The following is a 57671-nucleotide window of genomic DNA, read 5'->3' on the forward strand; positions in this document are numbered from 1 at the left end:
ATTGTTTTAGCCTTGGTTAAATTTATAGTAGGCTTAACAAGTGGTTCTGTTGCAGTACTTTCAAGTGCGATTGATTCTTTAATGGATTTTGCTATTTCTGCTTTTAATTTTTTAGCTCTTAAAAAAAGCTCACAAAAGGCGAATGAAAATTATAATTTTGGTTTTTCTAAAATTGAAGCTTTAATGGGTTTGTTAGAAGGTGTTTTTATAGTTGGCGTGGGGATTTTTATTTTTTATGAGAGTATTTTAAAGATTTATTATAAAGAAGAAATTAAAGATTTAAATTCAAGCATCTATGTGATGATTTTTGCTTTAATTATGACTTTTTTTCTTGTACTTTTTTTAAATTATGTAGCTAAAAAAACCAAAAGTTTGATTATAGAAAGTGATGCTTTGCATTACAAAACAGATTGCTTAACCAATGCTTGTACTTTAGGGGCTTTGGTTTTGATTTATTTTACAAATTTACATATTATTGATGCTATTTTTGGGATAGTGATCAGTCTTTATACGGCGTTTTCTGCTTTTAAAATCATTAAAAAAGCTTTGGCTTTTTTAATGGATGAGGCTTTACCTAAGGAACAAGTGGATAAAATTTGTACTTTGATTTCTAATAATCCTGAAATAATTTCCTATCATGAATTAAAGACGCGTAAAACTCCAAGTTGTAATTATTTAAGCGTGCATTTGGTTTTTTGCCCTATAATTTCGCTTTTAAATGCGCATAAAATTTCAGATGAAATAGAAGAAGGTGTGCGTAAGATGTTTGAAAATGAAAAATGGGATATACAAATTCATTTAGATCCTTATGATGATGCAGAACAAGAAAGGCAAAGACAATGAAAATCGCTTTAATACAACAAAAATTTCACTCAAACAAAGAACAAACTATAAAAAAAACTTGCGAATTTATAGAAGAAGCCTCTAAACAAGGAGCTGAGCTTATTTGTTTAGGAGAGCTTCATCAAAGTGAGTATTTTTGTCAAAGTGAAAATGTGGATTTTTTTGACTATGCTAATGATTATGAAAAAGATGTGAAATTTTGGGCAAATATAGCTAGAAAAAATCAAATAGTGCTTATTGCTTCATTATTTGAAAAACGAAGTGCCGGACTTTATCATAATACTGCAGTGGTTTTTGAAAAAGATGGTTCTATAGCAGGTAAATATCGCAAAATGCACATACCTGATGATCCTTGTTTTTATGAAAAATTTTATTTTACTCCTGGAGATTTGGGTTTTGAACCTATAAATACAAGTTTAGGTAAGCTTGGAGTGCTTATTTGTTGGGATCAGTGGTATCCTGAAGCAGCAAGAATTATGGCTTTAAAAGGAGCTGAGATTCTTATTTATCCCACGGCAATTGGTTGGTTTGATAAGGATGAAGATGAAGAAAAACAAAGGCAGCTCAATGCTTGGCTTGGTGTTCAAAAAGGACATGCTATAGCTAATGGTTTATATGTAGTAGCTATCAATAGAGTAGGTTTTGAAAAAGATGTAAGTGGGGTAGAAGAGGGCATTAGATTTTGGGGAAATTCTTTTGTTTTTGGCCCTCAAGGTGAAGAACTTTGTCTTTTAGATTCTCAAAACGAATGTGTAAAAATCATAGAAATAGATAAAAAAAGAAGTGAAAATGTGCGTCGTTGGTGGCCTTTTTTGCGAGATAGACGCATAGAATATTTTGCAGATTTAACTAAAAGATTTATTGATTAAATCAATAAATCTTATTTGTTTTGTATATTTTCAAGATAGCTTTTTATTTGCTCTTTTTCTTGTTCGTTTAAATTTATAAAACTTATTTCTTTAAGTCTTGATAAAAGCAAATTATCTTCTAAAATTTCATTTTTTCCTATTTCTAAAGAAGTGATGACGCTAGAACTTATGAGAAGTCTTTGGGTTGCATCTTTTCTTAAGCCCCATATATTATGTATGGCAATATTATTATCTGTAATTTGTCCTGCATAAAGCATAATATGTCCAGGTAAATAAAGTAAACTAAGATAAGCTTTCCCAAAGCGGTTTAAAAAATCTTTTTTTTGAGAATTGCTAAGAGTGCTTATATCAAAATGTTTAAAAGAATTTTTTTGTGCAGCTGAATTTCTTGGTAGATAAAGTCCAAAAGCTGAAAAGATATCACGAGTTAGTAAAGAACAATCTCTTTCCAAATTATAACCGCCCCAGCCATAAGGCAAATTTAAAACTTGTGAAAGTTGATTTTTTAAATTTTTATCATTGAATTGTAAAGGAAATTTAGATACATCTTTTTTAGAAATTTTATATTTTTTAGAACCTATTTTTCCATAAAAATAGTTTTTATCTTCTTTGTAGCAAGGATAAATAGCGCCAATTCTACTTTCAAAGAAAAATTTACCATCCTCGCTATAGATAGGAAATTTTTCTTTTAGTGGTGTGATAAAGTTGAGATTTTCATAGATTTTCGCTCTATCGTTTGAGAAAAATTCCAAATTTTTACTTTCAACAAATCCAAATCCAGCTTCACCTAAAACAAAAGCATAACGCTTATCTTTACTAAAATGTGAAATTAAGACAGGGGTTCCAGCATTTAAAATGCCATCGCTTGCATAGTCAAAAGGAATTCCTTCATTTTCAAAAAAAGGATTTTTTAAGATAGCTCTTTGGGTTGGAAGATTTTTAATGATTGTATTTTGGATAATTAAAGCTTTTTGATTAAGTTTACCGAATTCTTGGATATTTGCATTATTTATAGCGTTTTTAAACCATGAAAGTGGAATAATTTGTTTATTGAAAAAATAATAAGTATTTTTTGAATTTAAATATAAAGGAAAGGACCAAAAAATATTTTGTCCTTTGTAATTTTTAAACGAATCATGCCAAGGGTTAAAGAAATATTTTTTATATCGTTTTGCATCAAAATTAATATCGTAAGCAAATTGTGGCAAAATGCTTACATTTTGTTCGTATTCAAGTTTTGCATAATGTTGATTTTCATTTTTTTGTTCTAAATTTTCATGATGAAGTGAAGTTAAATTTTTTGTTGAACAAGCTGTTAAAAATAGCACTATAAAAGTAAAATATAAACAAGATTTCATAATCAACCTTTTAGAAAAAATAGTTATAATTAAAGCCAAGGAAATATAATGCTTGATAAACTAGAAAAAATTTTAGCTTATGATAATGTTTTTTTAAGTGGTGGTGCTGGAGTTGGTAAAAGCTTTTTGACAAATGAGCTTATCAAATCTTATAGAAAACAAAAAAAATTAGCCATAGCTCTTGGTTCTAGTGCTCTATCGGCGTTTAATATAGGCGGTGTTACTTTACACAGCTTTTTTTGTTTAGGGTATTGTGATGATATGATGAAATTAAGCACATTGGATCGCAATCAAAAACAAAAAGAAAAATTAACAAAACTTAAAGAGCTTTTAAAAACGATTGAGCTTATTATTATTGATGAAATTTCCATGGTTAGCGCAAGTGTTTTTGAAATGATAGGCTTTAGACTTAAAAATTCTCAATTTAATGGAAAAATTTTAGTTGTAGGAGATTTTTTTCAACTGCCTCCCGTAATTAAAGAAAAAAAAGAAACTTTATTTAATCATTCTTATTATGCTTTTTCTTCATTTTTTTGGCAAGATTTAAATTTTAAGAACATTAAACTTTCTCAACCTAAAAGAACACAAAATATGGAATTTTATAACTATTTATCTTTGATTAGACAAGGTTTTTTAGATGAAAAAATTTTAAGCTTTTTTGAATCTTTGCGAATTGATTATAAAGAATTAGAAAATTTAGAAGATGATTATACTTTACTTTGTGGTATCAATAAAAAAGTAAACAATATTAATCAAGAAAAATTAAGCAAACTTGAGACCCCACTTGTATGCTTTAAGGCTCAGGTTAAAAAAGAAGATAAGAGAATAAAAGATGAAGAACTTGATTCTTGGATTAGAAGCTTAAATATATTGGAAGAATTAAATATTAAAATAGGTGCTCGTATTATTTTTTGTGTAAATAATTGGGATAAGAATTATTATAATGGTGAGCAAGGCATTATAGAAGATATTCTTTATGAAGAGGAGAAAATTTATATTAGTATTATTAAAAATAATGGGATGAAAATTTTACTTGAACCTTATACTTTTTTCATGGAAGAACTTGAACAATCAGGTAAAGATCTTGTTGTTAATATTCTTGCAAGTGTTACACAGTTTCCTATTAAATTAGCTTATGCTATTACTATACACAAATCACAAGGTATGAGCATTGAAAAATTAGTGTGTGATATTGATCATATTTTTGAAAATGGACAGCTTTATGTCGCTCTTTCTCGCGCTACAAATCCAAATACTTTAAAAATTTATTCTACAAAAAAGATAAATTTTGGATTTTATTTTGCTAATATTTTAAAAATAGATTCTAATGTGATTGATTTTTATAAAAAACATAATTTTTTAGATCTTGAAATACAAGAACAAATCATTTAAAGGCATTAAATGAAAAAAATATTTTTAAGTGTTTTTTTGGCTTTGAGTTTAAATGCTCAAAATCTTGAAATAGATAAAATAAGAACAGATTTGTATTCTAAAAGTGGAGCAAATGTTCTTAAAAAAGTTGAAATTTCTTTGGAATTTGATGGGAATAATTTAAAAGAAAATGAAAATAAGTTGATTGATGCTGTAAATACAGTAATTTCAGGGTTTTTTTACGAAGATATTTTTACAGAAATTGGAAAAAATAATTTTAAAAAAACTTTAGAAAAATTTTTAGATAAGAAGTATAAGATTAAATTAGATGATATATATATCATATCTTTAAGCGGAGTGGAAAAATTTGATTTAGAGGAGTTTAAACGCTTTTTAGAAAGTACTGAGGCTAAAGAGAAAGGTATGGGCAGCGAGGTAAAAAAAGCACTTGAAAACTTAGAAGTTCCTAAAACTCAAGTTCCTGGTGTTGAAAAGATCCCAACTCCTAGTGTTCCAAATTTAGAAGCCAAGCAAGTTGAACAGCTTTTCAAAGATTCAGATGAAGAAAATAAAAATGACAATGGAGAAATCAATATAGATAATTTAAATACACCTAAAATGACTCCAGATATAGAAGAAAAAATTAAAAGAGATTTAATCGCCAATCCTCCACAAATATTCAAAGAAAATAACGTAAGCAAGCCTTATCATTTACCACAAACAGGTTATGATATAAAGCTTGATGAAAATACAACGCAAAATTAGCGAACTATATCATAATTTTGCGGAATTTTTGCCTTAAAAACATCGGAATTAATTTTTGGATTTTTAATTTGATTGTTTAGATTGATTATAACATCATTTTCAAATTCATCTTTATAGGATATGCTTTGAATTTGCTCTTGATTGAGTTTAATTGTATAATTTATATTATCATATTTTGCTACAAGTTTATCTTTATCTATAAGACTTGCTTTTTTGAAAATTTCATTAAGATTTGGAATGTTATCAAGATGAGAGAAAATGACTTGCTCTAGATCGTGCTCTATTATGGTTACTTGATTTTTGTTAATATAAATCTCTTTTTTACTAGGAGTATCATAACTCCAATATGCTTGATCTTTACTCAGTGTAAAATGTCCAGAATAAGAAAGTGTAGAGTTTTTGGATTTTACTATTTGGATAAAATCGCTTGAAAAGGTATTAAAATTAAGATCAAGGGCAAAAAGTTGTCCTATAAAAATAAAAAATATCAAGAATGTTTTTTTCATTTATTTTCCTTAAAAAAATTATATTTTTTATATCATTCTAGCTAATTTTAATTAAATAATCGTTATAATGGTAGTTTGAAAAATTTATAAAGGTTTAAAAATGTTTTTAAATACCTTAAAAGCCGTTTTTGGAACAAAAAATGATCGTGAAGTTAAAAAATACTTCAAGCGTGTAGCACAAATCAATGCTTTAGAAGGCAAATATCAAAATTTAAGCGATGATGAATTAAAAGCCGAATTTGCAAAATTTAAAGAGCAAATTTTAAGCGGAGAAAAAAACGAAAATGATATCTTAAATGATGTTTTTGCTATAGTCAGAGAGACAGGTAAGAGAACTTTAAATATGCGTCATTTTGATGTGCAGTTAATCGGTGGTATGGTTTTACACGATGGAAAAATCGCAGAAATGAAAACAGGAGAAGGTAAAACCCTTGTAGCGACCTTGCCTGTAGTTTTAAATGCCATGAGTGGCAAAGGCGTACATGTCGTTACAGTGAATGATTATCTAGCCAAAAGAGATGCTGAGCAAATGAGTGCGATTTATAATTTTTTAGGTTTTAGCGTAGGCGTGATTCTTTCTTCTCAAAATAGTGACATAGAGCACAAGCAAGCTTATGATTGCGATATTACTTATGGAACCAATAATGAGTTTGGTTTTGATTATTTGCGTGATAATATGAAATTTTCAAAAGTTGAAAAAGTTCAAAGAGAGCATAATTTTGTTATTGTAGATGAAGTAGATAGTATTTTAATTGATGAGGCAAGAACTCCGCTTATCATCAGCGGCCCTACAAATCGCACTTTAGATGGTTATATTAAAGCCAATGAAGTAGCTAAGCAAATGCAAAAAGGCGAAGCAGTTTTACCTCCTGCAAAACCTGAGGGTGATTTTGTGGTAGATGAGAAAAATCGTAGTGTTTTGATTACCGAAGCAGGTATTGCTAAGGCTGAAAAACTTTTTGGTGTAGAAAATTTATACAGTCTTGATAATGCTATCTTAGCACATCAGCTTGATCAAGCTTTAAAGGCACATAATCTTTTTGAAAAAGATGTGCATTATGTTTTAAGAAATAATGAAGTTATCATCGTTGATGAATTTACAGGGCGTTTAAGCGAAGGACGTCGTTTTAGCGAAGGATTGCATCAAGCTTTAGAAGCTAAAGAAAATGTAAAAATTCAAGAAGAAAGCCAAACTCTAGCAGATATTACTTTTCAAAATTATTTTAGAATGTACAATAAACTCGCAGGTATGACAGGAACTGCACAAACAGAAGCGACTGAATTTTCTCAAATTTATAGTTTAGATGTTATTTCTATACCGACAAATATTCCTATTAAAAGACAAGATAAAGATGATCTTATCTATAAAACTCAAAATGAAAAATTTAAAGCCGTAATTGAAGAGATTAAAAAAGCCAATGCTAAAGGTCAGCCTGTGCTTGTAGGAACCGCAAGTATAGAACGCAGTGAAGTTTTTCACAATATGCTTGTAAAAGAGAAAATCCCTCATCATGTTTTAAATGCTAAAAATCACGAGCAAGAAGCTTTGATTATCCAAGATGCAGGTAAAAAAGGTGCCGTAACTATCGCTACAAATATGGCAGGTCGTGGTGTGGATATAAAAATCGATGATGAGATTAGGGCTTTGGGTGGGCTTTATATCATAGGTACAGAAAGACATGAAAGCCGCCGTATTGATAATCAACTTCGTGGTCGTGCAGGAAGGCAGGGCGATCCTGGAATAAGTCGTTTTTATCTAAGTTTAGAAGATAATCTTTTAAGAATTTTTGGTGGGGATCGTATTAAAAGCATTATGGATCGCTTAGGTATAGAAGAGGGCGAAAGCATAGAGTCAAGAATCGTTACAAGAGCGGTTGAAAATGCGCAAAAAAAAGTAGAAAGCTTACATTTTGAAAGCAGAAAGCATTTGTTAGAATACGATGATGTAGCAAATGAACAAAGAAAAACTATTTATCGTTATCGTAATGAGCTTTTAGATGAAAACTATGATATTAGAGCTAAAATTTCTCAAAATATCGCTGAATATAGCGCAAATGTAATGAATGATTATATGCTTGATGAAAGCGGTTCTAATGTAAATTTTGAAAATTTGAAAGCAAAAATTTTATATGAGTGTTCAACTCAGATTAGTGAAAAAGATTTTGAAAATTTAAGCGTCATTGAAATGCAAGATAAGCTAAGTCAAATTCTTGAAAATTCTTATAACGAAAAGATGTCAAGACTTGAGATTAAAGAATTGCGTAATATAGAGCGTATTTTATATTTGCAAGTTTTGGATAATGCTTGGAGAGAGCATTTGTATCAAATGGATATTTTAAAAACAGGAATAGGACTTCGCGGATACAATCAAAAAGATCCTCTTGTGGAATATAAGAAAGAAAGTTATAATCTTTTCTTGGAGCTAGTTAATCGTATTAAATTTGATAGTATTAAACTACTTTTTAGTGTGCAATTTAATCAAGAAGAGGTACAAAATTTAGAAAATAAAGCCAATGAAGAAAATGAAAAGCTACTTCAAAGCTCAGTAGAAATGGGCGCAAGCGAAGATAATCTTGGCGAAGCTGAGTTTAAAAAAGTTCCACGCAATGCTCCTTGTCCTTGCGGAAGTGGAAAAAAATTTAAAGAATGCCATGGAAAAAGTGGTCCTAAGCAAGGAATTTTAGCTTGAATAAAAGCGTTTTAAAATATTTACTTTTTAAATATTTAAGATTTGATAAAGAACAACCCTTTATCAATCTTTCTATGCTTTTGGCCTTTTTAGGAGTTTGTGTAGGACTTTGCGTTTTGCTTGTAGCTATGGCAATTATGAATGGTTTTGATAAAGAATTTGAAAAACGCTTTTTTGTGATGAATTATCCTATTACTATTTTGCCTAAATTTTACGCTCCTGTAAATGATGAATTTATAGATGAGTTAAGAAAAACATTTCCAAATTTGTTATTTAGCCCTTATATAAGTACTCAAGTTGTTGTAAAGGGAGATAATCGTTTTGAAGGTGGTGTGCTTTTTGGCGTTAATTTTAATGATGAAAAAAAAATAAACGAAGTGGTTGCTAAAGCTTTAAAGGATGAGAATTTAAGTGGTTTTGATATACTTGTAGGATCAGCACTTATTGATGAATTTGGTTTGCATAAAAATGACAAACTTTCACTTATTTTTTCAAATCTTAATCCTAGTGGATTTTCTTTAGTACCGCAAACTAAACGTTTTGATGTTAAAGCGCGTTTTACTTCAGGGCTTGCATTTTATGATAAAGCTTATATGTATACAGATGTTGATGCATTGAAAAAAGTACTTGGAATGCCTAAAAATCCAAATTATGATGGAGTTCATGTATATAGTGATAATGCTTTTAAGGATGTTGAAAAAATTAAATCTTATTTAAAAGACGATTATGCTGTAGTAGGCTGGTGGGAACAAAATAAAAATTTCTTTTCAGCCTTAGAGCTTGAGAAAAGAGCGCTTTTTATAGTGTTGATGCTTATTATTTTGGTTGCAAGTTTAAATATAGTAAGTTCTTTATTGATGATAGTAATGAATCGTCGCAGTGAAATAGCACTTTTGCTTGCCCTAGGTGCAAGCAAAAATGAGGTAAAAAAGAGTTTTTTTGCCTTAGGCATGCTTATTGGCGGCGGCGGTATGATAGTGGGTGTGATGCTTGCATTTTTTGCTTTATGGCTTTTAGGAAATTTTGATATTGTAACTTTACCTGCTGATGTTTATGGAACCAGTAAATTACCACTTGATTTGTCTTTAATGGATTTTTCTTTAACCATTATAGGTGCTTTAATAATCATAGCTTTATCGTCTTTTTATCCTGCAAAAAAAGCAACTCAAATTAATATTTTAGATACTTTAAGAAATGAATAAATTGTAATTTTGGAGATTTTTATTGTCTTTGTTTATCCAAAAAAATAAGAATTTTAAACCTTTAAAACCTCTATCAAAGTCAAAAATAATCACTAATTTAATTCTTTTGATTTTATTTTTAATATTGTTTTGTTATTGTGGTTTTAGTATAAGTGCTTATCATTTTGATTTTAGTGCAATTGCGACCTATAAAGAAAAATTTCTTCAAGGTTTTTTAAATACTTTAATAATCAGTTTTTTTTCTTTATTGTTGAGTATAATTTTAGGTGGAGTTTTTTGTGCTTTTTCTTTAAGTTCGATTGTTTTTTTAAGATTTTTATCTACATTTTACATAGAGCTTGTCAGAGGAACCCCTTTACTAGTGCAGGTATTATTGATATATTATATCATTGCAAATAATTTAGGACTTGATAATCGATATGTGGCTGGAGTTATTATTTTATCATGTTTTTCTGCTGCTTACTTAGCTGAAATATTTAGAGCTGGAATTTTAAGTATTTCTATATCTCAGCTTGAGAGCGCTAGGGCTTTAGGGTTAAAAGAGATGCAGGTTTTTGCGTATGTAATTTTTCCCCAAGCTTTAAAAAATATTTTAGCACCGCTGAGTGGACAATTTGCAAATTTAATTAAAGATAGTTCATTATTAAGCGTCATTGCTGTAAATGAATTAACCCAAAGTGCACAAGAGATAAATTCTTATACTTTTGCTACTCTTGAAGCTTATGTAATTTTGGCTATTACATATCTTGTTTTGACTTTACCTATAAGTATATTTTCTCGTTATTTGGAGAGAAAATGCCAAAAATGATTTAAAAAAGCTTGACAAATAGAGCTAATTTTGGCATAATCACATTTTTATTTCAGAAAATGTCTCGTTAGCTCAGTCGGTAGAGCATCTCCCTTTTAAGGAGGGGGCCGTTGGTTCGAATCCAACACGGGACACCATTATAAAGGTCGCTTAGCTCAGTTGGTAGAGCGCCACCCTTACAAGGTGGATGTCATAAGTTCGAGTCTTATAGTGACCACCATTTTATAAAATCATAAATAGGTTTTATAATCTCTACTTCTTTACTTTGGATGCAGCGGTAGTTCAGCTGGTTAGAATGCCGCCCTGTCACGGCGGAGGTCGCGGGTTCGAGCCCCGTCCGCTGCGCCATCTTGTCTCGTTAGCTCAGCCGGTAGAGCATCTCCCTTTTAAGGAGGGGGCCGTTGGTTCGAATCCAACACGGGACACCATTTTTATTGTTAGGGTTATGACCCTTTCGTCTAGTGGCCCAGGACAACACTCTCTCTGTGTGGAAACAGAGGTTCAAATCCTCTAGGGGTCGCCAATCATAGGTCGCTTAGCTCAGTTGGTAGAGCGCCACCCTTACAAGGTGGATGTCATAAGTTCGAGTCTTATAGTGACCACCATTTTATAAAATCATAAATAGGTTTTATAATCTCTACTTCTTTACTTTGGATGCAGCGGTAGTTCAGCTGGTTAGAATGCCGCCCTGTCACGGCGGAGGTCGCGGGTTCGAGCCCCGTCCGCTGCGCCATCTTGCTTGGTAACAATTTTATAAGTATAATTTGCAAAATAATAAAAAATAGAGCTAAGGAAAAAAATGCTTATTATTGGACATAAATTATTAAAAAATTTAGATTTTTCTTTTATTGAAAGTGTTGAAGAAGTTAAAGATAATAAAGTTTATTGTATTGTTTATGATGAAAAATTGATTTCTTATTTAAGTCAAAATGATTTTGAATTTGCTATTTTAGCGCAAAATAAAGACGAGATATTTTTAGCCAATGCTTTAGGAGCTAAATTTTTGCTATGCAATGATAAAAAACTTGCAAAATTTGCTAGCAAGGTTGCAGAATTTTATGTTTTTGATAGTAGGGTTTTAATGATTGTTGATAAATTAGAGAATTTTAAAAAATTTTATAAATTAAAAATCGATGGAATTATTTTAAAAGATAATATAGATAATTTTCCTAAATTTGTAAAATAAGTGCTAATTGACGAGGTTTAAATAATGCAAAAAAAATCTTTTTTGAAAATTTACGGATTAATTCCTTTTTTACTTATAGCATTCATCAATGCTTTTGTGGATTTGGGACATAAAATTATTATTCAAAATACTATTTATAAGGCCTATGAAGGAAGCGAGCAGTTATTTTTAAATGCTATAGTTAATGCTTTGATTTTACTTCCTTTTATTCTTATGCTTTCTCCTTCGGGTTTTTTAGCGGATAAATATCCAAAAAATATTGTAATGAAAATTTCAGCAATTTTCAATGTTATACTCACTTTAATAATTTGCATTTGTTACTATAGCGGTGCTTTTTGGATGGCTTTTATTTTTACTTTTATAATGGGAGCACAAGCAGCGATTTATTCACCAAGCAAATACGGTTTTATCAAAGAACTTGTAGGAAAAGACTTTCTTGCTATGGGCAATGGTGTAATTAATGCAGTAAGCATTATGGCAATCTTAGCAGGAATGGCTTTATTTTCTTTAAGTTTTGAAAGTCTTTATAGCTCTACGTATAATCAAACAGATGAAATTTTAAAAGAAGTAGCGCCTTTAGGAATTGTGCTAATTTTATTTTCTTGTATCGAAGTATTTTTTGCGTGGCGTTTACCTAAGCTCAAACAAACAAATAAAGATTTAGTTTTTAATAAAAAAGACTATATTCATGGAAAACTTCTAATAAATAATCTTAAGCTTGTTTTTAAAAATAAAACTATTTGGCTTTGCATAATAGGAATTTCATTTTTTTGGGCTATATCTCAACTTTATCTTGTTAGCTTTCCTGTCTTTGTCAAAAATGAACTTTTCATAGAAAATACTTTTTATGTGCAAATTTCACTCGCTTTTTCTGGTATAGGAGTGATTTTAGGCTCTTTAGTAGCTGGTAAATTTTCAAAAAATTATATAGAACTTGGACTTATTCCACTTGGTGCATTGGGTATGTTTTTAATGGCTTTTTTAATGCCTTATTTTGTAAGTTTATTAAGTTATAGTTTTTTATTTTTCTTTTTTGGATTTTGCGGAGCTCTTTTTATCATTCCTTTAAATACTTTAGTCCAATTTCATGCCAAAGAAAATGAATTGGGACAAATTCTTGCAGGAAATAATTTTTTTCAAAATATTGCCATGTTAGGATTTTTACTCTTAGCAACTTTATTTGCAAAATTTGAAATCAATGTAGTTTATTTGTTTTATTTTATTACTTTAGTAACCTTTATAGGAAGTTTTTATATACTTTTAAAACTCCCCTTTTCTTTAGTGCGTATACTTTTAAGCATAGCTTTTTTGCAACGATACCGCTTACTTGTAGAAGGTTTTGAAAATATACCAGAAAAAGGTGGAGCTTTGCTTTTAGGTAATCATATTTCTTTTATTGATTGGGCTGTTGTACAAATGGCAATTCCAAGAAAAATTTATTTTGTTATGGAAAGAAGTATTTATTCTAAATGGTATATTAAAATTTTTCTTGATAAATTTGGTATTATTCCTGTATCAAGTACAGGAAGTAAGACGAGTTTAGAACTGATAGCAAAGCATATCAAAGAAGGTAATTTAGTTTGCTTGTTTCCTGAAGGTACGCTTTCAAGACATGGACAATTAAATGAATTTAAAGCAGGATTTGAATTAGCTTGTGAATATTTAAGCGAAGATGATGGAAAAATTATTCCTTTTTATATAAGAGGACTTTGGGGTAGTGCTTTTTCAAGAAGCGATGAAGAATTTTCAGCAAGAAACCGCACTTTAAATAAAAGAAAAATTGCTATAGCTTTTGGTAAAGCTATGCCTTTGCATTCTAAAAAAGATGAAGTTAAAGCTAAAGTTTTTGAACTTTCTTTTATGGCTTGGAAATCACAATGCGAAGCTATGCATACTATAGCAAGAGCTTGGATAGATACAGCTAAAAAAAATCTAAATCAAATAGCTATTATCGATACACTAGCTGGAGATATTTCTTATAGAAAAATGTTGAGTCTTAGTTTAATTCTTAATTTTTTTATTAAAAGAAAATCCAAAGAATTAAACATTAACTCTCGGCGTGGAAGTTACGCTCCTAAAGAGGAAGCTATAGGAATTTTATTACCTGCTTCTTTTGCAAGTTCTTTAACCAATCTATCTGTTTTAATCGCAGAAAAAATTGCAGTAAATCTTAATTTTACGGCTGGAGAAAAAGCTCTAAAAGCAGCTATAAAAAATGCGCAAATTTCACAAATTTATACTTCTAAAACTTTTTTAGAAAAATTAGCAAATAAAGGTATAAACCTAAATTTCGATACAAATATACATTTAATTTATTTTGAAGATATTGTAGAAGATTTTAAAATGCAAAAAACTAAAATTTTTAGCATGATGTTAGCAGTTAGTATTATACCTAGTTTTATACTCAAAAGCATCTTCACTCCTTCAAAAAACAATCTTGCCATCGCAGCTATTTTGTTTAGTAGCGGAAGTGAGGGTTCTCCAAAAGGTGTTATGCTCAATAACCGTAATATTTTAAGCAATATAGCACAAATTTCTGATGTGCTTTGCACAAGAAACAATGATGTCATTCTCTCATCTTTACCACCTTTTCATGCTTTTGGACTTACCGTAACTACATTTTTGCCTTTGCTTGAAGGTATTAAAAGTATCACTTTTGCAGATCCAACTGATGCCTTAGGGGTTGCCAAAACTGTTGCTAAAAATAATGTCACTATTATGTGTGGAACTTCAACCTTTTTAGGAATTTATGCAAGAAATAAAAAACTTGATGCTTTAATGTTTGAAAGCTTAAGAATAGTTGTATCAGGTGCTGAAAAACTAAAAAATGAAGTAAGAACTGCTTTTGAAATGAAGTTTAAAAAAAGCATTTTTGAAGGTTATGGAGCTACGGAAACTACACCTGTAGCGAGTGTAAATTTACCAAATCGTTTTGATGCGGATTATTGGCTTATACATCGTGCCAATAAAGAAGGAAGTGTAGGAATGCCTCTACCTGGAACTGCGGTACGTATTGTTGATCCAAATAATTATGAAAATTTAAAAACAAATGAAGATGGACTCATACTTATAGGCGGTCATCAAGTTATGGTAGGCTATCTTAATAACAAAGAAAAAACCGATGAAGTTATTAAAGAAATTGATGGCATAAGATGGTACAACACGGGAGATAAGGGACATTTGGATGAAGATGGTTTTTTATATATTGTCGATCGTTATTCTCGCTTTGCAAAAATTGGCGGAGAGATGATTTCTTTGGGTGCAATAGAAGAAGAAATTGCCAAATTCATAGATACTGAAGTGGTTAAATTTTGTGCCACATCTTTAGAAGATGAGAAAAAAGGGGAACAAATTGCTTTACTCATAGAATGTAATAATGAAATTTTTGAAAGAGTATGTGAGATTATAAAAAATTCTAATATACCTACACTTTTTAAACCTAGATATTATTTTCAAATAGAAAAAATTCCCCTCCTAGGTTCAGGAAAAGTTGATCTTAAAAAAGTTAAAGAATTAGCTAAAAATTTAGCCATATAATTTGAGCTTATAACAAAGCCCAAATTAAAATTGGCATAGAAACAAAAGCAAAAAGAACTCCAAAGGCTACAGCACTTACGGCTAAATTGCTATCTAGTTTAGCTTTCATTACCATAGCTCCTGCTAAGGTCATAGTAGGAGCTGCGCTTTCTATAATAGCAACAATGGTAGAATTTTTTAATTCTAAATTAAATATTTTTAAACAAAATACAAAAAATAAAGGAGCTAAAATCATTTTAGCAAAGATGACAATTACTGTAGGTTTGTAAGAGGTTTTAATCGCCATAAAGCCAAGTCCTAAACCTATGGCAAAAAGTGCAACAGGGGTTGCAGAAGCGCCAAATAAACGAATAGGAGAGAAAATAAATTCAGGTAAAGTAATTAATTTGCACAAAAAACCAAAAAGCAAAGCTAAAAAAGGTGGAAAACTAAGAATTTTTTTAACATTAGCAAGTAAACTGACTTTTTCTCCATTTCCCAAAGAAAGTATAAAAGGTCCAAAAAGTGATATAGGTAAAGTTGTGGCTAAAGCATCGTAAAATATAACTTCAGCGCTAAATTGTGGGTCATTAAATATACCAGCAACAATAGGCATACCCACAAATATAGTATTTCCAAAACAAGAAAGCAAAAACATACTGACTAAAGTTACTTTAGAAAAATGAAAAACTTTTCCAATAAGAATAGCAAAAAAAGCTGCTAGTATACAGCTAAACAATCCAATAAAAATAAAAATAATCAATGAAAAATCAAAATTTAAATGATATGCTTTATCGAAAATCAAACAAGGTAAAGCAAAAATAATAGCAAAATCTAAAAAAGTCCTAGCTTGTTTTTGCTTTAAAACGCCAATTCTTTTGGCAAAATATCCGCCTGCAAGTAAAATAAAAATTGTAAATAATGGTATAAAAACAAACATTGAATAATCCTTTTTAAGGGATGGTTTTTGAAAACGGATAGAATTATATTCTTTATACTTAAAAAAAATCTTAATATTTTTTAAGTTTTTTAAAAAACCAATATTTTTTATTTTTTGTAACTTTAAGAAATTGTAAGTTGAAATTTGATTTTGAATAGTTGGTATTTTAAGTTGAATGATTATAATTTTAAATAATGGTGCGGTTAGCGAGATTTGAACTCGCACACGCGGAGCGCACCACCCCCTCAAGATGGCGTGTCTACCAATTCCACCATAACCGCATAAAAAAAAGCCCAAAAAAGGGCTTTAATCAGTTTTATTGTAAAACTATAAAAGGATTTGCATAAAGTGCTATTAGCGCGATAACAAGAGCATAGATAACTTGTGCTTCAATCATCGCTAAAGCGATAAACATAGTTGTCATTAATTTTGGCCCAAGACCAGGGTTTCTAGCTGTTCCTGCAATTGTTGCCGCTGCGGTATTACCCATACCGATAGCACCACCAAGTGCTGCAACACCAAGACCTAAACCTGCTGCAAGAACTGAAAATGCTTTAATCCATATATTGATAGCTTCTTGCTCTACTGGAGCGTTAGTTTCAGCTGCAAAAGCTACTGCTGCACATGCTAATAATAAAAAAAGAACTTTTTTCATTATCTTAACCTTTCTATAAAAAATATTTTTCAATTTTTAAATCAGTTCGGCTTGCGTATCCCTACTTAAGACTTAAAAATAAAGCCGAATTATAACCAAAAGTATCTTTATTTTTATTGAAATTTACAAAAATTCACATTTTTGATTTAAATTTGATTGTTTTTAATAAAGCTTAAAAGTTTTTTTGCTTTAATAATATTTTAAAATAATTTTTAAATTAAGGTTGTAACATTGAGTTCTAAATTTTCAAAAATAGGTTTCATTTTAGCGGTAGCAGGTTCAGCAGTGGGCTTGGGTAATGCTTGGAAATTTCCAACACTAGTAGGTCAAAGTGGTGGATCTGCTTTTATCTTGCTTTATATAATTCTTACTTTAGGTGTAGGTTTTGTGATATTTTTAGCTGAGCTTAGCATAGGAAAAATTAGTGAAAAAGATCCGGTTAATGCCTATGAAAAGTTAGCACCTTCAAATAAAAAAACTTGGTCTTATGTTGGTTTTACTATGGTGGGGGCGATTTTAATAGTTTCTTTTTATACCTTGGTGATTGGCTGGATAGTTAAATATGTGTTTTTAAGTATCACTGGAAATTTGCCTATGGATCTAGAAGTAAGTAAAGCGCAGTTTGGATTTTTTACAAGTGAGGATTTTTTAAGTCAGTTTATTTGTTTTACTTTAGTTTTTTTATGTGTTTTTTATATTGTTTCTAAAGGTGTTAAGAATGGGATTGAAAAGTTAAATGTTTGGATGATGCCTTCATTGTTTATTTTACTTATTTTGATGCTTGTTTATGCTATTAGTAAAGATGGTTTTATGATGGCGGTTAAATTTCTTTTTGTGCCTGATTTTTCCAAAATCAACACTTCAAATGTTCTTGAAGCCTTAGGGCTTGCCTTTTTTAGTCTTTCTTTGGGCGTTGGAACGATTATTACTTATTCTGCTAGTCTGCCTGATAAAACTAATTTTATTACCAGTACTTTAAATATTATTTTTATCAATCTTTTAGTTGGTTTATTAATGGGTTTGGTTGTTTTTACTTTTATCTTTGAATTTGGTTACAATCCTAATCAGCAAGGACCAGGACTTGTTTTTATTTCCTTGGCTACTTTATTTGAAAAAATTGGGGTGATTGGTTGTATTTTTGGAGCAGCATTTTTTATTTCTTTAATCTTTGCTGGTATTACTTCAGCTGTTTCAATGATAGAGCCTTTTGCTTTTTACCTTATTAATACTTTTGGTATGAGCCGTAAAAAAGCTTTGATTTTAATAGGAATTGTTGTTTATATTTTAGGAATGTTGTGTATTTTATCTTCTTTAAAAAGTACTCAGTTTGGATTTTTTGGAATGAGTTTTTTTGATTTGCTTGATAGTATTTCAAGTAAGGTTATTATGCCTTTAGGTGGAATTTTGGCAGCTATTTTTGTGGGATTTGTGATGAAAAAAGAAGCTTTAAAAATTTTATTTGAACCTTATATGAGGGGTATATTTTTTGAACTTTGGTATGTGTTTTTGAGATTTATTTCCCCTTTGGCTGTTGTTATAGTTATGATAGCCGCTTTTTTAAAGTGAGTTTGAAAAATAATGAGAACATATTTTTCAAAAATCGGTTTTGTATTGGCTGTTGCTGGTGGAGCCGTTGGTTTAGGTAATGCTTGGAAATTTCCAACTTTAAGTGCAGAAAATGGTGGTTTTGTTTTTGTGCTTTTATATTTGTTTTTTACTTTAACCATAGGATTTAGTATTTTTTTGGCTGAAGTGGCTATGGGACGTTTAAGTAAAAGTGATCTTGCAAATGCTTATTCAAATCTTGCCATAAAATATGGCAATAGATGGCGATATGGCGGCGTTTTTATGTTAGGTGGTATTTTTGTTCTCTCTTTTTATCTAGTTATCATGGGATGGGTTTTAAAATATACTGTAGTTAGTCTTTATTATCTTCCTAAAACTTTAGATGAAGCAGCAAGTAATTTTCAGAATTTAATTACTGCAAATTTGACAAGTTCTGTTTTTTTCTTCATTTTATCTTTTTTTCTTACTTTATTGATAGTATCTAAAGGTTTAATCAAAGGGATTGAAAAATTAAACGTTGTTATAATGCCTAGCTTATTTTTAATGCTTGTTTTTATGTTGTTTTATTGTATGGGATTTAAGCAAGGTTTTGCAAATGCTTTTTCTTATTTATTTTATCCTGATTTTTCACATTTTAAATTTAGCTCTATTGCCGAAGCTTTAGGGCTTGCATTTTTTACCTTATGCTTGGGAATAGGTTGTATAGTTACATATTCATCAGCCTTGGATAAAAAAACAAATTTTATAAAAAGTTCAGTGTATATTGTTTTGATTAACTTATTGATTTCTTTTATCATGGGACTTATTGTTTTTACTTTTATCTTTGAATTTGGAGCCGATCCGCATACTCAAGGAGCAGGAATTGTTTTTGTATCCTTGATGAGTTTGTTTAATCAACTTGGAGCTTTAGGCTATATTTTTGCATTTTGTTTTTTCTTAGCACTTTTTTTTGCTGGTATTACTTCAGCTGTTTCAATGATAGAGCCTTTAACTTTTTATATGATTAATAACTATCAAATTTCTCGTGTTAAAGCTCTATTTTTAATAGGTTTATTTGTTTTTGTTTTTGGAATTTGTTGTATCTTGTCGTTAAATTTAAATTTTTTTTCTATGTTTAGTTTTTTTGGTAAAGATTTTTTTACTTTATTGGATAAATTAACTTCAAATTTTTTACTTCCACTTGGTGCTATAGTATGCTCTATATTTGTAGGTTTTTTTATGAATAAAAAACAAATTTATAAAATTTTTTCTAAATTTATAAGTCGAAAAATTTTCTTAATTTGGTTGTTTTTTATTCGTTTTATATCGCCTATAGCAATAATTTTGGTAATGTGTTATCAAATTTTTGTATAATAATGAAAAAATATTTTTTTAAGGAAAAATAATGGCTAAAAAATTCATCGATGTAATGGATACAAGCTTTAGAGATGGTTTTCAGTCTGTTTATGGAGCTAGGGTTTTAATGGATGATTTTTTTCCTGCAGTAGAAGCAGCAAAAGAAGCAGGAATTACACATTTTGAATTTGGCGGTGGTGCTAGATTTCAAAGCTTGTATTTTTATCTTAATGAAGATGCTTTTACCATGATGGATAGATTTAGGGCTATTGTAGGAAAAGATACCAATCTTCAAACTTTAGCAAGAGGGGTTAATACTGTTACTTTAGATACTGGAAGTAGTGAACTTATTGATTTGCATGCAAAACTTTTTGCAAAACACGGTACTACAACGATAAGAAATTTTGATGCCCTTAATGATGTAAATAATTTAAAATTTAGTGGTGAATGTATAGTAAAACATGGGTTAAAGCATGAAATTACTATTACTTTAATGGATTTACCGCCAAATTGTAAAGGTGCTCATGATGTGCCTTTTTATGAAAAAATTTTAAAAGAAATTTTAGCAGCAGAAATTCCTTTTCATAGTATTTGTTTCAAAGATGCAAGTGGGACTTCTAATCCAAATAAAATTTATGAAACCATTAAAATGGCAAGAAAAATTTTACCTCAAGATATGCATATTAGACTTCATACGCATGAAACTGCAGGGGTGAGTATAGCCTGCTATCTTGCAGCACTTGAAGCAGGGGTTGATGGTATCGATTTGGCTGCGGCTCCAGTAAGTGGCGGAACCTCTCAACCTGATATTTTAACCATGATGCATGCTTTAAAAGGCAAAGATTATGATTTAGGCGGACTTGAGGAAGAAAAAATTCTAAAATACGAAGAAGTTTTAAAAGATTGTTTAAAAGAATATTTTTTACCACCTGAAGCTACTATGGTAAATCCACTTATTCCTTTTTCTCCTATGCCAGGAGGAGCTTTAACAGCAAATACACAAATGATGAGAGATAATAATATCTTAGATAAATTTCCACAAGTCATTCATGCTATGAGAGAAGTTGTAGAAAAAGGTGGATTTGGTACTTCGGTTACTCCAGTTTCTCAATTTTATTTTCAACAAGCTTTTAATAATGTGATGTTTGGACCTTGGAAAAAAATAGCAGAAGGTTATGGAAAAATGGTGCTTGGTTATTTTGGAAAAACTCCTGTTACACCCGATGCAAATATTGTTGAACTTGCTTCAAAACAACTTAATTTAGAACCTACTACAGAGCTTGCTATTAATATAGCTGATAAAGATGAGAGTAAAAGTATAGTTTATACTAAAACCTTGCTTGAAAAAGAGAGTATAGAAACGAGTGAAGAAAATATATTTATTGCAGCAGCTTGTAAAGAAAAAGGTATAGCATTTTTAAAAGGAGAGGCAAAGGTAAATGTACGCAAATTAGCTAGTATGCCAAAGCCTATGAGTGTAGATGAAAACAAATTTACCGTAGCTGTAAATGGTAATAAATATCATGTAGAGGTAAGCTATGGTTTTGATAAAGATGTTAATGTTAAAAGTGTAAAAAAAGTAGAAGAAAATAAAAATATTGTTTCTTCAAATTCAACAAGTTCTGTAGATGCTGAAAATGAAGTTTTAGCAGGTATTTCAGGTAATGTCTTTAAAATTTATGTTAACGAAGGTGAAGAAGTAAAATCAGGTCAAGCCATCATGGTTTTAGAAGCAATGAAAATGGAGATTGAAGTTAATGCCCCAAAAGATGGAATTATTTCAGAGCTTTGTATTAAAATAGGCGATACTGTTAACGAAGGTGAAGTATTAGCTATCTATAAGAATTAAAGTGAGGGAAAGATGAAAAAATTTGATAATTTAGGCTTGGACAATATAAAAGAAATTTTTCATAATTTAAGTTATGATGAATTAAATGCTCATGAAAAAGCAAATAATGAAGGTTTAAGTACGGATAATGATACTTTTTGTGTGGATACAGGAATTTTTACAGGTAGAAGTCCTAAAGATAAATATTTTGTAAAACAAGATCCATCTAGTAAGTATATTGCTTGGGGAAAGGTAAATCAGCCCATTACAAAAGAATTATTTGATAAGCTTTTGACTAAAGCAAAACAAGAATTAAGTGGAAAGAAAATTTATGTTCAAGATGCTTTTTGTGGCGCTTCTTTGCAAAGTCGCAAAGCAGTAAGATTTGTTACTGAAATTGCATGGCAAGCACATTTTGTTAAAAATATGTTTATTCGCCCAAGTCAAGAAGAACTTGAGAATTTTAAAGCAGATTTTATTGTTTATAATGCTTGCAAATGTATCAATGAAGATTACAAACAAGATGGTTTAAATTCAGAGGTTTTTGTAATCTTTAATGTTGAAGAAAATATAGCGGTTATTGGCGGAACTTGGTATGGCGGAGAAATGAAAAAAGGTATTTTTTCTATGATGAATTATTGGTTGCCACTAGAAAATAAACTTTCTATGCATTGTAGTGCAAATGTCGGAGAAAAAGGTGATGTAGCACTTTTCTTTGGACTTAGTGGTACTGGAAAAACTACACTCTCAACCGATCCAAAAAGAAAACTTATAGGTGATGACGAACATGGTTGGGATGATGAAGGTGTATTTAATTTTGAGGGTGGTTGTTACGCAAAAACAATCAATCTCGATCCTGAACATGAGCCTGAAATTTATAGTGCCATTAAAAGAAATGCACTTTTAGAAAATGTAGTTTTAAGAGCCGATAAGAGTGTTGATTATGCTGATGCTTCAAAAACAGAAAATACAAGAGTTTCTTATCCTATAGAGCATATTGAAAATCATGAGCCTAGTCTAAAAGCAGGGCATCCAAAAAATATTATATTTTTAAGTGCAGATGCTTTTGGAATTTTACCTCCAGTAAGTAAACTAAGCAAAGAGCAGGCTATGTATTATTTTTTAAGTGGTTATACAGCAAAAGTAGCTGGAACTGAGCGTGGTATTTTAGAACCTCAAGCAACTTTTTCAGCTTGTTTTGGAGAACCTTTTATGCCTTTGCATCCAACGGTTTATGCGAGATTACTTGGTGAAAAGATTGAAAAGCATGAAGCTAATGTTTATCTTGTTAATACAGGCTGGAGCGGTGGAAGCTACGGTGTGGGTAAAAGAATGAGCATTAAGGCTACTAGGGCTTGCATTAATGCTATTCTAGATGGAAGTATTGCAAAATGCGAATTTGAAAATTTTGAAGTGTTTGATTTAGCTATTCCAAAAGCTTTAGAAGGTGTAGAAAGCACGCTTTTAAATCCTATAAATACTTGGTCAGATAAAAATGATTATATTGCAACAAGAGATAAATTAGCACATATGTTTATACAAAATTTTAAACGTTATGAAGATGTCAAAGAAGGCATTGAATTTAGCAAATTTGGACCAAAAATTTAAGGCATTTAAATGAAAAATGAAATGTGGTCAGGACGTTTTAGTGGTGCAAGTGATGAGCTTTTAAAAGAATTTAATGCAAGTTTAAATGTAGATAAAACTTTGTTCAATGAAGATATACAAGGTTCTATAGCACACGCTACAATGCTTGAAAGTTGTGGTATTTTAAAAAAAGAAGAATTAGATGCTATTATAAAAGGTTTAGAGCAGGTTAGAAGTGAAATAGAGCAAGGCAAATTTATTTTTGATATTAAAGATGAAGATATTCATATGGCTGTAGAAAAGCGTTTAAGCGAGCTTATAGGTAGTGAAATTGGTGGAAGACTTCATACTGCAAGAAGTAGAAATGATCAAGTGGCTACTGATTTTAAACTTTTTGTCAAAAAATCTCATATTGAACTTATAAAGCTTTTAAAAGAATTGATTCAAACCATGCTCGAACATGCCAAAGTGCATAAAAAAACTATTATGCCAAGTTTTACACATTTACAACACGCTCAGCCTGTGAGTTTTTCTTTTTATATTTTAGCTTATGCTTTTATGCTAATGCGAGATATTAAGCGTTTGCAAAATAGTCTAAAACTCGCTGATTTTTCGCCACTTGGGTCTTGTGCGTGTGCAGGAACAAGCTATGCTACCAATCGTGAGTTGAGTGCTGAAATTTTAGGATTTAAGGAGATTATGCCAAATGCTATGGATGGAGTGAGTGATAGAGATTTTGCTCTTGATTTACTTTATGATATAGCAGTTATTTTTACACACACTTCAAGACTTTGCGAGGAAATGATTTTATTTTCAAGTTCGGAATTTTCTTTTATATCCATAAGTGATAGTTTTTCAACAGGAAGTTCTATCATGCCTCAGAAAAAAAATCCCGATGTTTGTGAACTTATACGCGGAAAAACAGGGCGTGTCTATGGAAATCTGATTTCTCTTTTAACTATAATGAAAGCTCTACCTTTAGCTTACAATAAAGATATGCAAGAAGATAAAGAAGGGCTTTTTGATAGTGTAAAAACCGCTAAAGATAGTTTAATCATCTTAAATGCAATGTTAAAAGAAATACGAATTGATAAAGAAAATATGCTTAATGCTTGTAAAAAAGGTCATTTGTTGGCTACCGATTTGGCGGATTATTTGGTGCGTGAAAAAAATATTCCTTTTAGAAAAGCACATTTTATAGTGGGAAATGTTGTTGCACAAGCTGAAGCACAAGGTATTGATATAAGTGAAATTAAAGATCTTTCAAAAATAGATCCTGTATTTGATGAAAAAGCTATGGAACTTTTAAATTTTGAATTTTCTTTAAATTCTAAGCAAAGTGAAGGCTCAAGTTCTATTGCAAGCGTAGAAAAGCAAATTCAAATTTTGGAAGGTTTTATTCAAAATTTATAAATATTGTTTAGGCTATTTTGCCTAAACATTGAATCTAAAATGCATTACATCGCCGTCTAAAACGATATAGTCTTTTCCTTCAAGGCGTAGCTTTCCTACTTCTTTGGCACCATTTTCGCCTTTGTATTGGATATAGTCTTCATAGGAAATAACTTCAGCTTTTATAAAGCCTTTTTCAAAGTCATTATGAATCACGCTCGCTGCTTTTGGTGCTTTCCAGCCTTTTTTGATTGTCCAAGAACGCACTTCAACTACACCAGCGGTAAAATAACTGATCAGTCCAAGCTTAGTAAAAGCAGTGCGTATGATTTGATCAAGACCGCTTTCGTTAACTCCTAGAGAACTTAAAAATTCATGGCTTTCTTCATCGCTTAATCCTACTAATTCTTCTTCGATTTTTGCACAAAGCTTGATAACTTCATGATCATTTTTTTTAGCATATTCTTTTAAAGCTTTTACATAATCATTATCTTCACTAATACCATTTTCATCAACATTTGCACCATAAATCACTTCTTTAGCAGAAAGCAGTCTTAATTCTTTGATTAAGGCTTGATAAATTTCGTTTTCTTTTTCAGGATAAGAACTTGCAGCTAAGCCTTTGTTTAAATGATCAAGTAAAGAATTTGCAAGTTCGAGGCTTTCTTTAGCACCCTTTTGGTTGGCTTTGGTTTCTTTGGTGAGTTTTTCTATTTTTTTACTAAGTTGTTCAATATCTGCTAAAATAAGCTCTGTATTGATAATTTCTACATCACGCAAAGGATTAACTCCACCTTCAACATGGGTGATATTTTCTTCATCAAAACAACGCACTATGTGTAAAATAACCTCAGTTTCGCGTATATTTGAAAGAAATTTATTTCCTAAGCCTTCACCCTTACTTGCGCCTTTAACAAGTCCAGCGATATCTACAAATTCTATTAAAGAATGCATAATTCTTTCAGGTTTTACGATTTTAGCAAGTTCATTAAGTCTTAAGTCAGGAACTTCAACCATGGCTTTGTTAGGCTCTATGGTACAAAAAGGATAGTTTGCACTTTGGGCATTTTGTGCTTTAGTTAAAGCATTAAAAGTCGTTGATTTGCCAACATTTGGAAGTCCTACTATACCTACGCTTAAACTCATTTAGCTTTCCTTAAAATTTGAATTAGATAATTAACACACATTCTAACTCCAGCTCCACCTGCACCAAAACTAGAATATCCCCAAGATTTTTCCGTATAAGCAGGTCCTGCTATGTCAAGATGTAACCATTTGTCTTTATATTCTTTACGAATAAATTTATCTAAAAATAACCCCGCGGTAATTGCGCCTCCATAGCGACTAGAGGCAGTGTTGCTAATATCGGCAATATTTGATTTTATAAGTTCTCTTAAGTGGGGGTTAAAGTGTAAGATTGTAGTATATTCTCCACTTTTTTTAGAGCTTAGATAAAAATCATTTTGCAATTCTTCATTGTTTCCCATAATAGCACTTGTAAATTCTCCAAGTCCTACAACACAAGCTCCAGTAAGTGTTGCCATATCGATAAGTAAATCAGGTTTTAAATCTTGTGCAAAAGAAAGACAATCAGCTAAAACCAAGCGTCCTTCTGCATCTGTATTTCTTACTTCTATACTTACGCCTTCGCGACTGATTAACACATCATCAGGCTTATAAGCATTGCCGCCTATCATATTTTCAGTTGCACCTAAAATACAATGCACTTCTAAATCTAAAGCAAGCTCGGCTACGGCTTTTATGATCCCCATTGCTGCTGCTGCACCGCTTTTATCAGCTTTCATTGTAAGCATAAAATCAGCTGGTTTTAAGCTTAATCCACCGCTATCGTAAGTTAAGCCTTTTCCAACAAATACAACACGTTTTTTTGCATTTTTGGCTTTATAGCTTAGATGAATGAGGCGTGGTGGATGTACCGAGGCACGATTGACTGCCAAAAAAGCATTCATTTTTTCTTTGGCCAAAAATTTTTCATCATAAATTTTACAAATAATGTTTTTATTTTCTTTAGCTAAATTTTGCGCATCTTCTGCCATTTTTAAAGGGGTGTAAATTTCAGGAATTTCATTGACTATATTTTTAGTAAAATTTGTGGCATTAGCTAAAATTTCTCCACGCTCCAAGCCTATCTTAGCTTCATCTTTATTAAATTTCTTACCATTTAATTCTTCGCTTGAAATAATAAATTTTTCCAAAGTGCTTGTTTTTTTCTCGCTTTTATATTTATCAAATTTATAAGCTCCAAAAAGTACGCCTTCAACTAAAGATGTAAAACTTCTAACTACACAATCTCCTATTATGCTAGGAAGTTTTACGCTTTTTATATTAAGCTTTTCAAGAGTTTTATATGCTGTGCAAAGACTTAATCTTATATCCTCATAAGCAAGGCTTTTAAGCTCTAAATAAAGCTTTTTATTGTTTAAGTCTAGTAATACACCTTCGCCTTTGTAATTATTAAGTTTAAAAAAATCTTTTTCTTTGTTAAAATTTTTTAAATTTTTATCCTGTATAAAAATAAGTTCAAAGTCTGCTTTTATAGCATCTAGTTTTTTATCGTTTAATTCAAATTTCATGATTTTTTCCTTTTATCTTTAAGTATAGCTTTTTCCATTTGTTTAAAACCAAATAATAAAAGGGATAAAAAAGCTATAATAATAATGGCTGCATAATACCAATGTTCTTCAGCCCAAGTCACCATCTTCCAAATTTGTTCTCCAAAATACCAAGCTAAAAGTATAGTGATTGATGCCCAAACCCAAGCACTAAAAAGATTGATAATAGCAAATTTTTTTGCACTATAACGCGTGACTCCTATACTCATAGGTATAATGGTTCTAAAGCCATACATATAGCGTTGTATAAAAATAATAGGCCAACCAAAACGTTGTAAAAGTAAGTGTGCTACTGCAAATTTACGCCTTTGGGTTTTTAATTTTTTTTGTATGTAGCGTTTATTATATCTTCCTATATAGAAATAAATTTGATCGCCTACAAAACCACCAAGTCCTGCTATAAATATAACAAAGCCTAAATTTACATGTCCTTGATGGGCAAAAATACCTGCCAAAATTAAAGCCAACTCCCCTTCTAAAATACACCATAAAAAAATAATAATATATGCTAGATCTTTGTATTGGTAAAGTAAATTTTTTAAAAATTCTTCCATTTGCGCCTTTCTATAGTTTTAAATTTCTAAAACACTATAAACTGAAGTAAGTTTTTCAAGTTTATTTGCTCCATTTAAATCTTTAAGATTCATTAAAAAACAAGCTTCAACGCATTTTGCTCCAGCTTTTTGAATGAGTTCATACGAAGCTATAGCTGTTCCGCCAGTTGCTATTAAATCATCTACAAGTAAAACCTTTGCATTTTGAATATTTTTAAATGCATCTTTATGAAGTTCTACTTTATCGCTGCCATATTCAAGATCATATTCGCAGCTAAAGGTTTCAAAAGGGAGTTTTCCAGGTTTTCTAATAGGCACAAAAGGAAGATTAAGTTTTGCACAAATCATAGATGCAAAGATAAATCCTCTGCTTTCTGTTCCTGCTATGAAGTCTAGATTGTAATCTTTGTAGCGTTCTTTTAAATGTTTAAGTAGAAAATTTAAAGCCTCTTTGTTATTTAGTAGAGTGGTAATATCTCTAAAAATAATTCCTTTTTTTGGAAAATCAGCAATAATTCTAATGCTATCAAGCAGGTATTTTTGTTCTTCTTGTGTTAGTTTTATCATAATAATGCCTCGATTTTTGCTTCTAATTCTTTAATTCTTTGTCTTAGTTTGTCATTTTCTAAACGATATTGAGAATTTCTAGTTCTTAAAGATGTAAGGTCTGCTTTGATTTTATTAAGCTCTTCTGTGAGTATATCTATATTTCCAAGACTTCTTTGAAGTTGGATTTGTAGTTTTCTAATAACAATCTCAGTATCATCAAGATTGTTTTTGATAAAATCTTTTGATGTTTTTTCTTTATTAAGTAGAGTTTTATAGTAAAACAACATTACAATCAGATAGATAGTTGCACAAATTAATATAGTTAAAACAAGCCAGTTTGTAAACATTATATTTTTACCTCAATTTTTTGAATTCTTTGCATATGTCTCCCTTCTTCAAAAGGAGTTTGAATGAATTTTTCTATAATATCTGTAGCTAATTCAATCCCGATTAATCTTCCACCTAATGCCAAAACATTGGCATCATTATGTCTTCTTGCAAGTTCCGCACTTAAGCTTTCATGGCATAATGCGCAGCGAATGTTTTTATGACGATTTGCTGCAATAGAAATTCCAATTCCACTTCCACAAATAAGAATGCCAAAGCTTCGTTTGTCTATTTTTTCGGCAAGTAAATGTGCATAATCAGGATAATCACAGCTTGCGCAAGTGTTTGTTCCTAAATCGTTAAAAATTATATTTTTTTCTTTTAAAAATACGCAAATTTTTTCTTTTAATTCAAAACCAGCATGATCGCTAGCAATATAAATTTTTTCCCTAAGCATTGGTTTCCTAATTACTATATAAAATAAGATAAAAATCTAATCTTATCATATTAAATCATAAAAACAGCTTTTCTTTTTTTAAAAATAAGCTTTATTTTTCTTTATATATGTTAGAATTTACGACAAGAAAAATAAAATTTCAATAAATTAAGGGGAGAAGAAAATGAAGCTCATACTCATAGGATCTTCAACAGGTGGTCCTAATCAGCTTAAATTTCTTTTAAAGGATATTGATATAAAAAATACTTGTGTAGTTATAGCTCAACACATGAGTGTTAGTTTTATTCCATCTTTTGTGAGGCAATTTAATAAGGAGGCTTTTAGTGAAGTGTGCTTATTGAACGATAAAGAGATATTAAGCAATAAAATTTATATTTGCCCTAAAAATACTATTTTATCTGGAAATTTAAATATTGTAGCCTCTTGGCAAGATGTGGTATCAAGTTTTAAGCCAAGTGTAGATTTGCTTTTTCATTCCGCTGTTTCTTTGGCAAAAACAAATAAAATACTTGCTATTATTTTAACGGGTATGGGAGATGATGGCGCAAAAGGTTTATTTGAGCTTTATAAAACAGGGGTTAGATGTTTATGTGAGAATGAGGCAGATAGCGTCGTTTATGGTATGCCAAAAAGAGCAAAAGATATGAATCCACATTTAAAACCTATGAGCTTAAAAGAAATTAAAAAAGAAATTATAAATTTTATTGATCAGGATTAATAAAAGGAAAATTACATGGAAAAAAAAATAACTCCTAGCGAATTAGAACTTAATGAATTTATAAAAATTATCAACGAAATGAGCGGTATTGATTTAACCGATAAAAAAAATATATTAGCTTTAAAGTTGAATAAATTTCTTGAAGGAACTAATACTAAAAATTTTTCCGAATTTTTGGGAAAATTAAAAAGTAATAGACAACTTAAACAAGAAACTTTAGATTTTGTAACCATAGGTGAAACTTATTTTTTAAGAGAATTGGCTCAATTGAAAGAAATAATTTATTATGCCAAAAGCTTAGAAAAGAGAGTAAATATCCTAAGTGCCCCTTGTTCAAGTGGAGAAGAAGTATATTCTTTAGCGTTACTGGCTGCACAGAATTTTATTAAAGATATGTATATTTTAGGCATTGATATTAATTCAAGCGTGATTGAAAAAGCAAAACTTGGAAAATATCAAGGAAGAACTTTACAGCGATTGAGTGAGAGTGAAAAAAGAAGGTTTTTTTTAGAAAGCGAAGATAAATTTTATACTATTAATAAAAATGAGCTTTGTACCTGTAAATTTGAACTTTGCAATGTTTTTGAAGAAAAATTTTCAAGATTGGGAAAATTTGATATTATAGCTTCTAGAAATATGATTATTTATTTTGATCATGAATCAAAACTAAAACTTATGGAGAGATTTCATAGAATTTTAAATGACAAAGGAAGGCTTTATATTGGCAATGCTGATTTGATTCCAGAGACTATTTATTTTAAAAAGATTTTCTCTCCAAGAGGTGTTTACTATGAAAAAGTATAAATTCTAAAAATTACTAAAAGTTACACTTTGGAAATTTATTGGTAAAAATAAGTTACATTTTGAAGTAGTTTTCTTTATTTAATGATAAAATAATTTTAATTAATTTTATATTTAGTTAGAAATAAAGGAAAAAACTTGATTGAATTAAAAAATGTAAATAAATACTACGGAACTCATCATGTTCTAAAGAATATCAATCTTTCTGTTAAAGAAGGTGAGAAGCTTGTTATTATAGGTCCAAGTGGAAGTGGAAAAAGTACAACTATCCGTTGCATGAATGGGCTTGAAGAAGTTAGTTCAGGCGAGGTAGTAGTTAACAATCTTGTTTTAAATCATAAAAATAAAATTGAAATTTGTCGAAAATATTGTGCAATGGTTTTTCAGCATTTTAATTTATATCCACATATGACGGTTTTGCAAAATTTAACCTTAGCTCCAATGAAACTTCAAAAAAAATCTAAAAAAGAAGCTGAAGAAACAGCTTTTAAGTATTTAAAAGTCGTAGGTTTAGTGGATAAAGCAAATGTTTATCCAGCAACCCTTTCAGGCGGACAACAACAACGCGTTGCTATAGCAAGATCACTTTGTACTAAAAAACCCTATATTTTATTTGATGAACCTACTTCAGCCCTTGATCCAGAAACCATACAAGAGGTTTTAGATGTAATGAAAGAAATTTCACGCCAAAGCAATACTACCATGGTGGTTGTTACACACGAAATGGGTTTTGCAAAAGAAGTAGCAGATAGGATTATTTTTATGGAAGATGGCGCTATTGTGGAAGAAAATATTCCTAGTGAATTTTTCTCAAATCCAAAAACCGAAAGAGCGCGACTCTTTTTAGGGAAAATTCTTAAAAATTAACCAAAATTGAAAGGAGAAAAAATGGTTTTTAGAAAATCTTTATTAAAGTTGGCAGTTTTTGCTCTAGGTGCTTGTGTTGCATTTAGCAATGCTAATGCAGCAGAAGGTAAACTTGAGTCTATTAAATCTAAAGGACAATTAATAGTTGGTGTTAAAAATGATGTTCCACATTATGCTTTACTTGATCAAGCAACAGGTGAAATTAAAGGTTTTGAAGTAGATGTTGCCAAATTGCTAGCTAAAAGTATATTAGGTGATGATAAAAAAATAAAACTAGTCGCAGTTAATGCTAAAACAAGAGGCCCTTTGCTTGATAATGGTAGTGTAGATGCAGTGATAGCAACTTTTACTATTACTCCAGAGAGAAAAAGAATTTATAATTTCTCAGAGCCTTATTATCAAGATGCTATAGGGCTTTTAGTTTTAAAAGAAAAAAATTATAAATCTTTAGCTGATATGAAAGGTGCAAATATTGGAGTAGCTCAAGCTGCAACTACAAAAAAAGCTATAGGTGAAGCTGCTAAAAAAATTGGTGTCGATGTTAAATTTAGTGAATTTCCTGATTATCCAAGTATAAAAGCTGCTTTAGATGCTAAAAGAGTTGATGCGTTTTCTGTAGACAAATCAATATTGTTAGGTTATGTGGATGATAAAAGTGAAATTTTACCAGATAGTTTTGAACCACAAACTTATGGTATTGTAACCAAAAAAGATGATCCAGCTTTTGCAAAATATGTTGATGATTTTGTAAAAGAACATAAAAGTGAAATTGATGCTTTAGCGAAAAAATGGGGTTTATAATATGAATGAAAGTGTAGGTTTTGTTGAACATTTAAGACAAATTCTTACTTCTTGGGGTTTATATGATGAAAATAGTATAAGCCCTTTTGCGGTATGGAAATTTTTAGATGCTTTGGATAATAAAGATGCTTTTATTAATGGTTTTATTTATACTTTAGAAGTAAGCATTCTTGCTTTGCTTATAGCTACAATTTTTGGAACTATAGGCGGAGTTATGGCTACAAGTAGATTTAAAATTATCAGAGCCTACACTAGAATTTACGTAGAGCTTTTTCAAAATGTTCCTTTGGTAATACAAATTTTCTTTTTGTTTTATGCCTTGCCTGTTTTAGGTATAAGACTTGATATATTTACTATTGGTGTATTGGGTGTTGGGGCTTATCACGGAGCTTATGTAAGCGAGGTGGTTAGAAGTGGAATTTTGGCTGTACCAAGAGGTCAGTTTGAAGCTTCTGCGTCTCAAGGGTTTACTTATATTCAACAAATGCGTTATATTATAGTACCTCAAACCATTAGAATTATTTTACCACCGATGACAAATCAAATGGTAAATTTAATCAAAAATACCTCTGTATTGCTTATTGTAGGTGGAGCTGAGTTAATGCATTCTGCTGATAGTTACGCAGCTGATTATGGAAATTATGCGCCAGCTTATATATTTGCAGCGGTTTTATATTTTATAATTTGTTATCCTTTGGCTTATTTTGCAAAGGCTTATGAAAATAAATTAAAAAAAGCACATTTAACGAGATAAAGGGTTGTTAATGGAAAATGTTTTTAATGCACAAAATATTGAATTTTTAATGCAAGGTTTATTTCTGACATTAAAAATAGCCTTAGCAACTTGTATTATTTCGATTATTTTTGGAACTTTTTTAGCTATAACTAAAAATTATGGGGATAGATTAAGTAAATTTTTAGCAGCTTGCTATATAGATATTTTTAGAAATACTCCTTTATTATTATGGATGCTTGCAGCTTGTTTTGTTCTACCTGTATTTTTTGGACAATTTCCTCAAGCTTTTTGGGGTACTATAGGATTTTCACTTTATACGAGTTCGGTTATGGCTGAAATTATTAGAGGTGGATTAAATTCTATACCAAAAGGTCAGTTTGAAGCAGCTTATTCTCAAGGTTTTGGTAAATTTTTTACTCTTTTTTATATTATTTTACCACAAACTTTTAGAAAAATAATACCTGCTTTATTATCTCAAATTGTAACCACTGTAAAGGATACAGCTTATTTAGCGGGTTTAGGTATAGCTGAACTTACTTATAATTCAAAAACTATATTGGCAAAACTAAGAAGTTTTGAAGAAATTTTAGCGATGATAGGTGTTGTTGCGGGAATTTATTTTATAATATGTTTTTCACTTTCTATGTTAGTAAGATATTATGCTAAAAAGACAGCTTACATTTCTTAAAAAAGCTTATATTTTTATATAAGCTTTTTAAATTTACAGCAGTTTTTAACATTTTTTTTATTAAAATCTTTTGTATTAATTCATAATTTTATTGATTAAGGTTTTTTATGCGAGGTTATAAAATTTTTTCAGGCTCAGCTAATGTGGAATTTGCAAGACAAGTTTCTAAATATCTTTCCCTGCCTTTAAGTGATGCTGGAGTAAAACGATTTAGTGATGGAGAGATTAGTGTTCAAATTGATGAGAGCGTACGCGGAAAGGATGTTTTTATTATTCAAAGTACTTGCGCTCCTACAAACGATAATTTAATGGAACTTTTAATTCTTACAGATGCTTTGCGTCGCTCAAGTGCAAATTCGATTACGGCTATTATCCCATATTTTGGCTATGCGAGACAAGATAGAAAAGCAAATCCTAGGGTGCCAATTACTGCTAAACTTGTGGCTAATTTGATTCAGGCAGCTGGGATTGATCGCGTAGCTACGATAGATTTGCATGCAGGGCAAATTCAGGGTTTTTTTGATATTCCAGTAGATAATCTTTATGGAAGTATAGTTTTTAATGATTATATTAAAGCCAAACATTTTAAAAATGCTATTATAGGAAGTCCAGATATAGGCGGTGTTGCAAGAGCTAGGAGTGTTGCAAAGCATTTAGGACTTGATATAGTTATAGTTGATAAGCGTCGCGAAAAAGCCAATGAAAGTGAAGTAATGAACATCATTGGAGATGTAAAAGATAAAGAAGTTATCCTAGTAGATGATATTATTGATACTGCTGGCACTATAGTTAAAGCTGCAGAAGCTTTAAAAGAAAAAGGTGCAAAATCTGTTATGGCTTGCTGTACTCATGCAGTTTTAAGTGGAAAAGCCTATGAGAGAATAGCAAGTGGAGCTTTAGATGAGCTTGTAGTAACAGATACTATACCTTTAAAAGAGCAATTACCAAATATTAAAGTATTAAGTGTTACATCTGTTTTTGCTGAAGTAATACGTCGTGTTTATCATAACGAAAGTGTAAATTCTCTCTTTATTTAGATTAAAAAAGCTTAAAGATTGTTTTTAAGCTTTTCATTTTTATGCTACTTAAAGAAACAAAAAACATATATTTTTTTAAAAATGTGAAAAAACTAAACATCTTTCTATACAATTTAATCTATAAATCTGTTATTCTTTGAAAATATTTTATTTTCTTAGGAGAAATTATGACTCAGTTAAGTACTAAAATTTTATGGTTGCTTGTTGCAACTTTAGGCGCTATTTGTTTTGGTTATTTAGCTTTACAAAATGGAGAAAGTGTATCAGCGATTTATTTGGTGGTTGCTGCTATATGTATTTATATGATAGGATATAGATTTTATGGGCATTTTGTAGCTTATAAGGTTTTAGAACTTGATAAAAATCGCGCAACACCAGCACTTGTAGAAAATGATGGGCGTGATTTTGTGCCTACAAATAAGGCTGTATTATTTGGACATCATTTTGCTGCTATTGCAGGAGCAGGTCCATTAGTAGGACCTATCTTGGCTGCTCAAATGGGATATTTGCCTTCTATGCTTTGGATTTTAGTAGGAGGAGTTTTAGCGGGTGCTGTGCATGATTTTGTTGTTCTTTTTATATCTACTCGTAGAAAAGGTAGAAGTCTTGGCGAGATGATTAAGGATGAGATGGGTAAATTTACAGGTGGAGTTGCTATGGTGGCGATTTTTGGCATTATGCTTATTATTATTGCCATTTTAGCTATGGTGGTTGTAAAAGCTTTAGCAGAATCTCCATGGGGTTTATTTACTATCGCAATGACTATTCCTATAGCAATATTTATGGGAATTTATATGCGTTTTATCCGTCCAGGTAGAGTAGGGGAGGCTTCTATAATAGGTTTTGTGCTTTTAATTTTGGCTATTCATTATGGTAGCGTTATAGCTGCTGATCCTTATTGGGCTAAAATATTTACTTTAGAAGCTCCAACTTTGGCAATTGTTATGATGGCTTATGGTTTTATTGCTTCTGTTTTACCTGTGTGGTTTTTACTTGCTCCAAGAGATTATCTTTCAACTTTTTTGAAAATCGGTGTTATTGTGGTAATGGCTGTAGCTATTGTTTTGGTTGCTCCTGATTTGCAAATGCCAAAAGCAAATACTCAGTATTTTGATGGAACAGGTCCAGTATTTGCAGGTGGAGTATTTCCATTTTTATTTATTACCATTGCTTGTGGTGCGATCAGTGGTTTTCATGCTTTGATTTCTAGTGGAACTACTCCTAAAATGCTTGAAAACGAAACTCATGCCTTAGCTGTTGGATATGGCTCTATGCTTGCTGAAAGTGCTGTGGCGATTATGGCTTTAATTTGTGCTTGTATTTTACATCCAGGTCTTTATTTTGCTATAAATTCAAGCTCTGCTTTGATAGGAACAGATGTTGTAAGTGTAGCGCAAACCATTTCAAATTGGGGATTTAGCATTACTCCTGAAGAAATTACTACTTTGACTACAAATATAGGAGAGCATACTATACTTTCAAGAACAGGTGGAGCTCCAACTTTTGCTATAGGTGTAGCTTTGATCTTGCATGAACTTTTTGGCGGCGTGGATTTGATGGCTTTTTGGTATCATTTTGCTATATTGTTTGAAGCTTTATTTATTTTAACAGCGGTGGATGCTGGGACAAGGGCTTGTCGTTTTATGGTGCAAGATATATTGGGTAATGTTTATAAACCTTTAGGAGATATTCATAATTATCCAGCTGGACTTTTGGCTACGGCTTTAAGTGTTGCAGGTTGGGGATATTTTCTTTATCAAGGTGCCATTGATCCTAAGGGAGGAATTTATACGCTTTGGCCTCTTTTTGGCGTGAGTAATCAAATGCTTGCGGGTATGGCTTTGCTTCTTGCTACAACTATACTTGTAAAAATGGGCAAGGCAAGATATACTTGGGTTACTTTAGTACCTGCGGTATTTGTCTTAGTGGCAACTCTGTATGGAGGAATTCAAAAAATTATGCCTTATGAAGAAGGCAATAAAGTAGCAAATGCGGTAAGTCATGTAGCCGCCGTTAGCATACAAAGTCAAAAAATTAAAGATTTAGAATTTAAATTAAATAATACTAAAGATGAAAAAGAAATTTCTACAATTAAAAAAGAAATTTCAATAGCCACTCAAAGTAAAGTTGGAAATTTACTTAATGCAATTCTTTGTGTGTTCTTTATGATAGCTACTTTGCTTGTTATAATTTCTTGTATAGGAATTTGCTTAGGTAAAATTAAAATTCCTCTTAAAGAAACTAAGTATATTAAGATTGATGAATTTCAAAAAATTTAAGTATTATTATGAAAAAGCCGAAAGGTTTTTTCATCCCTTGGTGGGACTTTCTAGTTATGATAAGTATTTAGAACACATGAAACAAAAACATCCAGGAAAAATTCCAAAAACCAGAGGGGAATTTTTCAAAGAATGTCTAGATAAAAAATATAATAGTGGCGGTTTAAATAAATGCTGATAAGCTTAAAGGATAAAGTTTTATCATACAAAATAAGCTTTAAGCATTTAAAAAGCCATGAATTCTTTTAAGTTCTTCAGTAATAGGCTTTTTCTTTCCATCTCTTGTAACACTTACGTAAGTTACTAAAGCCGAAGTTACATTAATGCAAGAAGTACAACCTTGAGAATCCACTCTTTGAGCTGTGACTTCTACTTCAACGCTGATTGAAGTGTTGCCCACATTTACAACTTTAGAGTAACAAGAAATTATATCACCTATAAAAACAGGTTCTTTAAAAACTACTTTATCCATAGAGATGGTTACAACGCGTTCAGGAGAAAGTTCTCTTGCTGCGATAGCTCCTGCTAAATCGATTTGTGAAAGTATCCATCCGCCAAAAATATTTCCTGCCGGATTTGTATCGCTTGGCATGGCTACAATTTTTAATTTTGGTTCTCCCATATCTCTCATTTTTACTCCTTATTTTAAAAAATGAATTATAATTAAAAAAGTTAAAAAGGAGAATAAAAGTATGAATAATTTTAAAGAAATAGCTAAATTGGTTAGAAAATACAAAGAAAGAAATAATGCGTTATATGAGTTTTTAGACAAAGAAGATGTGGGCGAGTATTTTAGATCTTTGATTTCTTTAAGCGAATTAAAACAAGATAAAACAACTATGCTAGCCATACTTAGGCGTTTGGTTGATTTAAAGGAAGAAAATTTAGTTCAAGAGTGGAAAAAAAACAACTTTAAGGAAGATAAGATTATAGAGTTAAAACATAAGTTCTATGAAGAGATTAGAAAGTTTTATGAAAAAGAACATCAAAATTTAATTAATGAAATAAAAGAGAAAAAGCTTTTAAATAATTTTTATCAGTCCATAATACAAGGAGTGCATAATATAGGTTTAATTATGAATATTTTTGAAATTTCTTGGACTAAAGAAATTATAGAAAAAAATAATAAAATTTTATCTACTCAATTTCCAAATTTAGATGATGCAATGGAATTTTTGCGTAAAAATCATTTATATCAAAAAACTTCAGAAGGAGAAATTTGTGAGCGAAGTTATGGTGTTTTAGTTAGAATAGGAAATTTATGGAAATTTGTTCCTTATGCGAGATTTTTCGAGAATGAAATTTTAAAATTAGAATTTGCTTTTGAAAATATGATTGATCAGCTTAAAATATTTGCTAGCAACGAAGAGGAAAAAGCTTATATAGAATATTTTGAAAAGTTAAAATTAGCGTTTTGCGAAAAAGATGAAGATAGAGTTATAAAAGCTTGGCAAGAGGCTGAATTTGCTTGGATGAAAGTAAAATCACCTTTACAAGTGGGACATCCTTTAGAATATTATGAAGATAATTATACTCATGCGGTGGCATTAGAATGGGATATAAGAATAGAAGATGAGAATGATTTTGATGTTTTGAAATTTGGTAGTGAGATTAAGGAAAGTTTTGAATATGTTTATAAAAATATAGGACTTGAAGATTGTGACTTGGAAAAAGAAGTTTTATCTAATATAGAAAAAACTCAACTTTATATTTGCACTCCGATGATATTTTATGGTGCTGAACTTAAAGGTTTATTTTCAGCTCAAGTCGTTCCAAATGATGAGTTTGTAAGTTCTAAGGCGGGTAAAAAAATATTTGCCTTTATAAATTTTGTATATGAAAATGCCAAAACAAAGCCTTTTATGAAAATTTCTAGCGAGGTTTTTGATAAAGAATTTTTGGATTTTGGAAGAAATATTTTATTTTATCAGGAAAAAATTTGGAAAAGGGTTTATGAAGTATCGACCATAGGCCATGAATTTGGTCATATATTTTTTATTGCTAATGATACTGAAAAAACAATGAATCAGAGTGGTTTTTTTAAAAATATAGAAGAATATAAAGCTACTACAGGTGGACTTATAAATTTCTTTTATCACGAACAAGATGACTTGATAATGCCTGTTTTTCATGAACTTATAAAAAGAGCTATTGGACTTATTTCTTGGCAAAGAGTTGATGAAGTTAGACCTTATTATACAGAAGGACTTATTCATCTTAGTTTGCTTTTTGAAAGTGAAGTATTGATTTTTGAAAATAATAATTTGAAGATAAATTTTGATTTAGGACATTATGAAAAATTTAAAGAACTAACTTTAAAAAATTATCATGAATTGGCAAAACACTATGCTTTAAGACTTGATGCAAAAGAGTTTTTAAGTAGATTTTGTGAAATTGAAGATAATATTTTTCTTCCTATTATGCCTAAGTGTAAAGAATTTGTTAAATTTTATTATGATTTATACGAGAAAATTGGTAATGAAATTGATAATAGCGGAGAATTTGAAAGATATAAGAAAAAATAATAAAGTTTTTTGAAAAAAACTTAAAAAAAGCTGTTTTTTACTTGATATTGTTTTTTAAATATGCTAAAATTAGGCGTTTCAATTAAAACAAAGGAGCTTTTATGACTAAAGCAGATTTCATTTCATTAGTTGCTCAAACAGCTGGGCTAACAAAAAAAGACGCTACTACTGCTACTGATGCAGTTATTTCTACTATTACTGATGTTTTAGCTAAAGGTGATAGCATCAGTTTTATTGGTTTTGGTACTTTTTCAACTCAAGAAAGAGCTGCTAGAGAAGCTAGAGTACCAAGCACAGGAAAAACAATTAAAGTTCCTGCTACAAGAGTTGCAAAATTTAAGGTAGGTAAAAACCTTAAAGAAGCTGTTGCAAAAGCAAGCAACAAAAAGAAAAAATAAAACTTCGGCTAGATAAATTCTAGCCTTCTTTCTTAATTAATTCAGATATTTTGTATCTTTTATTTACTTTATTTTTTTAAACTTTTATAAAACTATCATTATTAAACAAAAAAAGGATTTTAAAATTATGAAAGTGCATGAAAAAGTAAGTGAGCTTATAGGAAATACTCCTATTATACATTTGAAAAAAATTGGTATCAATGTTTTTGCTAAATGTGAATTTTTAAATCCTAGTCATTCTATAAAAGATAGAGCAGCTTTTGAAATGATTAAAGATGCTTTAGATAGTAAAAAAATTAATCAAGATACTACAATAGTTGAAGCAACTAGTGGAAATACTGGAATTTCTTTGGCTATGATTTGTGCAGATTTGGGACTTAAATTTATTGCTGTAATGCCTGAATCTATGAGTTTAGAAAGAAGAAAAATGATAACACTCTTTGGCGCTAGGTTAGAATTAACTCCTGCAAATTTAGGAATGAAAGGAGCGGTTGATAAAGCAAATGAAATATTATTAAATACTCCAAATTCTTTTATGGTTTCTCAATTTGAAAATATTTCAAATAAAAATGCGCATCGTAAGAATACGGCTTTAGAAATTTTAAGAGATTTGGATAATGAACTTGATATTTTTGTAGCTGGTTTTGGAACTGGCGGTACTATTAGTGGAGTTGGGGAAATACTAAAAGAAAAATTAGAAAAAGTGCATATTGTTGGAGTCGAGCCTCTAAATTCTCCATTGCTTAGCAAAGGTGAAGCGGGAAGCCATAAAATACAAGGAATAGGGGCGAATTTTATACCTGCTATTTTAAATAAAGAAATTATAGATGAAGTGATCACGGTAAGTAATGAAGATGCTATAAATACAGCCAAAGAACTTGCCAAAAGTGGTTTAATGGTGGGTATATCAAGTGGAGCAAATGTATTTGCCGCAAGTATGCTAGCAAAGAAATTTCCAGATAAAAGAATTTTAACTATGCTAAACGATACGGCTGAAAGATACCTCTCAACTGATCTTTTTGCTTAAGTATAATTATTGAGAATTTAGAAAAATTCTAAGTTCTCTTAAAATTTCTTGTGGATTTAAATCACTAATTTCTTTATAAAAATGACCTTTTTCATCAATAAGATAAAGCATATTGCTATGTGCTATAGAATAACCCATAAAAGAATCATTTAGATCTATTTTTTGATATTGAACATTATATTGTTTTGTTATTTTTTGAAGAGTTTTTTCATCTTTTGCAATTAAAGCATCTGCTTTTGGGTAAAAGTATCGTAACCATTCGTTTGTATTACTTAAGTTATTATCTCTATTTAGATCTAAAGAAATAAAAAGAAGGTGAGCCTTAGGATTATTGATTTGCTTTAAGGCTTTGCCTACTAAACTAAGAGTTGCCGGACAAACATCAGGGCAATAAGTGTATCCAAAATAGATAATAAGCTTATCTCCTTTAAAATCTTTTAGGGTGGTTTCCTCTTTTAAATCTGATTTCAAGATAAAATCATAAGAATTTTGATGATTTTTAATAAAAAATATTACACCTAAAATAATGGCAACTATAACTATAAACAAAATAATATTTTTTTTCATTTTTTTAGCTCAAAATCAAAATAAAACCCTATGGGTTTATTATTATCCATAAATTCTACCCTAAAACGCATAGTATCTAAAACACAAGTAGCAAGAACTATTTTGCTTTCATAGTCTGTTGAATTTAATCGATGTATTTTAGGCTTAATTTCACCCATATACATATTTAATCCATAAATTTTAATTCCTAAGTTGTTATAATTTCCTAGATTTACAATCTTTAGATTTGTAACATCTAAAGATTGTAAGGGTTTGGGATTTAGGGAAATTAAGACTTCTTTATTGTTAAAACTATATGTGCAGTCTTTAACATTAAGATCGCAAGCTAATGGGGTGGAAAAATCAGCTTTTGTTATTTTTTGAGAATCTTTTATTATATAAAAATCAAAAATAATATATAAGGTAGCAATAACAAAAGCAAAAGCTAGGATAAAAATAATTTTTCTCATTAATTAAAATTCTTTAGAATCAATATTTTTTAACTCTATGGTTTTGTGATTATTAAATTTTAAATCTAAATTTACCTTCGTATCTTTAATAATAGGTTTTTTTAGTTTTAAAAGCATTATATGGTAACCTCCTGATTTAAGTTCTGTGCTTGAATGAGCTTTTATAATAATTTCAGGAATTTTTTGCATCATCATTTTTCCATTTTTATGTACATGTGTATGCAGTTCACTTGCTTCACTGATATTGCTTTTGACGCCTATTAAAGCAATATCTTTATCAGTATTATTAAAAATGGTAAGAAAAATAGCACTATTTTGCGCATGAGGTGGAGTTTGTTTTACAAAGGCATTTTTTACCTCTATATCATTAACAGCCCAAAGATTTACAGCAAAAAGAGCGCCTAAGAGAAGAATTTTTTTCATATTGCATCCTTATTTTTATAACATTAAACATTTGTTCATTATATCAAAAAATATTTTTATTTGAATATAAAATTTTTAAAATTTTTCAATGTGTGTTACCTGTTTGAAAATTTTTTGCATAGCAACATCACAATCAAAGAAAAAACCAGTTGGAGTATTATTGTTTAAAAATTCAATCCTAAATCTAGAATCATCGGTAATACTTCTATCTATAAAATTTATAAGAATATCACCATTAACTATATTAAATTTTTAGGAATGATATCGTATATATTAGGAATTTAAACTATAAATTTTAATCTTTAAATTAGAATAATGAGGAGAATTTTTAATTTTTATAGTAGTTTTATTGAAAATTTTTATAGGTTTTGGGTAGGCTGAAACTTCAATATTTTTTTATTAAAAGAAAAAACACAATCTTGTAAATTTAAGTCACAAGCTAGATCTTGGCATGTATTTGAGCTAAATACACTTTCTTTTTATCATATAATGCATAAAAAGCTAAAAACAAAATACCTAAAAAAGACATTTCTATAAAAAAATTCTTATCACTATCAACCTTTTAAAACAAGCCTTTATGATTTATTAAAAATAATATCATAAATAAGGTCACATTATTAATATAATTAATATTTTTTAAGAAAAAAAATATTATAATCACAAACATTTTTGACTTAAAAAAAATTTTGAAATAGCTAAGGAAAAACATTGTTAAAACGACTTACTTTATTAATTACACTTTCTTCGTTGATGTTGCATGCCTCAGATCTTGTTAAAATTTATCTCAATCAAGGATTAGATGCTGTTGGCGTAGCGATTGAAAAAGAATTAACTCAAAAGGATTTTTGGTTAAGTGAAATAGGAGATAAAAATATTTCACTCGGATATTATGATGATAATGTTGCTATCGTGCTTGCAAATAAAACAGATAAAATTCTCCGTGTTTATTCTTACGAGGATGGAAAAATAAGAAAAGATTTTGAACAAAAAGAAATAATAACTGGGTTAATGGGCGATAAAAAAATAGAAGGAGATTTGAAAACGCCAGTAGGTTTTTATGAGTTAGGTCGTAAGTTTAATCCAGGTGATCCTTATTATGGTCCCTTTGCTTTTGCTACAACTTATCCAAATTTACTTGATAAAGTACAAGGAAAAACAGGTGGTGGTATTTGGATCCATGGCTATCCTTTAGATGGTTCTAGACTTGATGAATTTAAAACAAGAGGGTGTATTGCTTTATTTAATAACAATTTGGAGAAATTTGCACAAGTTGTGCAAGACAAAAAAGTTTTTGTTATGACAGAAGAAAAAGAAAAAATTAGAGCTAAAAAGGATCAAATAGCTAGTTTATTGGCTGATCTTTTTACATGGAAGCTAGCTTGGACAAATAGTGACATTAATACCTATTTAAGTTTTTATGATGAGCAAGAATTTAAACGTTTTGATAAAATGAAATTTGAACAGTTTGCTTCTATGAAAAAATCTATTTTTTCTCGTAAAGAAGATAAAAAGATTAAATTTTCAGATATTAATATCAGCCCTTATCCGAATTTAGAAAATGAAACTATGTATAGAATTTCATTTTATGAGGATTATTACACTAAAAACTATCAGTTTAGAGGCGATAAAATTTTATACGTTAAGATAGATAGTAAAGGTAAAATGAAAATTTTAGCAGAGCAATAAATGTCTTTAATAAAAATTGATCAAAAAGCTTATGAATATAATTTAAGACATATTGCTAAAAAAATAGGGAGTTTTCAAAGATTAATTTGTGTTTTTAAAGATAATGCATATGGACATGGAGCTAAGCTTTTAGCTCCATTAGCTAAAAATTTAGGAGTTTCTTTTGTTGCTGTTAAGAGTGAAGAAGAAGCTCAAGAAATCGAAGAATTTTTTGAGAATATATTAATACTATCACATCGTCCTCATGGTAATGAAAATTCTCGATTTATTTATGCTTTAAATGATATTTCCCAAGTAAAAAAATACAAGCAAGATATAAAAATACATCTAAAAATAGATACAGGCATGCATCGCAACGGAATTTGTGTAGAAAATTTAGAGCATGCTATAAATCTTATTCGAAGTAGTGATTTAAAACTTACTGGAATGTTTACACATTTTGCTAGTGCAGATGAAATGGATGGAAGTTTTTTTGTTCAAAAAGAAAATTTTCAAAAAGCTAAAAAGATAGTAAAAAAATATTTTTCAAATTTATTATTTCATTCGCATAATTCTGCAGCATTATTTAGAGGGAAAATTCCTGAAGATGAATATTGTAGAGTTGGGCTTGTTCAATTTGGATACGGGGAATCAAATTTAAAAAGAGTTTTAAGTTTGTATGCTCATAGATTAAGTCAAAGGATTTTACAAAAAGGACAGAGTATAGGATATGGAGGCATTTTTACTGCTGCAAAGGATATGGAAGTAGCAACTTATGATTTGGGTTATGCTGATGGTCTTTTCCGTTACAATGGAAAAGGGGAGTTAGTGCTTGGAAATGGAAAAGTAATACTTGGAAAGATGTCAATGGATAGTTTTTCTTGTGAAAATTCTGGTGAGGAAATTTGCGTGTTTAAAGATGCTGATATTTGGGCTGATTTTTTTCATACTATTAACTATGAAATTTTAGTAAAATTAAACCCTAACATTCAAAGAGTTCTAGTATAAACATGTTTAATATAGTTTTAGTTCACCCTAGAATACCGCAAAATACAGGTAGTATAGGTAGAATGTGCTTTAATGCTGGTTTTAAACTTCATATTGTTAAACCAACTGTTTTTGATATTTCTCAAAAGGCTGTTAGAAGAGCAGGGCTTGATTACTGGGATAAATTAGAGCCTATTATTTGGGAGAATCTTGAAGAATTTTTAAATGAAAATATTATTTATAAAAATCGCTTTTTTTTCGCAACAACTAAGAGTCAAAAAGCTTATTTTGATGCAGAATTTCAAAAAAATGATTTCTTATTCTTTGGAAGTGAGAGTTATGGCTTACCTATGGAATTAATGCAATTAAATTGGGAAAATGCTATAACTATACCTATGAAATCTTATGGAAGAAGTTTAAATTTAGCTACAAGCGTTGGTATAATCTCTTATGAAGCTTTAAGACAAAATTTTAGCAATTTTGTTTCTTAAAAGTTTCAAATTTACACAATAACTTAAAACAAATAAAATCATAAAGTCCTTTTTATAAAAATTATGTTAAAGTAAAATTTAGATTATTTTTTGAGGAGTTTGGATGAATTTAGATATTATACTAGATTTTGCCAATAAAGCGTCTGATATTATAGCTAATAAGATTGTCCCAAATACAGACATTATTATGGTAGTTTTACTTATTGTTTGTGGGCTTTATTATAGTTTTTTAACTCGCTTTGTTCAGTTTCGTATGTTGAGTTCTGTATTTAAAATTCTTACAGAAAAAAACGAAGGACACACTAAAGAACATATTTCACCTTTTCAAGCATTGATGATCTCAACTGCTTCTAGAGTTGGTATAGGAAATATCGCTGGAATTTCTTTGGCATTGGCTACAGGTGGAGCTGGTGCTTTATTTTGGATGTGGGTTATGGCATTTTTTGGTGGTGCCTCAGCATTTGCTGAAAGTACCTTAGCTCAAGTTTACAAATCAAAAGATGATACAGGCGGGTTTAAAGGTGGTCCAGCTTATTATATAAAAAAAGCCTTAGGCTCACATTTTTTTGGAGCTTTTTTTGCTTTTATTCTTATTATTACTTATGCTTATGGATTTAACGGACTTCAAAGTCAAACAATGACTTCGTCTTTTAAAGTTTATTATGATATGTTTAATCCAAATGCTGCTGTAGATTTTGCATCAAGTTCTTGGCCAATGATTATTGGTATTGTTTTAACTATTTTTGGTGCATGGATGTTTTTTTCTCACCATACTAAAATAGGTAAAATTAGTTCTTTAATTGTTCCTTTTATGGCTTTAGCTTATGTTTTACTTGCCGTGATTGCTGTTTTAATGAATTTTGATAAAATTCCTTCTGTGGTTCATATGATTTTACAAAGTGCTTTTGATTTTAAAGCGATTTTTGGTGGTTTTGCTGGTTCTGCTTTAGTTATAGGGATTAAAAGAGGACTTTTTTCAAATGAAGCAGGTATGGGCTCGGCACCTAATGCAGCTGCAGCAGCTTTGACAAGTCATCCAGCTAAACAAGGTGTTATACAAGCCTTTTCAGTTTTAATTGATGTTGTTGTTTGTACAAGTTCTGGATTTTTAGTTCTTTTTTCTATGGCATATTTAGGACTTGGAGAAAGTAAAATCGATGGTGGAATGCCTTTAGTTCAAGAAGCTATGCGTGAGTATTATGGTAGCTTTGGAATCCATTTTATTACTATAGCTATTGTTCTTTTTGCAATAACTTCTTTAATAGGAAATTATTATTATGCTCAAGCTAATGTTAAATATTTAACAAATTCCAAATTTGTAATGAATTTGTTTAGAATTACAGCTGTAGCTATGATTTTTATAGGCTCGCAAATGAATTTAAAACTTGCTTGGAATTTGGCTGATTTGACTATGGCTTTCATGGCAACGACAAATATTATATCTTTATTGCTTTTAGGTGGTATAGTAAATAAAGTTTTAAAAGATTTTAATACGCAACAAAAATCTGGTATAGATCCTAAATTTAACGCTAGTAAACTTGGAATTAAAAACGCTGAATGTTGGGATTAAAATTCATAAGCCTTAATGGCTTATGAATGATTTAAAACCTTGTTTAAAAATTCTCTCAATCTTTCATTGCTAGGATTTTCAAATACTTCTTTAGGGCTTGCATCAACAGCAATTTTTCCTTTATCCATAAAAAATATACGATTGGCAACATTTCTAGCAAAACCCATTTCATGGGTTACCACAAGCATAGTTAAACCTTCTTTTGCAACATCTTTCATAATGCTTAGAACCTCGCCTATCATTTCAGGATCTAGAGCTGAAGTAGGCTCATCAAATAAAATAACATCAGGATTCATCATCAAGCTTCTAGCAATAGCTATGCGTTGTTTTTGTCCACCAGAGAGCTTATGGGGCATTATATTTTCTTTGTCTGCTAAACCCACCTTAGCAAGAAGTATTTTTGCTTTTTTTATGGCTTCTTCTTGACTTAAAATTCCTGTTTTAATGGGCGTTAAACATAAATTTTCCATAACATTTTTATTGGCAAAAAGATTAAAATGCTGAAATACCATGCTAACTTTTTGCCTGATCTTATTAATATCAATTTCTTTATCAAGTATGTTTTGCTTATTGATTAAAATTTCCCCACTATCAGCTAGTTCTAAGCGATTGATGCAGCGTAAAAATGTACTTTTTCCGCCTCCACTTGGACCTATGATAGCTATTACATCGCCTTTTGAGATTGTAGTGTTAATATTTTTTAAAACTTCTAATTCTCCATATTTTTTTTGTAAATTTTTAACTTCAATCATTTTTATTCATCCTAAGTTCAAGTTTTTTTGCAAAATAACTAAAAATTTTTACACTTACGTAATAAACAAGTCCAGTGAAAATAATAGGTTTTGGATTGTAAAGTACGGCTTGTAAGCTTTGACTTTGCATGGTAATATCAACAACACTAATAAATCCTACAACAGAAGTTTCCTTAAATAAAGAAATAAATTCATTAGCTAATGCAGGTAGAATGTTTTTAGTAGCCTGAGGAAGAATAATTTCTTTCATTGAAGTTTTGTAATCAAGTCCCATTGCTCTTGCAGCTTCCATTTGTCCTTTATCCACACTATTAATGCCACTTCTTACAATTTCTGCTATATAAGCCGAGCTATTAAGTCCTAGTGCAAGAATGGCTGCATAAAGGTTATCTATAAAAGTAAAAATTACAAAAGCAAAAATCATCAATTGTAAAATTACTGGTGTTCCTCGTATAATGTCTATATATTCATCTATAATAAAATTAAGTGTTTTAAATTTAGAGAAGCGTAAAATAGCTAAGCTAAAACCAATAATCACTCCGATAATAACAGCACAAGCAGTTAATAAAAGCGTAATAAGATAACTTTTTAAATAAGCTTTTGCATTTTCTGTATAGCCATAGCTTACAACTCCACTAGGATCTTGAATTTTTAATATTTCTATCGGGAAAGAAAAATAGCCCCATAAAATAATAATAACAAAAAAAACAAAAATTCTTATATTTTTCTGATTCAATTTGTAAACCTTTTCAGAGAAATTATTTAAAAAAAGATTTTATAGAAATATCTTTGAATTTTCTCTAAAGATTTAAAAAAATGTGTTAGAATTTCCCAAAAATAAGGTTGTATTTATGGAAATTTTAGATTTCATTCTAATAGTTATTTTTGTGTTTTTAATGATTGTTTTGGTCATAGGATTCAATCATCAAATGATGCAAAAAAACAAAGAAAGAGAAGAAAGATTTAAAAAATATAAAAAAGGAGAACAAAATGAGTAAAAAAGTATTAATTCCATTGGCTCAAGGTTTTGAAGAAGCTGAATTTATAGGAATTGCAGATGTTTTAAAACGAGCAAGAGAGTTAAATCCGGATTTGGAAGTTGTTATAGCTTCGCTAAATAGTGAGTTATTAGTAAAGGGTGCTAATGGCATTAGTATAAAAGCAGATTGTTCTATAGAGGATGTTGATATAGAAAATTTAGATGCCATTGCTTTGGCGGGTGGCTTTGAAGGTATGATGAATCTTAAGAATTCAAATATTATTTTAAATATCATTAAACAACTTCATAGCAACAATAAAATTGTTGCCGCAATCTGTGCTTCTCCTATAGTCTTAAATGAAGCAGGTGTTTTAGAGGGCGAGTTTGCTTGCTATCCTAGTTGTGAAGTTGGACTTAATGGAAATCGTGTTAATAAGGCTGTAGTTGTAAATAAAAATGTTATAACTTCAGCAGGTCCAGCTACGGCAATTCTTTTTGGTTTAGAACTAGCTAAAAAGTTATGCGGTGATGAAATTTATCAAAAATTATACGAGGGAATGTTGCTACCTCTGACAAAATAATTTAAATGGTAGTTTTTCTACCATTTAAATTAAAATAAAGCTTGAGGATTTTCTTTTTTTGTTTTTTCCTTAGGCAGTTCAAAACCTCCAAGCATATGAAAATGCAAATGAAAAACTTCTTGTCCGCTATTTTTTCCACAGTTTGTTACCAAGCGATATCCACTTTTATCTACGCCTAAAAGAACAGCTAGTTCTTGTATGAAACTTGTCATTTTGGCCATAAGTTCAGGATCAAATTCTTGAAAGTCTTTAAAATGTTTTTTAGGGATTATAAGTATATGTATGGGTGCTTTGGGTGCAATATCATGAAATGCTAGAAAATCGTCACTTTCAAGCACTTTATTGCATGGAAGTTTACCTTCAACTATGAGTTCAAAAATTGTTTTTTCTTGCATTATTTATCCTTTTTTATTGTTGGTTTGATACAATTATATCTTTAAAGTTTGGTTTTTATGCTGAATTTAAAATAGTTTTTAATAGAATTAGAACTTGAAATATTTTATTTTAAGGTAAGAAAATTGCAAAATTTTATAGAACAGATTCAAAAATGTGAGAATTTAAATGATTTGGAAGCCATTAGGATTTCCGTTCTTGGAAAAAAAGGTATTTTAACAGAAGGCTTTACAAAGCTTAAAGAGTTAGAAGATGAGGCGAAAAAAGAATTTGCTGCTAAACTAAATGCACAAAAAGAAATATTTAATGAGGCTTATTTAGCTAAATTTAAAGATTTGGAAAATCTTGCTTTAGAAGAAAGAATGAAACAAGATGCTTTAAATTTTAACTATTTTGATGAAAGTATTACAACAGGTGCCTTGCATCCTGTTATGAGCACCATGGATAAAATCATAGAGTATTTTATAGCTTTGAATTTTAGCATAGAAAAAGGGCCTTTAATAGAAGATGACTTTCATAATTTTGAAGCGTTGAATTTACCTAAATCTCACCCTGCAAGAGATATGCAAGATACCTTTTATTTTGATGATAAAAGGCTTTTAAGAACACAAACTTCGCCAGTGCAAATACGGACAATGCTTGCACAAAAACCTCCTATTAGGATGATAGCCCCTGGTGCTGTATTTAGAAGAGATTTTGATATTACGCATACTCCTATGTTTCATCAAGTTGAAGGCCTTGTAGTGGAAGAAGGGCAAAAGGTTAGCTTTGCAAATTTAAAAAGTGTATTGGAAGATTTTTTGCGTTATATGTTTGGAGATGTGAAAGTTCGTTTTCGTCCAAGTTTTTTCCCATTTACAGAACCTTCTGCTGAAGTTGATATTTCTTGTGTATTTTGCAAAGGAAAGGGTTGTAGAGTTTGCAAACATACAGGTTGGCTCGAAGTTTTAGGATGTGGAATAGTTGATCCTAATGTTTATAATTTTGTTGGTTATGAAAATGTAAGTGGCTATGCTTTTGGATTAGGAGTAGAGCGTTTTGCAATGCTTTTGCATCAAATTCCAGATTTAAGATCTTTATTTGAAGGTGATTTAAGATTATTGGAGCAGTTTAGATGATAATTACTAAAAGTTGGTTGAATGATTGGTTAGAACTTGAAGAAATAAGTTCAGATAAAATAGCTAAAACTTTAAATTCTATAGGTATAGAAGTTGATAGGGTTGGCGTTTTAAAGGCTCCAGATAAAGTTGTTGTAGGCTATGTTGAGGAAAAAATTAAACATGAAAATTCAGATAAATTAAGCATTTGTCAAGTTGATATCGGAAGTGAAACCTTGCAAATTGTCTGCGGTGCTGCGAATGTTGATGTAGGACAATTTGTAGCTGTTGCAACTAAAGGTGCTATCATGCCAAACGGTATGGAAATAAAAGAAGCAAAATTACGAGGAGTGGATTCTTGTGGTATGCTTTGTTCTAGTTTAGAATTGGGTTTTGAAAAAATCAATGAAGGAATTATGCTTTTAGATGAGAGTATAGGGAAATTAGAACTTGGGAGAGCTTTAAATACTTATGAAATTTTTAATGATGAGCTAATAGAAGTAGAACTTACTCCTAATAGGGGTGATTGTTTAAGTATTTATGGTATTGCTCGTGATTTAGCTACAGCTTTAAATTTAAATTTAAAAGAACCAAAACCATTCAAAGAAAGTGAAAATGTTTTGGGTATCGGTAGAATTTTGCGCTTAGCAGCTGAGAAAGAACTTAACGGACTTTATAATTATCGAGCTATAGAGCTAAAAGAAGAAATTCAAACAAATTTATTGCTTAGTTTAAGACTTGCTCAAATTGAAGGTTTGGGAAAAAATTCCATAGAAAATTTATTAAATTATGCAACGCATTCAACTGGTGTTCTTTTTAATGCTTATGATTTAAGTAGTTTTTCTGAAAAAGATGAAGAATTTACCATCAATTTAAGCAAGCAAATGCATGGAGAAACAAAAGTATCTTATAAAGATAAACTTTTAAGCTTTAGCGGAATTTTCCAAAATAATGAAAGTAGATGCAAAGATGATTCTAAAATAATTATTATTGAGGCTAATTATACCGATCCATTGGTAATTGCAGATGCTAAAATATATCATAAAGATCAAGATGAAAAAATGCTTTATAGAAGTTTTAGGGGAAGTGAGCCTAAATTAAATTTAGGAATGGATTTTTTACTTAGTATTTTTGAGCAGATTCCAAATCTTGTTATTTATAGTTCTTCTCAACAAATTTTAACCGACAAAGAATTACCAATCATACCAATAAGTATTGAAAGTATTGGCGATATAATAGGGCAAAATGTTGACAAAGATGAAGTATTAAAAATATTGAAAAAATTAGGTTTTGAACTCATACTTTCAGGCGAAGGGCTTATAAATGTTAAAGCACCTTTACATCGTCCTGATATTAAAAATTTATCAGATATTTGCGAGGAAGTTGTAAGAATTATAGGTATTGATAATATTGCTTCCAAGGGTTTAGAATTTGTAGAAAAAAATCGTTTAAATTTTACATATAAAAATTATATTGAGTTTTTAAATTTAAGGAAAAGAGCAGTAGCTAGTGGTTATTTTGAAAGCTTACATTATGTTTTAGACAATGAAGAAGAACTTAAAAAATTGGGTTTTGATTCTGTTAAATTAAAACTAATCAATCCAATTACAGCAGAACTTAATACTTTAAGAACAACCCTTTTAAATCATTTATTGAATGCAGCAAGTTTAAATGCAAAAAATTCTAAAAAAATTATTAAACTTTTTGAACTAGGGGTTGTTTTCAATGTCAATAATCAAGAATTAAATCGTATCGCATTTATCCATTCTGGCTTAAAAGAAGAAGCTAAAATTTCTAATAAGGCAAAACCTGAATCGGTGCAATTTTATGATTTTCTTTTAGACATTAAAAATATTATAGGCGATTTTAAACTAAAATCATCAAAATATAATATTTTAAGCCCTTATGAACAAGCAGATATTTATCTATCGGATATTAAAGTAGGTTTTATAGGCCGTTTGCATTTAAAAATAGAAAATGAGAGGGATTTGCCAAAAACATATATTTGCGAACTTGATTTAGATTTAATTAAGCAAGATTTTAAAATAGCTAAGCCTTACTCCAAATTCCCAGCTATCACTAGAGATCTTAGCGTGTTAATACCTAAAGGTTTTGAATACAATCAGATTAAAAATTGTATCGAAGAATTGAATTTAGAAATACTTGAAAATTTTCGTTTAGTTGATATTTATAGTGATGAAAACCTTAAAGAATTTTATAGCATTACTATGAGTTTTTCTTTTAGAGATATAAATAAAACTCTAGAAGATAATCAAGTAAATGAATGCATGGGTAAAATTTTAAATACTCTTAAAAATTTAGGTCTTGATTTAAGATGAAAATTTACAAATTGCAAACCTCTATAAATGCTATACTTGAAAATATAGCAGCAGATAAAAGCATATCTCATCGTTTTGCTATATTTTCGCTTTTAACACAAGAAGAAAATAAGGCTCAAAATTATCTCTTAGCTCAAGATACTTTAAACACTCTTGAAATTATAAAAAATCTTGGAGCTAAAATTGAACAAAAAGATTCTTGCGTCAAAATTATACCCCCTAAAGAAATTTTATCTCCAAATTGTATTTTAGACTGTGGAAATTCAGGAACCGCTATGCGTTTGATGATAGGATTTTTAGCAGGAATTTCTGGTTTTTTTGTTTTAAGTGGAGATAAGTATTTGAATAATCGTCCTATGAGAAGGATAAGCAAACCACTTACTCAAATAGGCGCTAGAATTTATGGAAGAAATGAGGCAAATTTAGCTCCACTTTGTATAGAAGGTCAAAAATTAAAAGCTTTTAACTATAAAAGCGAAATTTCTTCGGCTCAAGTTAAAACAGCTATGATTTTATCTGCTTTTAGAGCTGATAATATATGCACTTTTAGTGAAATTTCTCTTAGTCGAAATCATAGTGAAAACATGCTAAAGGCTATGAAAGCTCCAATAAGGGTTAGTAATGATGGCTTAAGTCTTGAAATAAGTCCTTTAAAAAAACCTTTAAAAGCTCAAAATATAATCATTCCTAATGATCCTTCTTCGGCTTTTTATTTTGTTTTAGCAGCTATTATTTTGCCTAAATCTCAAATTATTTTAAAAAATATTTTACTTAATCCTACTCGTATAGAGGCGTATAAAATTTTGCAAAAAATGGGTGCCAAACTTGAAATGACAATAACTCAAAATGATTTTGAAACTATTGGTGAGATCAGGGTGGAGTCTAGCAAGCTTAATGGCATAGAAGTTAAAGATAATATCGCTTGGTTGATAGATGAAGCGCCTGCTTTGGCTATAGCTTTTGCTTTGGCTAAGGGTAAATCTAGTTTAATAAATGCTAAAGAATTACGCGTTAAAGAAAGCGATAGAATTACTGCGATGGTTGAAAATCTAAAGCTTTGTGGTGTTGAAGCTAGAGAACTTGATGATGGTTTTGAAATAGAAGGTGGATGCGAACTAAAATCTTCAAAAATTAAAAGCTATGGAGATCACCGTATTGCTATGAGTTTTGCTATTTTAGGTTTGCTTTGTGGAGTTGAAATTGATGATAGTGATTGTATAAAAACTTCTTTTCCAAATTTTATAGAGATTTTATCAAATTTAGGAGCTAGGATTGATTATTGAATTAGCAAAAAACTATGGTTTTTGTTTTGGTGTTAAAAGAGCTATTAAAAAAGCAGAACAAATAAAAGATGCCGCAACTATAGGTCCTCTTATTCATAATAACGAAGAAATTTCTCGTTTACAAAAAAATTTTAATGTCAAAACTTTGGAAAATATAAAAGCTTTAAGCAATGAAAAAAAGGCTATTATAAGAACTCATGGTATTACAAAGCAAGATTTAGAAGAATTGAGAAAAAAAGATATAGAAATTTTTGATGCCACTTGTCCTTTTGTTACAAAGCCACAACAAATTTGCGAGCAAATGAGCAAGGAGGGTTATGAAGTTGTTATTTTTGGAGATGAAAATCATCCCGAAGTTAAAGGAGTAAAAAGTTATGTAAGCACAAAAGCTTATGTAGTTTTGGATAAAAAAGATCTTCAACATATAAAACTTCCTAATAAAATAGCTGTAGTAAGCCAAACAACTAAGAAGCCTGAACATTTTATGGAGATAGTAAATTTTTTAATACTTAAAACCAAAGAAGTAAGAGTTTTTAATACTATATGTGATGCAACTTTTAAAAATCAAGATGCTATTAAAGAACTCTCGCTTAAAAGTGATGTTATGGTTGTTGTAGGGGGTAAAAACTCAGCCAATACAAAACAACTTTTTTTGATTGCAAAAACTAATTGTGAAGATAGTTATCTAATTGAAACCGAAGAAGAGTTAAAAAAAGAATGGTTTTTAGATAAAAAACATTGTGGTATTAGCGCAGGCGCTAGTACTCCTGATTGGATCATACAAAAAGTTATCGCCAAAATAGAAAATTTTAAAATTAATTAAAAAATGTTTTCAATATAGAATAAAAAAGTCAAAAATTTAAAAAAAATTAATAAAAATAAAAAAACTTAACACTAATTAAAGAAAAATAAGGTAAAATCAATCAATTTCTAAAAATTATTTTAAAGGACCATAATGAGCGAGGTGAACAAAAAAGTTCAAGGCGGCGTAGATGATTATCTTGAGGAAGAAGATTTTGGACTGCTTTTAGAGGCTTTCGATAAATCAAGAGAAGAGACTACAACAGAGGGTGTGATTGTAGAGATTAAAAATGATGAAGTTTATGTAGATATAGGCAAAAAATCTGAAGGTATTTTAGCTCTTAGTGAAATACAAGATGATAATTCTAAGCTATTATTTAATGTAGGCGATAGTATTAAAGTTGCTGTTATGGGTTCTCGTGGTGGCAGATCTTTACTTTCTCATAAAAAAGCTTTGAGAAAAGAAAAAGTTATTGAATTTATTAAAAACTATCAAGAAAATCAAGATGATATTTTTACCGTAAAAGTAGTTGGAAAAAATAAAGGCGGATTGATAGTTGTTGATGAAAATGATGTTGAATTTTTCTTGCCAAAATCTCAATATGGCTTCAAAGAAACAAATAACATTATAGGCAAAACGTTTAAAGTTAAAATTATTAAAATCGACAAAGATGAGCAAAGTATCATTGTTTCTCGTAAAAAAACTTTAGATGAGGAGAGAAGAAAACGCAAAGAATTGATCAATAATGTAGCACAACAAGAAGATTTAATTGAAGGTATTGTGAAAAAAATTACCACCTATGGTATGTTTGTAGATGTAGGAGGTGTTGATGGCCTTGTTCATTACAGCGAAATTTCTTACAAAGGACCTGTAAATCCTGGAACACTTTATAAAGAGGGTGATAAAGTTCCAGTTAAAGTTATAAAGTATGATAAAGAACGCAAGCATTTATCCTTATCTATAAAAGCGGCTTTACCTGATCCATGGAGTGAGATAAAAGATACTCTTGATGTAGGTGATACCATTAAAGTAATAGTATCAAATATAGAGCCTTACGGTGCTTTTGTGGATTTAGGAAATGATATAGAAGGATTTTTACATATCAGTGAAATTTCTTGGGATAAAAATATTAAAAATCCAAAAGATTATATCAACAAAGGCCAAGAAATTGATGTTGAAGTAATTGAAATCAATCCAAATGAAAGACGCTTAAGAGTTTCTTTAAGAAATTTACTTTCTAGACCTTTTGATGAATTTATGAAATCTTACAAAATTGCAGATGTGGTTGAGGGAGAAATTACCTCAGTAACTTCTTTTGGTGCGTTTGTTAGACTTGGCGGTATTGAAGGTTTGTTGCATAATGAAGATGCTTCTTGGGATAGAAATGATAAATGCAAAGACAAATTCTCTCAAGGGGATAAAATCAAAGTAAAAATTATCAAAATAGATGAAGAAAACCAAAAAATATCATTAAGCACAAAAGAATTAAGTAGCTCTCCAGTTCAAGAATATGCCAAAATTCATAAAGTCGGCGATATTGTAAAAGGCACTATCCGTGATATTAAAGATTTTGGCGTTTTTGTAGAGCTAAGTAAAAATGTTGATGCTTTAATTCATAAAGAAGATATAAGCACTTCTATGCTTGAAAATTTAAAAATTGGCAACGATATTGAAGCTGCTATAGTTTTTATTGATGAAAAGAAAAATAGAATTCGCCTAAGTGTTAAAAATCTTATTAGAATGAAAGAAAGAGAAGTTCTTAATGAAATCAATAATGATGATAAAGTAACCTTAGGTGATATCATTAAAGATCAACTAACTTAATGAAAAAATACTTTACAATAAGCATTTTGAGTATTTTATTACTCATTTTGCTTGCTGTTGTTTTTACATTACTTTGGCAATTTAAAGCTAATGTAAATTTCATTCCACAATTTGCTAAAGATACAAATACGCAGCCAAGCATTCAAGCTCAAAATCAAGATCTTTCATGGCAAGAAGAATTAGCAAAATGGCCTACAAGAGATTTTACCCCAGCAGCAGAAAAATTTACCTTATATTTTAATGTGGATACTAGCGAGCTTAAGGAGAAAAATAAATATTATCAACTTATAGTTGGAAAATATGATATTTACTCTATGTTTTGCTTAAGACAGACTTTAAATTCTTTTAATGTGAAGTATTTTCTTCTTAAATCAGGCGATAGTCCAGAAATCTTTTTGGATACAGGTAATGAAAAACTTATAGATGATATTATCAAAGAATTAAAAAAATATAAAATAAATACAGAAGTAAAGGAAATTTGGCTATGAAAAAAAAGATTATAGTATGTGATGCTATTTTGGATAAAGGTGTCGATATTCTAAGAAAAGCTGAAGATATTGAGCTTATAGAAGCTGCAAAAGTTCCAAAAGATGAACTTATGCAAATGCTAAGTGATGTTGAAGTTGCTATTACTAGAAGTTCTACGGATATAGATG

General features: G+C 30.0%; 56 protein-coding genes, 8 tRNA genes and 1 pseudogene (2 of these 65 running past the window's edge). 46 read left to right on the plus strand and 19 right to left on the minus strand.

The features are described from left to right. Positions 1–843 carry the 3' portion of a cation diffusion facilitator family transporter gene (locus ELQ12_RS01785; protein ID WP_002853697.1) on the plus strand. It extends 45 nt beyond the left edge of the window, so the window shows 843 of its 888 coding nt (coding positions 46–888); the start codon falls outside the window, past its left edge; the stop codon is at positions 841–843. Continuing rightward, positions 840–1712: an N-carbamoylputrescine amidohydrolase gene (locus ELQ12_RS01790; RefSeq protein WP_126210197.1), complete on the plus strand. Its 873-nt coding sequence runs from the start codon at positions 840–842 to the stop codon at positions 1710–1712. The genes ELQ12_RS01785 and ELQ12_RS01790 overlap by 4 nt, the downstream gene beginning before the upstream one ends. Before the next feature lie 11 nt (positions 1713–1723). On the opposite strand, the gene ELQ12_RS01795 is transcribed toward ELQ12_RS01790, so the two are convergent. After that, a complete protein-coding gene (locus ELQ12_RS01795) occupies positions 1724–3070 on the minus strand; it encodes an SH3 domain-containing C40 family peptidase (RefSeq protein WP_134264542.1) in 1347 nt (448 codons plus the stop codon). Between the two features lie 48 nt (positions 3071–3118). Here ELQ12_RS01795 and pif1 point away from each other — a divergent pair, with 48 nt between their 5' ends. Together pif1 and ELQ12_RS01805 are read left to right on the plus strand one after the other, a co-directional pair. After that, positions 3119–4462 carry an ATP-dependent DNA helicase Pif1 gene (gene pif1, locus ELQ12_RS01800; RefSeq protein WP_002861696.1) on the plus strand — a complete coding sequence of 448 codons (1344 nt, stop codon included), beginning with the start codon at positions 3119–3121 and terminating at the stop codon, positions 4460–4462. Between the two features lie 9 nt (positions 4463–4471). Beyond that, on the plus strand, positions 4472–5206 hold the full coding sequence (locus ELQ12_RS01805) for a hypothetical protein (RefSeq protein ID WP_134264543.1): 735 nt from the start codon (positions 4472–4474) through the stop codon (positions 5204–5206). Here ELQ12_RS01805 and lolA read toward each other — a convergent pair. Beyond that, entirely contained in the window at positions 5203–5712 is a 510-nt protein-coding gene (gene lolA, locus ELQ12_RS01810; RefSeq protein ID WP_070242963.1) for a LolA-like outer membrane lipoprotein chaperone, read from the minus strand. The genes ELQ12_RS01805 and lolA overlap by 4 nt on opposite strands. Before the next feature lie 100 nt (positions 5713–5812). Here lolA and secA point away from each other — a divergent pair, with 100 nt between their 5' ends. From secA to ELQ12_RS01870, 12 genes are all read left to right on the plus strand, one after another. After that, on the plus strand, positions 5813–8401 hold the full coding sequence (gene secA, locus ELQ12_RS01815) for a preprotein translocase subunit SecA (RefSeq protein WP_044780278.1): 2589 nt from the start codon (positions 5813–5815) through the stop codon (positions 8399–8401). Continuing rightward, entirely contained in the window at positions 8398–9603 is a 1206-nt protein-coding gene (locus ELQ12_RS01820; RefSeq protein ID WP_002861692.1) for an ABC transporter permease, read from the plus strand. The genes secA and ELQ12_RS01820 overlap by 4 nt, the downstream gene beginning before the upstream one ends. Before the next feature lie 22 nt (positions 9604–9625). Continuing rightward, positions 9626–10411, plus strand: coding sequence for an amino acid ABC transporter permease (locus ELQ12_RS01825; RefSeq protein WP_070242964.1), 786 nt, complete (start codon positions 9626–9628; stop codon positions 10409–10411). Positions 10412–10472: 61 nt separating this feature from the next. Beyond that, a tRNA-Lys gene (locus tag ELQ12_RS01830) sits at positions 10473–10548 on the plus strand. Between the two features lie 7 nt (positions 10549–10555). Next, positions 10556–10631 (plus strand) — tRNA-Val (locus ELQ12_RS01835). Between the two features lie 51 nt (positions 10632–10682). Then, a tRNA-Asp gene (locus ELQ12_RS01840) sits at positions 10683–10759 on the plus strand. A 4-nt stretch (positions 10760–10763) separates the two neighbouring features. Continuing rightward, positions 10764–10839, plus strand: a tRNA-Lys gene (locus tag ELQ12_RS01845). A gap of 19 nt (positions 10840–10858) precedes the next feature. Next, positions 10859–10934 (plus strand) — tRNA-Arg (locus ELQ12_RS01850). 6 nt (positions 10935–10940) lie between these two features. Then, a tRNA-Val gene (locus ELQ12_RS01855) sits at positions 10941–11016 on the plus strand. 51 nt (positions 11017–11067) lie between these two features. Beyond that, positions 11068–11144 (plus strand) — tRNA-Asp (locus ELQ12_RS01860). A gap of 66 nt (positions 11145–11210) precedes the next feature. Next, the gene (locus ELQ12_RS01865; RefSeq protein WP_070243244.1) at positions 11211–11597 is read left to right on the plus strand and encodes a hypothetical protein; all 387 of its coding nucleotides are present in this window, start codon (positions 11211–11213) and stop codon (positions 11595–11597) included. 24 nt (positions 11598–11621) lie between these two features. Then, positions 11622–15134, plus strand: coding sequence for an acyl-[ACP]--phospholipid O-acyltransferase (locus ELQ12_RS01870; RefSeq protein WP_002861689.1), 3513 nt, complete (start codon positions 11622–11624; stop codon positions 15132–15134). A 7-nt stretch (positions 15135–15141) separates the two neighbouring features. Here the strand turns inward: ELQ12_RS01870 and ELQ12_RS01875 are convergent, their stop codons facing one another. The 3 genes from ELQ12_RS01875 to ELQ12_RS01885 all read right to left on the minus strand — a co-directional run bounded on the left by ELQ12_RS01875 (position 15142) and on the right by ELQ12_RS01885 (position 16708). Further along, a complete protein-coding gene (locus tag ELQ12_RS01875) occupies positions 15142–16053 on the minus strand; it encodes an AEC family transporter (RefSeq protein ID WP_002861688.1) in 912 nt (303 codons plus the stop codon). A gap of 195 nt (positions 16054–16248) precedes the next feature. After that, positions 16249–16334 (minus strand) — tRNA-Leu (locus ELQ12_RS01880). A gap of 35 nt (positions 16335–16369) precedes the next feature. Next, a complete protein-coding gene (locus ELQ12_RS01885) occupies positions 16370–16708 on the minus strand; it encodes a F0F1 ATP synthase subunit C (protein WP_052949384.1) in 339 nt (112 codons plus the stop codon). 231 nt (positions 16709–16939) lie between these two features. On the opposite strand from ELQ12_RS01885, the gene ELQ12_RS01890 reads away from it, so the two are divergent. The 5 genes from ELQ12_RS01890 to argH are packed head-to-tail and all read left to right on the plus strand — an operon-like array spanning position 16940 to position 24437. After that, positions 16940–18274: a sodium-dependent transporter gene (locus ELQ12_RS01890; RefSeq protein WP_052949385.1), complete on the plus strand. Its 1335-nt coding sequence runs from the start codon at positions 16940–16942 to the stop codon at positions 18272–18274. 12 nt (positions 18275–18286) lie between these two features. After that, a complete protein-coding gene (locus ELQ12_RS01895; RefSeq protein ID WP_052949386.1) occupies positions 18287–19627 on the plus strand; it encodes a sodium-dependent transporter in 1341 nt (446 codons plus the stop codon). 31 nt (positions 19628–19658) lie between these two features. Continuing rightward, positions 19659–21458, plus strand: coding sequence for a biotin/lipoyl-containing protein (locus tag ELQ12_RS01900; RefSeq protein ID WP_052949387.1), 1800 nt, complete (start codon positions 19659–19661; stop codon positions 21456–21458). A gap of 12 nt (positions 21459–21470) precedes the next feature. Continuing rightward, on the plus strand, positions 21471–23045 hold the full coding sequence (pckA, locus tag ELQ12_RS01905) for a phosphoenolpyruvate carboxykinase (ATP) (protein ID WP_070285649.1): 1575 nt from the start codon (positions 21471–21473) through the stop codon (positions 23043–23045). Between the two features lie 9 nt (positions 23046–23054). Then, positions 23055–24437: an argininosuccinate lyase gene (argH, locus tag ELQ12_RS01910; RefSeq protein WP_070243241.1), complete on the plus strand. Its 1383-nt coding sequence runs from the start codon at positions 23055–23057 to the stop codon at positions 24435–24437. A gap of 21 nt (positions 24438–24458) precedes the next feature. Here the strand turns inward: argH and ychF are convergent, their stop codons facing one another. The 6 genes from ychF to rpiB are packed head-to-tail and all read right to left on the minus strand — an operon-like array spanning position 24459 to position 28936. Beyond that, complete coding sequence (gene ychF, locus ELQ12_RS01915; RefSeq protein WP_052949390.1) at positions 24459–25562, minus strand: redox-regulated ATPase YchF; 1104 nt, start codon at positions 25560–25562, stop codon at positions 24459–24461. Beyond that, the gene (locus ELQ12_RS01920) at positions 25559–27010 is read right to left on the minus strand and encodes a leucyl aminopeptidase (protein ID WP_002861620.1); all 1452 of its coding nucleotides are present in this window, start codon (positions 27008–27010) and stop codon (positions 25559–25561) included. The genes ychF and ELQ12_RS01920 overlap by 4 nt, the downstream gene beginning before the upstream one ends. Beyond that, positions 27007–27603 (minus strand): DedA family protein, encoded by a 597-nt coding sequence (locus ELQ12_RS01925; protein WP_002861619.1) that lies wholly within the window; start codon positions 27601–27603, stop codon positions 27007–27009. Before ELQ12_RS01925 ends, ELQ12_RS01920 begins: the two co-directional genes overlap by 4 nt. Positions 27604–27621: 18 nt before the next feature. Beyond that, positions 27622–28170: an adenine phosphoribosyltransferase gene (apt, locus tag ELQ12_RS01930; protein WP_044779227.1), complete on the minus strand. Its 549-nt coding sequence runs from the start codon at positions 28168–28170 to the stop codon at positions 27622–27624. After that, the gene (locus ELQ12_RS01935; protein WP_002853247.1) at positions 28167–28499 is read right to left on the minus strand and encodes a membrane protein; all 333 of its coding nucleotides are present in this window, start codon (positions 28497–28499) and stop codon (positions 28167–28169) included. The genes apt and ELQ12_RS01935 overlap by 4 nt, the downstream gene beginning before the upstream one ends. After that, positions 28499–28936, minus strand: coding sequence for a ribose 5-phosphate isomerase B (gene rpiB, locus ELQ12_RS01940; protein WP_002861617.1), 438 nt, complete (start codon positions 28934–28936; stop codon positions 28499–28501). Before rpiB ends, ELQ12_RS01935 begins: the two co-directional genes overlap by 1 nt. A 163-nt stretch (positions 28937–29099) precedes the next feature. On the opposite strand from rpiB, the gene ELQ12_RS01945 reads away from it, so the two are divergent. The 9 genes from ELQ12_RS01945 (at position 29100) to kcuS (ending at position 37041) form a co-directional block, all read left to right on the plus strand. Next, on the plus strand, positions 29100–29654 hold the full coding sequence (locus ELQ12_RS01945) for a chemotaxis protein CheB (RefSeq protein ID WP_053872752.1): 555 nt from the start codon (positions 29100–29102) through the stop codon (positions 29652–29654). Between the two features lie 15 nt (positions 29655–29669). Next, on the plus strand, positions 29670–30458 hold the full coding sequence (locus ELQ12_RS01950; protein WP_052858622.1) for a CheR family methyltransferase: 789 nt from the start codon (positions 29670–29672) through the stop codon (positions 30456–30458). Between the two features lie 135 nt (positions 30459–30593). Then, positions 30594–31322, plus strand: a complete 729-nt coding sequence (locus ELQ12_RS01955; RefSeq protein ID WP_052858624.1) for an amino acid ABC transporter ATP-binding protein — start codon at positions 30594–30596, stop codon at positions 31320–31322. A 21-nt stretch (positions 31323–31343) separates the two neighbouring features. Then, on the plus strand, positions 31344–32123 hold the full coding sequence (gene peb1A / locus ELQ12_RS01960; RefSeq protein ID WP_070261277.1) for a bifunctional adhesin/ABC transporter aspartate/glutamate-binding protein PEB1a: 780 nt from the start codon (positions 31344–31346) through the stop codon (positions 32121–32123). A 1-nt stretch (position 32124) separates the two neighbouring features. Continuing rightward, complete coding sequence (locus ELQ12_RS01965) at positions 32125–32877, plus strand: amino acid ABC transporter permease (protein ID WP_002853332.1); 753 nt, start codon at positions 32125–32127, stop codon at positions 32875–32877. Positions 32878–32887: 10 nt separating this feature from the next. Then, positions 32888–33547, plus strand: a complete 660-nt coding sequence (locus ELQ12_RS01970; protein WP_053872756.1) for an amino acid ABC transporter permease — start codon at positions 32888–32890, stop codon at positions 33545–33547. A gap of 107 nt (positions 33548–33654) precedes the next feature. Continuing rightward, positions 33655–34584 carry a ribose-phosphate pyrophosphokinase gene (locus ELQ12_RS01975; RefSeq protein ID WP_002861611.1) on the plus strand — a complete coding sequence of 310 codons (930 nt, stop codon included), beginning with the start codon at positions 33655–33657 and terminating at the stop codon, positions 34582–34584. Positions 34585–34751: 167 nt separating this feature from the next. Then, the gene (locus ELQ12_RS01980; RefSeq protein ID WP_070261279.1) at positions 34752–36863 is read left to right on the plus strand and encodes a carbon starvation CstA family protein; all 2112 of its coding nucleotides are present in this window, start codon (positions 34752–34754) and stop codon (positions 36861–36863) included. Beyond that, the gene (gene kcuS / locus ELQ12_RS01985) at positions 36844–37041 is read left to right on the plus strand and encodes a KCU-star family selenoprotein (RefSeq protein WP_002867452.1); all 198 of its coding nucleotides are present in this window, start codon (positions 36844–36846) and stop codon (positions 37039–37041) included. Before ELQ12_RS01980 ends, kcuS begins: the two co-directional genes overlap by 20 nt. A 39-nt stretch (positions 37042–37080) precedes the next feature. On the opposite strand, the gene ELQ12_RS01990 is transcribed toward kcuS, so the two are convergent. Continuing rightward, complete coding sequence (locus tag ELQ12_RS01990; protein WP_052949397.1) at positions 37081–37494, minus strand: acyl-CoA thioesterase; 414 nt, start codon at positions 37492–37494, stop codon at positions 37081–37083. 61 nt (positions 37495–37555) lie between these two features. Here ELQ12_RS01990 and ciaB point away from each other — a divergent pair, with 61 nt between their 5' ends. The 3 genes from ciaB (at position 37556) to cysM (ending at position 40813) form a co-directional block, all read left to right on the plus strand. After that, positions 37556–39388, plus strand: coding sequence for an invasion protein CiaB (gene ciaB / locus ELQ12_RS01995; protein WP_052949398.1), 1833 nt, complete (start codon positions 37556–37558; stop codon positions 39386–39388). Positions 39389–39489: 101 nt separating this feature from the next. After that, complete coding sequence (locus ELQ12_RS02000; RefSeq protein ID WP_002861608.1) at positions 39490–39786, plus strand: HU family DNA-binding protein; 297 nt, start codon at positions 39490–39492, stop codon at positions 39784–39786. A gap of 127 nt (positions 39787–39913) precedes the next feature. Continuing rightward, positions 39914–40813, plus strand: a complete 900-nt coding sequence (gene cysM, locus ELQ12_RS02005) for a cysteine synthase B (protein WP_070261280.1) — start codon at positions 39914–39916, stop codon at positions 40811–40813. 6 nt (positions 40814–40819) lie between these two features. On the opposite strand, the gene ELQ12_RS02010 is transcribed toward cysM, so the two are convergent. The 4 genes and pseudogenes from ELQ12_RS02010 to ELQ12_RS10580 form a co-directional block, all read right to left on the minus strand. Next, a complete protein-coding gene (locus tag ELQ12_RS02010; RefSeq protein WP_002856825.1) occupies positions 40820–41380 on the minus strand; it encodes an SCO family protein in 561 nt (186 codons plus the stop codon). Further along, a complete protein-coding gene (locus ELQ12_RS02015; RefSeq protein WP_070252965.1) occupies positions 41377–41829 on the minus strand; it encodes a hypothetical protein in 453 nt (150 codons plus the stop codon). The genes ELQ12_RS02010 and ELQ12_RS02015 overlap by 4 nt, the downstream gene beginning before the upstream one ends. 3 nt (positions 41830–41832) lie before the next feature. Then, positions 41833–42252, minus strand: a complete 420-nt coding sequence (locus ELQ12_RS02020) for a copper chaperone PCu(A)C (protein ID WP_070252964.1) — start codon at positions 42250–42252, stop codon at positions 41833–41835. 85 nt (positions 42253–42337) lie between these two features. Beyond that, positions 42338–42781 (minus strand): annotated as a pseudogene (locus ELQ12_RS10580) (hypothetical protein). A gap of 179 nt (positions 42782–42960) precedes the next feature. On the opposite strand from ELQ12_RS10580, the gene ELQ12_RS02030 reads away from it, so the two are divergent. The 4 genes from ELQ12_RS02030 (at position 42961) to ELQ12_RS02045 (ending at position 46965) form a co-directional block, all read left to right on the plus strand. After that, a complete protein-coding gene (locus ELQ12_RS02030; protein ID WP_044780507.1) occupies positions 42961–43938 on the plus strand; it encodes a murein L,D-transpeptidase family protein in 978 nt (325 codons plus the stop codon). Then, the gene (locus ELQ12_RS02035) at positions 43939–44925 is read left to right on the plus strand and encodes an alanine racemase (RefSeq protein WP_002861602.1); all 987 of its coding nucleotides are present in this window, start codon (positions 43939–43941) and stop codon (positions 44923–44925) included. A gap of 2 nt (positions 44926–44927) precedes the next feature. After that, positions 44928–45395, plus strand: a complete 468-nt coding sequence (locus tag ELQ12_RS02040; RefSeq protein WP_002883252.1) for a tRNA (cytidine(34)-2'-O)-methyltransferase — start codon at positions 44928–44930, stop codon at positions 45393–45395. Between the two features lie 103 nt (positions 45396–45498). Next, complete coding sequence (locus ELQ12_RS02045; protein ID WP_002861600.1) at positions 45499–46965, plus strand: sodium:alanine symporter family protein; 1467 nt, start codon at positions 45499–45501, stop codon at positions 46963–46965. 20 nt (positions 46966–46985) lie between these two features. Here the strand turns inward: ELQ12_RS02045 and ELQ12_RS02050 are convergent, their stop codons facing one another. Together ELQ12_RS02050 and ELQ12_RS02055 are read right to left on the minus strand one after the other, a co-directional pair. Next, positions 46986–47717, minus strand: coding sequence for an amino acid ABC transporter ATP-binding protein (locus ELQ12_RS02050; RefSeq protein WP_070282867.1), 732 nt, complete (start codon positions 47715–47717; stop codon positions 46986–46988). Then, a complete protein-coding gene (locus ELQ12_RS02055) occupies positions 47710–48453 on the minus strand; it encodes an amino acid ABC transporter permease (RefSeq protein ID WP_002861598.1) in 744 nt (247 codons plus the stop codon). The genes ELQ12_RS02050 and ELQ12_RS02055 overlap by 8 nt, the downstream gene beginning before the upstream one ends. 82 nt (positions 48454–48535) lie before the next feature. Between ELQ12_RS02055 and ELQ12_RS02060 the strand changes: the two genes are divergently transcribed. After that, entirely contained in the window at positions 48536–48715 is a 180-nt protein-coding gene (locus ELQ12_RS02060; RefSeq protein WP_010891894.1) for a hypothetical protein, read from the plus strand. Beyond that, the gene (locus ELQ12_RS02065; protein WP_004305949.1) at positions 48708–49277 is read left to right on the plus strand and encodes a DJ-1 family glyoxalase III; all 570 of its coding nucleotides are present in this window, start codon (positions 48708–48710) and stop codon (positions 49275–49277) included. The genes ELQ12_RS02060 and ELQ12_RS02065 overlap by 8 nt, the downstream gene beginning before the upstream one ends. Positions 49278–49306: 29 nt before the next feature. Here the strand turns inward: ELQ12_RS02065 and ELQ12_RS02070 are convergent, their stop codons facing one another. Continuing rightward, positions 49307–49672, minus strand: a complete 366-nt coding sequence (locus ELQ12_RS02070) for a histidine triad nucleotide-binding protein (protein WP_002857192.1) — start codon at positions 49670–49672, stop codon at positions 49307–49309. A gap of 123 nt (positions 49673–49795) precedes the next feature. Here ELQ12_RS02070 and pheS point away from each other — a divergent pair, with 123 nt between their 5' ends. The 7 genes from pheS to serA form a co-directional block, all read left to right on the plus strand. Next, positions 49796–50788: a phenylalanine--tRNA ligase subunit alpha gene (gene pheS / locus ELQ12_RS02075; RefSeq protein ID WP_002852567.1), complete on the plus strand. Its 993-nt coding sequence runs from the start codon at positions 49796–49798 to the stop codon at positions 50786–50788. Further along, complete coding sequence (gene pheT / locus ELQ12_RS02080; RefSeq protein ID WP_072224016.1) at positions 50785–53106, plus strand: phenylalanine--tRNA ligase subunit beta; 2322 nt, start codon at positions 50785–50787, stop codon at positions 53104–53106. Before pheS ends, pheT begins: the two co-directional genes overlap by 4 nt. Next, entirely contained in the window at positions 53103–54389 is a 1287-nt protein-coding gene (aroA, locus tag ELQ12_RS02085) for a 3-phosphoshikimate 1-carboxyvinyltransferase (protein WP_072224017.1), read from the plus strand. Before pheT ends, aroA begins: the two co-directional genes overlap by 4 nt. Beyond that, positions 54379–55212 carry a 4-hydroxy-3-methylbut-2-enyl diphosphate reductase gene (locus ELQ12_RS02090; RefSeq protein ID WP_126219861.1) on the plus strand — a complete coding sequence of 278 codons (834 nt, stop codon included), beginning with the start codon at positions 54379–54381 and terminating at the stop codon, positions 55210–55212. Before aroA ends, ELQ12_RS02090 begins: the two co-directional genes overlap by 11 nt. A gap of 132 nt (positions 55213–55344) precedes the next feature. Further along, positions 55345–57015, plus strand: coding sequence for a 30S ribosomal protein S1 (locus tag ELQ12_RS02095; RefSeq protein WP_052858649.1), 1671 nt, complete (start codon positions 55345–55347; stop codon positions 57013–57015). Then, a complete protein-coding gene (locus tag ELQ12_RS02100; protein WP_044779236.1) occupies positions 57015–57503 on the plus strand; it encodes a hypothetical protein in 489 nt (162 codons plus the stop codon). Before ELQ12_RS02095 ends, ELQ12_RS02100 begins: the two co-directional genes overlap by 1 nt. Then, a protein-coding gene (gene serA, locus ELQ12_RS02105; protein WP_002861589.1) for a phosphoglycerate dehydrogenase crosses the window boundary here: on the plus strand, positions 57500–57671 show its 5' portion. 1412 nt of this gene lie beyond the right edge of the window; 172 of the gene's 1584 nt are visible here — the first part of the coding sequence; it begins with the start codon at positions 57500–57502; its stop codon lies off the right edge, out of view. The genes ELQ12_RS02100 and serA overlap by 4 nt, the downstream gene beginning before the upstream one ends.

Origin of the sequence: Campylobacter sp. US25a, from assembly GCF_004379075.1 — a bacterium.
Lineage (GTDB): Bacteria > Campylobacterota > Campylobacteria > Campylobacterales > Campylobacteraceae > Campylobacter_D > Campylobacter_D jejuni.

Coding starts and splice junctions, on each gene's coding strand:
- ELQ12_RS02100 (WP_044779236.1), top strand. CDS start 57,015: ATGAAAAAATACTTTACAATAAGCATTTTGAGTATTTTATTACTCATT.
- secA (WP_044780278.1), top strand. CDS start 5,813: ATGTTTTTAAATACCTTAAAAGCCGTTTTTGGAACAAAAAATGATCGT.
- pckA (WP_070285649.1), top strand. CDS start 21,471: ATGAAAAAATTTGATAATTTAGGCTTGGACAATATAAAAGAAATTTTT.
- ELQ12_RS02035 (WP_002861602.1), top strand. CDS start 43,939: ATGTCTTTAATAAAAATTGATCAAAAAGCTTATGAATATAATTTAAGA.
- ELQ12_RS01790 (WP_126210197.1), top strand. CDS start 840: ATGAAAATCGCTTTAATACAACAAAAATTTCACTCAAACAAAGAACAA.
- ELQ12_RS02010 (WP_002856825.1), bottom strand. CDS start 41,380: ATGAAAAAAAATATTATTTTGTTTATAGTTATAGTTGCCATTATTTTA.
- peb1A (WP_070261277.1), top strand. CDS start 31,344: ATGGTTTTTAGAAAATCTTTATTAAAGTTGGCAGTTTTTGCTCTAGGT.
- lolA (WP_070242963.1), bottom strand. CDS start 5,712: ATGAAAAAAACATTCTTGATATTTTTTATTTTTATAGGACAACTTTTT.
- aroA (WP_072224017.1), top strand. CDS start 53,103: ATGAAAATTTACAAATTGCAAACCTCTATAAATGCTATACTTGAAAAT.
- ELQ12_RS02065 (WP_004305949.1), top strand. CDS start 48,708: ATGAGTAAAAAAGTATTAATTCCATTGGCTCAAGGTTTTGAAGAAGCT.
- ELQ12_RS01870 (WP_002861689.1), top strand. CDS start 11,622: ATGCAAAAAAAATCTTTTTTGAAAATTTACGGATTAATTCCTTTTTTA.
- rpiB (WP_002861617.1), bottom strand. CDS start 28,936: ATGCTTAGGGAAAAAATTTATATTGCTAGCGATCATGCTGGTTTTGAA.
- cysM (WP_070261280.1), top strand. CDS start 39,914: ATGAAAGTGCATGAAAAAGTAAGTGAGCTTATAGGAAATACTCCTATT.
- ciaB (WP_052949398.1), top strand. CDS start 37,556: ATGAATAATTTTAAAGAAATAGCTAAATTGGTTAGAAAATACAAAGAA.
- ELQ12_RS02045 (WP_002861600.1), top strand. CDS start 45,499: ATGAATTTAGATATTATACTAGATTTTGCCAATAAAGCGTCTGATATT.
- ELQ12_RS01865 (WP_070243244.1), top strand. CDS start 11,211: ATGCTTATTATTGGACATAAATTATTAAAAAATTTAGATTTTTCTTTT.
- ELQ12_RS01795 (WP_134264542.1), bottom strand. CDS start 3,070: ATGAAATCTTGTTTATATTTTACTTTTATAGTGCTATTTTTAACAGCT.
- ELQ12_RS02070 (WP_002857192.1), bottom strand. CDS start 49,672: ATGCAAGAAAAAACAATTTTTGAACTCATAGTTGAAGGTAAACTTCCA.
- ELQ12_RS02020 (WP_070252964.1), bottom strand. CDS start 42,252: ATGAAAAAAATTCTTCTCTTAGGCGCTCTTTTTGCTGTAAATCTTTGG.
- ELQ12_RS01900 (WP_052949387.1), top strand. CDS start 19,659: ATGGCTAAAAAATTCATCGATGTAATGGATACAAGCTTTAGAGATGGT.
- ELQ12_RS02000 (WP_002861608.1), top strand. CDS start 39,490: ATGACTAAAGCAGATTTCATTTCATTAGTTGCTCAAACAGCTGGGCTA.
- ELQ12_RS02095 (WP_052858649.1), top strand. CDS start 55,345: ATGAGCGAGGTGAACAAAAAAGTTCAAGGCGGCGTAGATGATTATCTT.
- ELQ12_RS01965 (WP_002853332.1), top strand. CDS start 32,125: ATGAATGAAAGTGTAGGTTTTGTTGAACATTTAAGACAAATTCTTACT.
- ychF (WP_052949390.1), bottom strand. CDS start 25,562: ATGAGTTTAAGCGTAGGTATAGTAGGACTTCCAAATGTTGGCAAATCA.
- ELQ12_RS01805 (WP_134264543.1), top strand. CDS start 4,472: ATGAAAAAAATATTTTTAAGTGTTTTTTTGGCTTTGAGTTTAAATGCT.
- kcuS (WP_002867452.1), top strand. CDS start 36,844: ATGAATTTCAAAAAATTTAAGTATTATTATGAAAAAGCCGAAAGGTTT.
- ELQ12_RS01895 (WP_052949386.1), top strand. CDS start 18,287: ATGAGAACATATTTTTCAAAAATCGGTTTTGTATTGGCTGTTGCTGGT.
- ELQ12_RS01970 (WP_053872756.1), top strand. CDS start 32,888: ATGGAAAATGTTTTTAATGCACAAAATATTGAATTTTTAATGCAAGGT.
- ELQ12_RS01885 (WP_052949384.1), bottom strand. CDS start 16,708: ATGAAAAAAGTTCTTTTTTTATTATTAGCATGTGCAGCAGTAGCTTTT.
- ELQ12_RS01925 (WP_002861619.1), bottom strand. CDS start 27,603: ATGGAAGAATTTTTAAAAAATTTACTTTACCAATACAAAGATCTAGCA.
- ELQ12_RS01980 (WP_070261279.1), top strand. CDS start 34,752: ATGACTCAGTTAAGTACTAAAATTTTATGGTTGCTTGTTGCAACTTTA.
- ELQ12_RS01975 (WP_002861611.1), top strand. CDS start 33,655: ATGCGAGGTTATAAAATTTTTTCAGGCTCAGCTAATGTGGAATTTGCA.
- ELQ12_RS02015 (WP_070252965.1), bottom strand. CDS start 41,829: ATGAGAAAAATTATTTTTATCCTAGCTTTTGCTTTTGTTATTGCTACC.
- ELQ12_RS01945 (WP_053872752.1), top strand. CDS start 29,100: ATGAAGCTCATACTCATAGGATCTTCAACAGGTGGTCCTAATCAGCTT.
- ELQ12_RS02040 (WP_002883252.1), top strand. CDS start 44,928: ATGTTTAATATAGTTTTAGTTCACCCTAGAATACCGCAAAATACAGGT.
- ELQ12_RS01935 (WP_002853247.1), bottom strand. CDS start 28,499: ATGTTTACAAACTGGCTTGTTTTAACTATATTAATTTGTGCAACTATC.
- ELQ12_RS01990 (WP_052949397.1), bottom strand. CDS start 37,494: ATGAGAGATATGGGAGAACCAAAATTAAAAATTGTAGCCATGCCAAGC.
- ELQ12_RS01920 (WP_002861620.1), bottom strand. CDS start 27,010: ATGAAATTTGAATTAAACGATAAAAAACTAGATGCTATAAAAGCAGAC.
- argH (WP_070243241.1), top strand. CDS start 23,055: ATGAAAAATGAAATGTGGTCAGGACGTTTTAGTGGTGCAAGTGATGAG.
- ELQ12_RS01875 (WP_002861688.1), bottom strand. CDS start 16,053: ATGTTTGTTTTTATACCATTATTTACAATTTTTATTTTACTTGCAGGC.
- apt (WP_044779227.1), bottom strand. CDS start 28,170: ATGATAAAACTAACACAAGAAGAACAAAAATACCTGCTTGATAGCATT.
- pheT (WP_072224016.1), top strand. CDS start 50,785: ATGATAATTACTAAAAGTTGGTTGAATGATTGGTTAGAACTTGAAGAA.
- ELQ12_RS02050 (WP_070282867.1), bottom strand. CDS start 47,717: ATGATTGAAGTTAAAAATTTACAAAAAAAATATGGAGAATTAGAAGTT.
- pif1 (WP_002861696.1), top strand. CDS start 3,119: ATGCTTGATAAACTAGAAAAAATTTTAGCTTATGATAATGTTTTTTTA.
- ELQ12_RS01950 (WP_052858622.1), top strand. CDS start 29,670: ATGGAAAAAAAAATAACTCCTAGCGAATTAGAACTTAATGAATTTATA.